Origin of the sequence: Nocardioides sp. CPCC 206347, assembly GCF_048654605.1 — a bacterium.
Lineage (GTDB): Bacteria > Actinomycetota > Actinomycetes > Propionibacteriales > Nocardioidaceae > Nocardioides.
On the sequence record NZ_JBMCYZ010000008.1, the window covers coordinates 1 to 54837 of the forward strand.

60 protein-coding genes and 1 tRNA gene (1 of these 61 only partly in view) are annotated in these 54837 nt (G+C 70.9%); 27 read left to right on the forward strand and 34 right to left on the reverse strand.

Going from position 1 to position 54837, the window contains the following annotated elements:
* Window positions 1-151 precede the first annotated feature (151 nt).
* On the forward strand, window positions 152-766 hold the full coding sequence (locus ACOACQ_RS21900; protein WP_420289277.1) for a hypothetical protein: 615 nt from the start codon (window positions 152-154) through the stop codon (window positions 764-766).
* Window positions 767-783: 17 nt separating this feature from the next.
* Here ACOACQ_RS21900 and ACOACQ_RS21905 read toward each other — a convergent pair whose 3' ends face one another.
* Entirely contained in the window at window positions 784-1449 is a 666-nt protein-coding gene (locus ACOACQ_RS21905) for an FMN-dependent NADH-azoreductase (RefSeq protein WP_420289278.1), read from the reverse strand.
* Window positions 1450-1610: 161 nt separating this feature from the next.
* Here ACOACQ_RS21905 and ACOACQ_RS21910 point away from each other — a divergent pair, with 161 nt between their 5' ends.
* On the forward strand, window positions 1611-1985 hold the full coding sequence (locus ACOACQ_RS21910) for a hypothetical protein (RefSeq protein WP_378602095.1): 375 nt from the start codon (window positions 1611-1613) through the stop codon (window positions 1983-1985).
* A gap of 22 nt (window positions 1986-2007) precedes the next feature.
* On the opposite strand, the gene ACOACQ_RS21915 is transcribed toward ACOACQ_RS21910, so the two are convergent.
* The gene (locus ACOACQ_RS21915; protein WP_378602098.1) at window positions 2008-2688 is read right to left on the reverse strand and encodes a GntR family transcriptional regulator; all 681 of its coding nucleotides are present in this window, start codon (window positions 2686-2688) and stop codon (window positions 2008-2010) included.
* Between the two features lie 167 nt (window positions 2689-2855).
* Between ACOACQ_RS21915 and ACOACQ_RS21920 the strand changes: the two genes are divergently transcribed.
* Window positions 2856-3479, forward strand: a complete 624-nt coding sequence (locus ACOACQ_RS21920; RefSeq protein ID WP_378602101.1) for an alpha-ketoglutarate-dependent dioxygenase AlkB — start codon at window positions 2856-2858, stop codon at window positions 3477-3479.
* A 30-nt stretch (window positions 3480-3509) separates the two neighbouring features.
* On the opposite strand, the gene ACOACQ_RS21925 is transcribed toward ACOACQ_RS21920, so the two are convergent.
* From ACOACQ_RS21925 to ACOACQ_RS21950, 6 genes are all read right to left on the reverse strand, one after another.
* Window positions 3510-3914, reverse strand: coding sequence for a VOC family protein (locus tag ACOACQ_RS21925; RefSeq protein WP_378602104.1), 405 nt, complete (start codon window positions 3912-3914; stop codon window positions 3510-3512).
* Window positions 3915-3969: 55 nt separating this feature from the next.
* The gene (locus tag ACOACQ_RS21930; protein ID WP_420289279.1) at window positions 3970-4773 is read right to left on the reverse strand and encodes a hypothetical protein; all 804 of its coding nucleotides are present in this window, start codon (window positions 4771-4773) and stop codon (window positions 3970-3972) included.
* Window positions 4774-4787: 14 nt separating this feature from the next.
* Window positions 4788-5579, reverse strand: coding sequence for a 3'(2'),5'-bisphosphate nucleotidase CysQ (locus ACOACQ_RS21935; protein WP_420289280.1), 792 nt, complete (start codon window positions 5577-5579; stop codon window positions 4788-4790).
* A gap of 132 nt (window positions 5580-5711) precedes the next feature.
* Window positions 5712-6314 carry an aminoacyl-tRNA hydrolase gene (pth, locus tag ACOACQ_RS21940; RefSeq protein ID WP_420289281.1) on the reverse strand — a complete coding sequence of 201 codons (603 nt, stop codon included), beginning with the start codon at window positions 6312-6314 and terminating at the stop codon, window positions 5712-5714.
* A 110-nt stretch (window positions 6315-6424) separates the two neighbouring features.
* Window positions 6425-7051 carry a 50S ribosomal protein L25/general stress protein Ctc gene (locus ACOACQ_RS21945; protein WP_378602112.1) on the reverse strand — a complete coding sequence of 209 codons (627 nt, stop codon included), beginning with the start codon at window positions 7049-7051 and terminating at the stop codon, window positions 6425-6427.
* Window positions 7052-7259: 208 nt separating this feature from the next.
* The gene (locus tag ACOACQ_RS21950) at window positions 7260-7691 is read right to left on the reverse strand and encodes a MarR family winged helix-turn-helix transcriptional regulator (protein WP_378602115.1); all 432 of its coding nucleotides are present in this window, start codon (window positions 7689-7691) and stop codon (window positions 7260-7262) included.
* Between the two features lie 91 nt (window positions 7692-7782).
* Between ACOACQ_RS21950 and ACOACQ_RS21955 the strand changes: the two genes are divergently transcribed.
* Together ACOACQ_RS21955 and ACOACQ_RS21960 are read left to right on the forward strand one after the other, a co-directional pair.
* On the forward strand, window positions 7783-8418 hold the full coding sequence (locus ACOACQ_RS21955; protein WP_378602118.1) for a maleylpyruvate isomerase family mycothiol-dependent enzyme: 636 nt from the start codon (window positions 7783-7785) through the stop codon (window positions 8416-8418).
* A gap of 120 nt (window positions 8419-8538) precedes the next feature.
* Entirely contained in the window at window positions 8539-9711 is a 1173-nt protein-coding gene (locus ACOACQ_RS21960; protein ID WP_378602121.1) for an AAA family ATPase, read from the forward strand.
* Window positions 9712-9736: 25 nt separating this feature from the next.
* Here the strand turns inward: ACOACQ_RS21960 and ACOACQ_RS21965 are convergent, their stop codons facing one another.
* From ACOACQ_RS21965 to ACOACQ_RS21990, 6 genes are all read right to left on the reverse strand, one after another.
* Entirely contained in the window at window positions 9737-10717 is a 981-nt protein-coding gene (locus ACOACQ_RS21965) for a ribose-phosphate diphosphokinase (RefSeq protein WP_378602124.1), read from the reverse strand.
* Between the two features lie 95 nt (window positions 10718-10812).
* Complete coding sequence (glmU, locus tag ACOACQ_RS21970; RefSeq protein WP_420289282.1) at window positions 10813-12258, reverse strand: bifunctional UDP-N-acetylglucosamine diphosphorylase/glucosamine-1-phosphate N-acetyltransferase GlmU; 1446 nt, start codon at window positions 12256-12258, stop codon at window positions 10813-10815.
* 46 nt (window positions 12259-12304) lie between these two features.
* Window positions 12305-12946, reverse strand: coding sequence for a response regulator (locus ACOACQ_RS21975; protein WP_378602151.1), 642 nt, complete (start codon window positions 12944-12946; stop codon window positions 12305-12307).
* A gap of 14 nt (window positions 12947-12960) precedes the next feature.
* On the reverse strand, window positions 12961-14190 hold the full coding sequence (locus ACOACQ_RS21980) for a histidine kinase (RefSeq protein ID WP_420289283.1): 1230 nt from the start codon (window positions 14188-14190) through the stop codon (window positions 12961-12963).
* Between the two features lie 14 nt (window positions 14191-14204).
* Window positions 14205-15554: an FtsX-like permease family protein gene (locus ACOACQ_RS21985; protein ID WP_420289284.1), complete on the reverse strand. Its 1350-nt coding sequence runs from the start codon at window positions 15552-15554 to the stop codon at window positions 14205-14207.
* On the reverse strand, window positions 15551-16312 hold the full coding sequence (locus ACOACQ_RS21990; RefSeq protein ID WP_378602136.1) for an ABC transporter ATP-binding protein: 762 nt from the start codon (window positions 16310-16312) through the stop codon (window positions 15551-15553). The genes ACOACQ_RS21985 and ACOACQ_RS21990 overlap by 4 nt, the downstream gene beginning before the upstream one ends.
* 162 nt (window positions 16313-16474) lie before the next feature.
* Here ACOACQ_RS21990 and ACOACQ_RS21995 point away from each other — a divergent pair, with 162 nt between their 5' ends.
* Together ACOACQ_RS21995 and ACOACQ_RS22000 are read left to right on the forward strand one after the other, a co-directional pair.
* Window positions 16475-17494 (forward strand): hypothetical protein, encoded by a 1020-nt coding sequence (locus ACOACQ_RS21995; RefSeq protein ID WP_420289285.1) that lies wholly within the window; start codon window positions 16475-16477, stop codon window positions 17492-17494.
* Between the two features lie 36 nt (window positions 17495-17530).
* Entirely contained in the window at window positions 17531-18442 is a 912-nt protein-coding gene (locus ACOACQ_RS22000; RefSeq protein ID WP_378602142.1) for an NAD(P)H-binding protein, read from the forward strand.
* Here the strand turns inward: ACOACQ_RS22000 and ACOACQ_RS22005 are convergent, their stop codons facing one another.
* Window positions 18443-19135 (reverse strand): CPBP family intramembrane glutamic endopeptidase, encoded by a 693-nt coding sequence (locus ACOACQ_RS22005; protein ID WP_378602145.1) that lies wholly within the window; start codon window positions 19133-19135, stop codon window positions 18443-18445.
* 10 nt (window positions 19136-19145) lie between these two features.
* Entirely contained in the window at window positions 19146-19457 is a 312-nt protein-coding gene (locus ACOACQ_RS22010; protein WP_378602148.1) for a hypothetical protein, read from the reverse strand.
* Between the two features lie 55 nt (window positions 19458-19512).
* Between ACOACQ_RS22010 and ACOACQ_RS22015 the strand changes: the two genes are divergently transcribed.
* Together ACOACQ_RS22015 and ACOACQ_RS22020 are read left to right on the forward strand one after the other, a co-directional pair.
* Window positions 19513-20067 carry a nucleotidyltransferase family protein gene (locus ACOACQ_RS22015; protein WP_420289286.1) on the forward strand — a complete coding sequence of 185 codons (555 nt, stop codon included), beginning with the start codon at window positions 19513-19515 and terminating at the stop codon, window positions 20065-20067.
* Window positions 20060-21196 (forward strand): XdhC family protein, encoded by a 1137-nt coding sequence (locus tag ACOACQ_RS22020; protein WP_420289287.1) that lies wholly within the window; start codon window positions 20060-20062, stop codon window positions 21194-21196. The genes ACOACQ_RS22015 and ACOACQ_RS22020 overlap by 8 nt, the downstream gene beginning before the upstream one ends.
* A gap of 31 nt (window positions 21197-21227) precedes the next feature.
* Here the strand turns inward: ACOACQ_RS22020 and ACOACQ_RS22025 are convergent.
* From ACOACQ_RS22025 to ACOACQ_RS22060, 8 genes are all read right to left on the reverse strand, one after another.
* A tRNA-Gln gene (locus ACOACQ_RS22025) sits at window positions 21228-21306 on the reverse strand.
* 99 nt (window positions 21307-21405) lie between these two features.
* Window positions 21406-21906 carry an LppU/SCO3897 family protein gene (locus ACOACQ_RS22030; protein WP_378603879.1) on the reverse strand — a complete coding sequence of 167 codons (501 nt, stop codon included), beginning with the start codon at window positions 21904-21906 and terminating at the stop codon, window positions 21406-21408.
* Between the two features lie 90 nt (window positions 21907-21996).
* A complete protein-coding gene (locus ACOACQ_RS22035; RefSeq protein ID WP_420289288.1) occupies window positions 21997-23145 on the reverse strand; it encodes an acyl-CoA dehydrogenase family protein in 1149 nt (382 codons plus the stop codon).
* A gap of 21 nt (window positions 23146-23166) precedes the next feature.
* Window positions 23167-24591, reverse strand: coding sequence for a metallophosphoesterase (locus tag ACOACQ_RS22040; RefSeq protein WP_420289289.1), 1425 nt, complete (start codon window positions 24589-24591; stop codon window positions 23167-23169).
* Between the two features lie 86 nt (window positions 24592-24677).
* Complete coding sequence (rlmB, locus tag ACOACQ_RS22045) at window positions 24678-25646, reverse strand: 23S rRNA (guanosine(2251)-2'-O)-methyltransferase RlmB (RefSeq protein WP_378603873.1); 969 nt, start codon at window positions 25644-25646, stop codon at window positions 24678-24680.
* 1 nt (window position 25647) lies between these two features.
* Window positions 25648-27075 carry a cysteine--tRNA ligase gene (cysS, locus tag ACOACQ_RS22050; protein ID WP_420289290.1) on the reverse strand — a complete coding sequence of 476 codons (1428 nt, stop codon included), beginning with the start codon at window positions 27073-27075 and terminating at the stop codon, window positions 25648-25650.
* Window positions 27076-27131: 56 nt separating this feature from the next.
* A complete protein-coding gene (locus ACOACQ_RS22055) occupies window positions 27132-27884 on the reverse strand; it encodes an SDR family NAD(P)-dependent oxidoreductase (protein ID WP_378603870.1) in 753 nt (250 codons plus the stop codon).
* Window positions 27881-29419 (reverse strand): molybdopterin-dependent oxidoreductase, encoded by a 1539-nt coding sequence (locus tag ACOACQ_RS22060; RefSeq protein ID WP_420289291.1) that lies wholly within the window; start codon window positions 29417-29419, stop codon window positions 27881-27883. The genes ACOACQ_RS22055 and ACOACQ_RS22060 overlap by 4 nt, the downstream gene beginning before the upstream one ends.
* Window positions 29420-29451: 32 nt before the next feature.
* On the opposite strand from ACOACQ_RS22060, the gene ispF reads away from it, so the two are divergent.
* The gene (gene ispF / locus ACOACQ_RS22065; protein ID WP_378603864.1) at window positions 29452-29979 is read left to right on the forward strand and encodes a 2-C-methyl-D-erythritol 2,4-cyclodiphosphate synthase; all 528 of its coding nucleotides are present in this window, start codon (window positions 29452-29454) and stop codon (window positions 29977-29979) included.
* 33 nt (window positions 29980-30012) lie between these two features.
* On the opposite strand, the gene nirD is transcribed toward ispF, so the two are convergent.
* Window positions 30013-30384 (reverse strand): nitrite reductase small subunit NirD, encoded by a 372-nt coding sequence (gene nirD / locus ACOACQ_RS22070; RefSeq protein WP_378603861.1) that lies wholly within the window; start codon window positions 30382-30384, stop codon window positions 30013-30015.
* 126 nt (window positions 30385-30510) lie between these two features.
* Here nirD and ACOACQ_RS22075 point away from each other — a divergent pair, with 126 nt between their 5' ends.
* Window positions 30511-31185: an IspD/TarI family cytidylyltransferase gene (locus ACOACQ_RS22075; protein WP_378603858.1), complete on the forward strand. Its 675-nt coding sequence runs from the start codon at window positions 30511-30513 to the stop codon at window positions 31183-31185.
* A 17-nt stretch (window positions 31186-31202) separates the two neighbouring features.
* Here the strand turns inward: ACOACQ_RS22075 and ACOACQ_RS22080 are convergent, their stop codons facing one another.
* Window positions 31203-31799, reverse strand: a complete 597-nt coding sequence (locus ACOACQ_RS22080; RefSeq protein ID WP_378603855.1) for a 2-C-methyl-D-erythritol 4-phosphate cytidylyltransferase — start codon at window positions 31797-31799, stop codon at window positions 31203-31205.
* Window positions 31800-31844: 45 nt separating this feature from the next.
* Window positions 31845-32330, reverse strand: coding sequence for a CarD family transcriptional regulator (locus ACOACQ_RS22085; protein WP_182377685.1), 486 nt, complete (start codon window positions 32328-32330; stop codon window positions 31845-31847).
* A gap of 261 nt (window positions 32331-32591) precedes the next feature.
* On the opposite strand from ACOACQ_RS22085, the gene ACOACQ_RS22090 reads away from it, so the two are divergent.
* From ACOACQ_RS22090 to ACOACQ_RS22105, 4 genes are all read left to right on the forward strand, one after another.
* On the forward strand, window positions 32592-33707 hold the full coding sequence (locus ACOACQ_RS22090) for a UbiA family prenyltransferase (RefSeq protein WP_420289292.1): 1116 nt from the start codon (window positions 32592-32594) through the stop codon (window positions 33705-33707).
* Between the two features lie 115 nt (window positions 33708-33822).
* The gene (locus ACOACQ_RS22095; protein ID WP_378603849.1) at window positions 33823-34500 is read left to right on the forward strand and encodes a hypothetical protein; all 678 of its coding nucleotides are present in this window, start codon (window positions 33823-33825) and stop codon (window positions 34498-34500) included.
* The gene (locus ACOACQ_RS22100; RefSeq protein WP_378603846.1) at window positions 34500-35246 is read left to right on the forward strand and encodes a phosphoglyceromutase; all 747 of its coding nucleotides are present in this window, start codon (window positions 34500-34502) and stop codon (window positions 35244-35246) included. The genes ACOACQ_RS22095 and ACOACQ_RS22100 overlap by 1 nt, the downstream gene beginning before the upstream one ends.
* A 79-nt stretch (window positions 35247-35325) precedes the next feature.
* On the forward strand, window positions 35326-36639 hold the full coding sequence (locus ACOACQ_RS22105; RefSeq protein ID WP_378603844.1) for an Ig-like domain repeat protein: 1314 nt from the start codon (window positions 35326-35328) through the stop codon (window positions 36637-36639).
* 37 nt (window positions 36640-36676) lie between these two features.
* Here the strand turns inward: ACOACQ_RS22105 and ACOACQ_RS22110 are convergent, their stop codons facing one another.
* Window positions 36677-37243, reverse strand: coding sequence for a TetR/AcrR family transcriptional regulator (locus ACOACQ_RS22110; protein ID WP_378603842.1), 567 nt, complete (start codon window positions 37241-37243; stop codon window positions 36677-36679).
* Between the two features lie 107 nt (window positions 37244-37350).
* On the opposite strand from ACOACQ_RS22110, the gene ACOACQ_RS22115 reads away from it, so the two are divergent.
* Complete coding sequence (locus ACOACQ_RS22115) at window positions 37351-38796, forward strand: MFS transporter (RefSeq protein ID WP_420289293.1); 1446 nt, start codon at window positions 37351-37353, stop codon at window positions 38794-38796.
* A gap of 63 nt (window positions 38797-38859) precedes the next feature.
* Here ACOACQ_RS22115 and phoU read toward each other — a convergent pair whose 3' ends face one another.
* Window positions 38860-39513 (reverse strand): phosphate signaling complex protein PhoU, encoded by a 654-nt coding sequence (gene phoU, locus ACOACQ_RS22120; protein ID WP_420289294.1) that lies wholly within the window; start codon window positions 39511-39513, stop codon window positions 38860-38862.
* Between the two features lie 122 nt (window positions 39514-39635).
* Between phoU and ACOACQ_RS22125 the strand changes: the two genes are divergently transcribed.
* The gene (locus tag ACOACQ_RS22125; protein ID WP_420289295.1) at window positions 39636-40847 is read left to right on the forward strand and encodes a sensor histidine kinase; all 1212 of its coding nucleotides are present in this window, start codon (window positions 39636-39638) and stop codon (window positions 40845-40847) included.
* Window positions 40844-41521, forward strand: a complete 678-nt coding sequence (locus ACOACQ_RS22130) for a response regulator (protein ID WP_378603829.1) — start codon at window positions 40844-40846, stop codon at window positions 41519-41521. Before ACOACQ_RS22125 ends, ACOACQ_RS22130 begins: the two co-directional genes overlap by 4 nt.
* Here ACOACQ_RS22130 and ACOACQ_RS22135 read toward each other — a convergent pair.
* Complete coding sequence (locus tag ACOACQ_RS22135; RefSeq protein ID WP_378603826.1) at window positions 41503-42480, reverse strand: DMT family transporter; 978 nt, start codon at window positions 42478-42480, stop codon at window positions 41503-41505. The genes ACOACQ_RS22130 and ACOACQ_RS22135 overlap by 19 nt on opposite strands.
* Before the next feature lie 132 nt (window positions 42481-42612).
* Here ACOACQ_RS22135 and ACOACQ_RS22140 point away from each other — a divergent pair, with 132 nt between their 5' ends.
* Window positions 42613-43032 (forward strand): YciI family protein, encoded by a 420-nt coding sequence (locus ACOACQ_RS22140; RefSeq protein WP_378603823.1) that lies wholly within the window; start codon window positions 42613-42615, stop codon window positions 43030-43032.
* Complete coding sequence (locus ACOACQ_RS22145) at window positions 43029-44192, forward strand: RNA polymerase sigma factor (protein WP_420289296.1); 1164 nt, start codon at window positions 43029-43031, stop codon at window positions 44190-44192. The genes ACOACQ_RS22140 and ACOACQ_RS22145 overlap by 4 nt, the downstream gene beginning before the upstream one ends.
* Here the strand turns inward: ACOACQ_RS22145 and ACOACQ_RS22150 are convergent.
* On the reverse strand, window positions 44181-44690 hold the full coding sequence (locus tag ACOACQ_RS22150) for a YbjN domain-containing protein (RefSeq protein WP_378603817.1): 510 nt from the start codon (window positions 44688-44690) through the stop codon (window positions 44181-44183). The genes ACOACQ_RS22145 and ACOACQ_RS22150 overlap by 12 nt on opposite strands.
* Window positions 44687-45979, reverse strand: coding sequence for a D-inositol-3-phosphate glycosyltransferase (mshA, locus tag ACOACQ_RS22155; protein WP_378603814.1), 1293 nt, complete (start codon window positions 45977-45979; stop codon window positions 44687-44689). The genes ACOACQ_RS22150 and mshA overlap by 4 nt, the downstream gene beginning before the upstream one ends.
* A gap of 97 nt (window positions 45980-46076) precedes the next feature.
* Between mshA and ACOACQ_RS22160 the strand changes: the two genes are divergently transcribed.
* The gene (locus tag ACOACQ_RS22160; protein ID WP_378603897.1) at window positions 46077-46826 is read left to right on the forward strand and encodes an SDR family NAD(P)-dependent oxidoreductase; all 750 of its coding nucleotides are present in this window, start codon (window positions 46077-46079) and stop codon (window positions 46824-46826) included.
* Here ACOACQ_RS22160 and ACOACQ_RS22165 read toward each other — a convergent pair.
* Entirely contained in the window at window positions 46780-47952 is a 1173-nt protein-coding gene (locus ACOACQ_RS22165; protein ID WP_378603811.1) for a nucleotidyltransferase family protein, read from the reverse strand. The two genes, ACOACQ_RS22160 and ACOACQ_RS22165, sit on opposite strands and share 47 nt — an antisense overlap.
* A 167-nt stretch (window positions 47953-48119) precedes the next feature.
* On the opposite strand from ACOACQ_RS22165, the gene ACOACQ_RS22170 reads away from it, so the two are divergent.
* From ACOACQ_RS22170 to ACOACQ_RS22185, 4 genes are read left to right on the forward strand one after another with little or no spacing between them, the layout of a single operon-like run.
* The gene (locus ACOACQ_RS22170; protein WP_378603809.1) at window positions 48120-48269 is read left to right on the forward strand and encodes a hypothetical protein; all 150 of its coding nucleotides are present in this window, start codon (window positions 48120-48122) and stop codon (window positions 48267-48269) included.
* A 17-nt stretch (window positions 48270-48286) separates the two neighbouring features.
* Complete coding sequence (locus ACOACQ_RS22175) at window positions 48287-48715, forward strand: lasso peptide biosynthesis B2 protein (RefSeq protein ID WP_420289351.1); 429 nt, start codon at window positions 48287-48289, stop codon at window positions 48713-48715.
* Between the two features lie 2 nt (window positions 48716-48717).
* Window positions 48718-49629, forward strand: a complete 912-nt coding sequence (locus ACOACQ_RS22180; protein ID WP_420289297.1) for a hypothetical protein — start codon at window positions 48718-48720, stop codon at window positions 49627-49629.
* Window positions 49616-49903: a PqqD family protein gene (locus ACOACQ_RS22185; RefSeq protein WP_420289298.1), complete on the forward strand. Its 288-nt coding sequence runs from the start codon at window positions 49616-49618 to the stop codon at window positions 49901-49903. Before ACOACQ_RS22180 ends, ACOACQ_RS22185 begins: the two co-directional genes overlap by 14 nt.
* A gap of 27 nt (window positions 49904-49930) precedes the next feature.
* On the opposite strand, the gene ACOACQ_RS22190 is transcribed toward ACOACQ_RS22185, so the two are convergent.
* Entirely contained in the window at window positions 49931-50620 is a 690-nt protein-coding gene (locus tag ACOACQ_RS22190; RefSeq protein WP_378603803.1) for an aspartate/glutamate racemase family protein, read from the reverse strand.
* A 152-nt stretch (window positions 50621-50772) separates the two neighbouring features.
* Between ACOACQ_RS22190 and typA the strand changes: the two genes are divergently transcribed.
* Window positions 50773-52695 carry a translational GTPase TypA gene (typA, locus tag ACOACQ_RS22195; protein WP_378603801.1) on the forward strand — a complete coding sequence of 641 codons (1923 nt, stop codon included), beginning with the start codon at window positions 50773-50775 and terminating at the stop codon, window positions 52693-52695.
* Between the two features lie 498 nt (window positions 52696-53193).
* A protein-coding gene (locus ACOACQ_RS22200) for a hypothetical protein (protein ID WP_420289299.1) crosses the window boundary here: on the forward strand, window positions 53194-54837 show its 5' portion. It continues 249 nt past the right edge of the window; the window shows 1644 of its 1893 coding nt (coding positions 1-1644); its start codon is at window positions 53194-53196; the stop codon falls past the right edge of the window.

Sequence of the window (54837 nt, forward strand, 5' to 3'; positions counted from 1 at the left end):
CCCGGATGGCTCCACTTCTACAATCATCACCGCGTCCACTCCGCCATCGGAGCCAAGCCACCGGTCACCCGACTGACCAACGTCCCCGGACATCACAACTAGGCAGCACCCGGCAGTGACAGGTGTCGGGGCGGTCGGTTTGAATGTCCTGATGGAGGACGACCATCCCGACCTGCCCTGGCCCCTGTCCGGAGCCGATGCGCTCCGTGACGAGATCCTCGCCGCGTACGCCGACCCGCATCGCGGGCACCACGGCACCCGGCACCTGCGTGAGGTGCTCGAGCACCTCGACACCCTGACCGGGCACGGGACGCCGTACGACCGCACGCCGGTCCTGCTGGCGGCGTGGTTCCACGATGCCGTGTACGACGGCGAGCGGGATGCCGAGGAGAGGTCAGCCAGCTGGGCGGAGGAGGCGCTGCCCGCCTTCACCGACGCCGCCACCGTGGCCGAGGTGGCCCGGCTGGTGCGGCTGACCGAGAACCACCGCCCCGAGGAGGGCGACGACAACGGCGCCGCGCTCTCGGACGCGGACCTGGCGATCCTCGCCGCGCCCACGGACCGCTACGACGCCTATGTCGCGGCGGTGCGCACGGAGTACGCCCACCTACCCGACGAGGTCTTCAACAAGGGCCGTGCCGACGTGCTGCGGGCGCTGTCGAGCAAGCCACGGCTCTTCCACACGGCGTACGGCGCCGCACACTGGGAGTCCGCGGCCCGCACGAACCTGGCGCGCGAGATCGACGCCCTCGACACCACGGCGTAGGCGCTCCGGCGCTGGCGCTACGGAGCGAGCGCCACCGCGGGCTGCGCATCCCAGGCGCCCGCCGCGACCCACGCCCGGACGTCGGCGATGGCCGCCTTGGCTGCGGCGTTGCGCAGCTCGACCGTCACGTCGCACGGCTGCACCGGGAAGAACTCGATGTCACCGATGCCAACGAAGCCGAAGATGCTGCTCAGGTAGCTCTGCACCTGGTCCAGGCTGGACATCGGTGGCTGCGAGTAGTCACCGCCCCGCGAGGTCACGCAGACCATCTTCTTGCCCTCGACCAGGCCGACCGGCTGGCCCTGCTCGTTGTAGGTGAACAGGTAGCCCGGCTGGACGATCGCGTCGATGTAGTACTTCAGCGCGTAGGGAATGCCGAAGTTCCACATCGGCACGGTCAGGACGTACAGGTCCGCGCTGAGGAACTGCTCGATGGTGCGCTCGATCTCCTGCCACGAGCCGGTGGCCGCCTCGTCGACCGGCTGTCCGGTCATCAGGGCGTACTTCGACTTGATGTTCACGCCGGCAACGGCGGGCAGGTCGGCACTGAAGAGGTCGAGCGTCGTGACCTCGAGGTCGTCGTACTTCTGGTGCAGCTCCTCGATCAGGACGCTGGAGACGCGTCCGGTGTTGGAGGCGAGACCACGCGGCGTGGCGATGATGTGCAGGAGACGGGTGCTCATGGGGACTCCAGGGGGCGCAGAATTCGGTGACCAGGACAGCGCCGGCAGGACGAGCACCGAGAACCGGACGCCAAGGACGACGCTAGTCCCGGAGCCCGTCGCGCGCCACCATCGCAACCTCCCACCCGTGCTCCGGGCAGCCCTTGGGAAACCAACGCACAATGGGCCTTGTGGACGACAGCGTGATCTACGTGGCCCGAGCGCAGGTGCTCGCCGACCTCGAGGCGCGCGCCCTCGGGACGCCGAACACGGTGACCCTCCTCGAGGAGGCCTGCTCCGAACGTCGCTGGTGGCTGGAGCAGTGGGTCGACGGGGCGCCGTACATCGGCGGCCTCATCGCCCAGGACCTCCAGGACGCCCTGGCTGACCGGTTCGGCCGCGGCACCCGCGAAGGCCTCTGGCCGGTCTGCGTGGGGTGCCAGGACGGGCCGATCCATGCGTTGCACATCGACCCCGACCTCGGTGGCCCGGATCCGCAGTGGGTCTGCGAGGAGACCGGCCAGACGGTCGCACCGCTGGGCGGCCTGAGCAGCTGACGGGTCCACGCGGGCGTCGGCGTCAGTCGCGCAGCAACAGGCCCACCGAGTACTGGTCGCTCCGGTAGATCGTCCGCGACACCTCGATCGGGATGTCGCGCCACATCGCGCGCCGTGAACGCCGCAGCACCACACCACCGACGGGGAGGTCGAGCAGGCGGGCCTCGACGTCCGTCGCCGTGCGGGCCGCGATGTCGTCCTCGGCCCACGTCGGCCGCACCCCGCGGGCGGCCAGGTCGTCGTACAGGCTGGCAGGCAGCTTCTCGAGAAGACCCGGGACCATGTGGTCCGGCAGGAAGGCGTCCGACAGGCACACGGGGCGGCCGTCCACGAGACGCAGCCGTTGCCAGTGGACGACCGTCTCGTCGGGCCGCAGGCGCAGTGCTCCGGCGACGGACGGGCTCGGGGCGAGGCGCTCGGCGACGACCGTGCGCGAGTCGGCCACCAGGCCCTTGCCCGCCATGTCCTCGGTGAAGCCGGAGACACCGGTGGGGACCCGACGCGGCGCGGCGACGAAGGTGCCGCGTCCGGGGAACCGTTCGAGGACGCCCTCGCCGACCAGGGCGTCGAGCGCCTGGCGCACGGTCATCCGGGCGACTCCGAACCGGTCCACCAGGTCGCGTTCGGACGGCGCCGCGGTGCCCGGAACGCTGCCACGGACGAGGTCGCGGACGTACTCACGGATCTCCACGTGCTTGAGCATGCGTCTTGTCGAACCCCCCTGGACCGGTGACACATTCCGGACAGTAGGAGGGGGTCGGGGACGCGTCCGGCGAACACCGATTTATTTGCCCGAACCATCGGATTCGTGGACACCGACACGCCCACGGCATACGAACACCTGTTCGATCGGGTCGTACGATGGATCGCATGGCGGTGGACTTCCAGAGCACCCTGTTCGAGACGGTCGCGCCCGACCACACCGGCCCGATCGAGCGACGCGGCCTGAGTGACGGGGCGTGGGTCGACGTCGCCCGCAACTGGCTCCCCCACGCGGACGACGTCTTCGCGGCGCTGGTCAACGACGTCCCCTGGCGCGCGGAGCGCCGGTCGATGTACGACCGCGTTGTCGACGTACCCCGCCTGGTCCACACGTACATGATCGGTGACGACCTCCCCCACCCCGCCCTGACGGCGGCACGCGAGGACCTGTCGGCCCGGTACGGCGACGAGCTCGGCGAGCCGTTCAGGACCGCCGGGTGCTGCTACTACCGCGATGGACGCGACAGCGTCGCCTGGCACGGCGACACCATCGGGCGCGGCTCCACGCACGACACGATGGTCGCCATCGTGTCCGTCGGTGACCCCCGCAAGCTGCACCTGCGACCGCGCGACCCGGAGCGCCGGAGCGAGGGCTTCGCGGTCGAGATGGGCCACGGCGACCTCGTCGTGATGGGCGGCTCGTGCCAGCGCACGTGGGAGCACGCCGTCCCCAAGGTGGCGTCGGCCGGACCGCGGATCTCGGTCCAGTTCCGGCCCTTCAACGTCTTCTGAGCTGGAATGGCCGAGCCGGCTCGCCAGGCCTCAGGCCTCTTGGGCCGCGACCTCGGCGTCCGAGCGCAGGATGCAGAACTCGTTGCCCTCGGGGTCGGCGAGGATGACCCAGCCGGAGCCGGGCCCGTGGATGCCCCGGTGGTCGGCGACCTGCGTGGCGCCGTACTCCAGGAGGCGCGCCAGCTCCTCGTCGCGGGTGACCTCGCGCGGTCGCAGGTCGAAGTGGACGCGGTTCTTCAGCGGGGTCTTGGCGTCCGGCACCTGCAGGAAGAGGATCTCGTGGCCGGATTCCGGGTCCCGGATCGCGCACTCCACGTGACCGGGCAGGTTCGGGTCGCCCTCGATGTCGACGTAGCCGAGGACGGGCTTCCACCACTCCGAGAGCTCGTAGGCGTTGAGGCTGTCGACCGTGGTGTGCGAGATGTACGACGTCATGCGGCCACTCTCTCCAGTGAGAGGCCGCGCCACAACCGGGTTTCGGCCCGCCCGGTCAGGGGGTGACCGAGGCCGTCGGATCCACCGGGTCGACGGACTCCGTGGCCGTCTCGGTCACCGTGACCGTCTCGGTCGGGGTGCCGGAGGGCGTCGGCTCCGTCGCGTCGGTCGTGGTGGGCGACGTCTCCTGGGTCGGCGTGGTCGAGTCGGACTCGGCCGGCTCCTGGGTGGAGTCGGTCGGGGTGACCTGCTCGGTCGGTTCGTCGTCCGGCGCGGTGCGGTCCCCGAAGATCCCGGTGATCGAGGTGCGGTCGTCATCGGTTCCGCCGGTGATCGTCGAGACGCTCTTGCCTGCCAGCACCTCGATGATGCTGATCACGGCGAGCGAGAGCACGAACACGGCGACCGCGAGCAGCGCGATCCGCCGCCAGGGCAGGGCCGCCCAGCGACCCGGCTCGGCCGCTGCGGGCGGTTCGGCCGCGGGCGGACCGGTGTCGGGCTCGAGGGCACTGCTGGCCTCGTCGAGTCGCTCACGGGCCCGGGCGACGTCCTGCTCGGCGCGAGGCCCCGACGGTCGCCGCTCCGCCCGGCGCAGGTCCTGGTCCGCCAGGTTCACCTTCTGCAGGGCGACGGCCTGGACCTCGGCCATCCGCCGGCGACTCGACTCGATGCCCTGCTTGTAGAGGGCGGTACTGACGGTCGCGACGACGCTGCCGAGCGCAGCGCCGATCAGGGTGCCGGCCGCGCCGAGCGTCGAGAGCAGGACGGCCACCGTGACCGCCGCGGCTGCGCCCGCGAAGGTGGCCGGCCAGTCGATCGGCGACCGGGCCTCCTCCTGCGCGACCTTCTGCTCAGCCATGGCGGGGCGTCGGATCAGTCCGTGCCGTGCGCAGCGATGAACGCGAGGATCTGCGCGGACAGCTCCGGGCGGCACACGATCACGTCGGGCAGGTAGACGTCGGCCTGGTTGTAGACCAGTTCGCTTCCGTCCACCCGTGAGGTGAACAGGCCGGCGGCGCGGGCAACGGCCACCGGAGCGGCCGAGTCCCATTCGTACTGGCCGCCGGCGTGGACGTAGGCGTCGGCGACGTCACGGACCACCGACATCATCTTCACCCCGGCCGAGCCCATCGGCACGAGCTCGGCGTCGATCTCGGCAGCGAGCGCCTGCACGAAGGCGGGCGGGCGGGTACGGGAGACCGCGATCCGGGGCCGCGTCGACGTACGCACGGGGACGACGGGCGGGGCACCGGTGTTGAACGTCTCGCCGAGGACCGGCTGCGCGACCGCGCCGGCGATCAGGGTGCCGCCCTGCCAGAGCGCGACGTGCACGGCCCAGTCGTCGCGCGGCGGTTCGGAGAACTCGCGGGTGCCGTCGAGCGGGTCGACGATCCACACCTTGTCGGCCTGCAGCCGGGCGTCCTTGTCGGCGGCGTTCTCGAGCGCCTCCTCGGACAGGACGGCGTCGTCGGGGCGGTACGTCGCGAGCAGGTCCATCAGCAGCACGTGGGCCGCCCGGTCGCCGGCGTCCTTGAGCTCCTTGCCCTCGAGGCCCTCGGAGCGGACTTCCAGCAAGCGCTGGCCCGCGGCCTCGGCCAGCCAGGCCGCGAACCGGTGGTCATCGGCAACAACGTCAGCGGGGGGTACGCCGGGATCGAAGGTCACCCGCGCAGCGTAGCGATCGCCGAGTTGGGGTTTGTCACCGCCGAGTTGGGGTTTGTGTCCGCGCCGTCGTACACAAGGCACAACTCGGCGGTGACAAACCCCGACTCGGGCGTGACAAACCCCAAGTCGCGGCTACGAGTTGAAGCGCTGCTGGGTCTTCTCGAGGCCGTCGGCGACCAGGGACTCGACGGCATCGGCAGCGGAGTCCACCTGGAAGGGCAGCTCCTTGCGCTCGACGCCGGAGTAGTTCGACAGCACGAAGTCGGCGACGTCCTGGCGACCGGGCGGGCGGCCGATGCCGGCGCGCACCCGGTAGAAGTCACCGGTACCGAGCGAGGACCGCATCGACTTGAGGCCGTTGTGGCCGTTGTCGCCGCCACCGAGCTTGCTGCGCAGGGTGCCGAAGTCGATGTCGAGCTCGTCGTGGATCGCGATGATCCGATCGGCGGGCACCTTGTAGAAGGTGGCCAGCGCCTTGACGGCACCGCCCGACTCGTTCATGTAGGTGCGTGCCTTGGCGAGGACCACGCGCGGCGAGGTCGTGCCCGGCGCACCGAAGCGGCCCTCGACGACGTCGGCGCGGCCGGTCTTGTGGGCGCGGAAGCCGCTGCCCATCCGGCGGGCGAGCTCGTCGACCACGAGGTAGCCGATGTTGTGCCGATGCCCCGAGTACGACGGCCCGGGGTTGCCGAGCCCGACGACGAGCCACACATCGGCGCTGGTGTCGTCTGCCACGGGGACCTCCTCGGTCTCGTCGGTCTCTTCAGGAACGGCAGAACTCCCCGGCACGATGGAACGTGCCGGGGAGATCAGACGGCCCAGGAACCACCTGAGCCGGCCGAAGGTCACTCGCTGTCGCCAGCCTCGGCGGTCTCGCCCTCAGCGGCCTCGCCCTCGGCGGGGGCGGCCTCTTCTTCGCCGGTGTCGCTGTCCTGCGCGCCGGTGACGTTGACGATCAGCGTCTCCGGGTCGGTCACCAGGGTGGTGCCCTTCGGCAGCTCGATCTGGCCCGCGAGGAACTGGGTGCCGGCGGCGGCGCCCTCGATGTTGACCTCGATGGACTCGGGGATGCTCGTGGCGTCGGCCTCGACCTGGATGGTGTTGTTCTCGGTGACGACCAGCGTGTCCCGCTCGGCCTCGCCGACGACGTGGATCTGGACGTCGACGGTGGCCTTGTCGCCGCGAACGACGGCAACGAAGTCGACGTGCTCGAGGACGCGGCGGACCGGGTCGACCTGGACCTGCTTGGTCAGGGCGAGCTGGACGGTGCCGTCGATGTCGAGCTCGAGGAGCGCGTTGGCGCCGCCGTGGCGGATCGCCATCATGGTCTCGTGGCCCGGGAGGGTGACGTGGATCGGCTCGTTGCCGTGTCCGTAGACGACTGCGGGGATCTTGTTCTCGCGACGGATGCGGCGGGCGGCGCCCTTGCCGAACTCGGCGCGGATCTCGGCCTTGATCTTCTCGGTGCTCATGGGGAATCTCCTGGATCGTCTGGGTCTCGGTGGGAGCCTGCGGAAACAGGAGCGCCGCGCTTCCCTCACCCGGTGACCGGCAGGGCGCGCGGCGTCGTGACGTACTACGAGCCGGCCCAGTCGATCACGGAGTCATAGAAGCGGGAGCTCCCTCGCCGAGGCAACCGGAGAAGATTACCCACGATCCGGGGGTACGGCGAAATTCCGGTCAGCGGTAGGGGTCGGTGATCTCGCGCAGCGACTCGAGGGCTCCACGGAGCGCCGCCATCGCCTCCGGGCCGAGCCGGCTGGTCCACTCCCGCTCGATCGCGCGCTCCTCGCGCCGGGCCACCTCCCGCGCCCGGTCCCCCCGTGGGGCACCGACCACGAGCCGGGCACGGGCATCGGACGGATCGGGCACCCGGTCGACGTACCCGGCCCGGAGGAGCTGGTCCACCAGGACGCTCGCGCTCTGCTTGGTGATCCGCGCCTGCTCGGCGAGGTCGGTGATCCTGCTCCCCTGCTCCGCGACGCGCGCGGCGACGCGCGCCATCGCCGGCGTGAGGTCGTCGAACCCGGCGGCCACGATCGCTTCGTGGATCCGCTGTTCGGCGTACCGCGCACTGATGAACATCAGCAGCGCCGGGTGGGGATCGGTCACCACTCCTCCTGGGGGCTTGACGAACAAGTCAGTTCACCTGACGATAGCAGTCAGGAAGCCTGACCATCTCGTGAGCCGCCAAGGAGGTCCCATGGACAAGAGCGAGCTCTGGCGCCACATCCATGCGGAGCGGGCGGCCCTCGCCGGCCTGCTCGCCGAGCTCCCCGACGAGGACTGGTCCCACGACACGCTGTGCCCCGGGTGGACCGTCCACGACGTCGCCGCCCACGTCATCTCGACACCCCAGATCGGCTGGCGCGACATGGGCGGGCTCATGGCCCGCAACCTCGGCCGTGGCTACAACTCGATGATCTTCCGCGAGGTGAAGCGGCTCGGCGCCCGCGAGACGCGCGACAGCATCCTGTCCGACTTCGAGCGCTACGCGACCAGCACCCACCACGTCCCGACGACCACGTCGGTCGAGCCGCTGATCGACGCACTCCTGCACCACCAGGACATCGTCCGCCCGCTCGGGCGGACCCGTGAGATGCCTCCGGCAGCGGCGGCTGTCGCCGCCGACCGGGTACGACGCCTCGCGCCGCTGATGGGTACGGGCAAGCTCGTCCGGAGTGTCCGGATGGTCGCCACCGACGTGAAGTGGGCCCGCGGCAAGGGGCCGGTCGTCAGTGGGCCGATGCAGGAGCTGCTGATGATCGCATCGGGCCGGCGACCCGATCCTGCGCTGGTCGAGGGCGAGGGCACCGCACTGGTACCGACACTCACCTGAGCCGGGGCCCGGTCAGGCCAGGGAGATCACCGACCCGTACCTCCGGGCACCTTCCCCGGGAGGAGATACCGCTTTATGCTTGGGCGAAGTATAAAGACGTATCACGCTCGGGAGATCGCCATGCCGAACAATCCCTACACCCCCGGCCAGGTGCCGCGGATCCTCGCCGGCCGCACCGCGGAGATGCGGCGGATCGAGGGACTGCTCGGCCGTGTCGCGACGTTCGGCGAGCTCGGCGGTCCGCTCCTCCTGTTCCACGCACCCCGTGGCATCGGCAAGACGTCGCTGCTGCGGGCCGGCCAGCGCCGGGCCGAGGAGTCCGGCTTCGTGACCGCCTGGGTCGCGTGCTCGCGCCAGCAACCCGTCCTGCCCGAGATCGCGCACAGCATCGGCCGCGCGCTCGAGCGCGCCGACGCCGTACCCGGTGGCGCAGCCGGCAACCGGTGGCGCGGACAGCTCGATCGGCTGACGGTGGAGGTCGGACTTCCCGGGGCCAAGGTGCAGGCCGAGGTGGCGCGCAAGGAGACGACGCCGCCGCCGATGGCGGCCGTCGGCATGCTGGAGTCCCTGCTGCACGGGGCGGCGTCCTCGGTACGGAGCCGGGGAGGTGCGGGCCTGCTGCTCCTCCTCGACGAGCTGCACACCGCCTCTGCCGAGGAGATGTCCGTCCTCCTGAACACCCTGCAGAACCTCGACGGCGAACGCGCGGAGAACCCGATGGCGGCGGTCGCCGCCGGCCTCCCCGTCACCCCCGAGGCGTTGACGCGGGCCGCCACGTTCGGGGAGCGCAGCACCTTCGTCTCGCTCGACGTCCTGTCGACGGACGACGCCCGGGCGGCCCTCGTTGCGCCGGCCGAGGCCGAAGGTGTCGGGTGGACCGAGGCCGCGCTCACCGCCATCGTCAACGAGTCGCGCGGCTACCCCTACCTGCTGCAGCTGCTCGGCAGCACGACCTGGGAGGCCGCGCCACCGGACAAGGGCGCCCGGCTCACCCTCACCGCGGTGAAGCGCGGGCTACCCGTCGCCCGCGACCAGATCACCGCGATGCATCGCGCGCGCTGGGGGGCGGCCTCGCAGTCGGAGCAGAGGTTCCTCGCGGCGATGGCCGCCGCCGGCGACGGCAACGTCACCCGGGCCGCCATCGCCGCTGGCCTCGGCGTCGACTCCCGCGCGATCAGCGTTCCGCGCGAACGCCTCATCGAGAAGGGCGTGATCGAGCCCGTCGGCCACGGCCTGGTGCGGTTCACCCTGCCGGGGTTCGGTGCGTTCGTGCGGGGCCTCGACGAGGCCTGACCGGGGGTAGTCCGCAGCGCAAGCGTCAGGCGTGGCCGTCGAACATGCTCGTGACCGAGCCGTCCTCGAAGACTTCCCGGATGGCGCGGGCCACGAGCGGCGCGATCGACAGCGTGGTGAGCTTGTCGAACTGCTTCTCGGCCGGCACGGGCAGGGTGTTGGTGATGACGACCTCGACAGCGGTGCTGTTCTTGAGGCGGTCGACCGCAGGCTCGGAGAGGATCGCGTGGGTGGCAGCGATGACGACGCCTGCCGCGCCCTCGGCCATCAGCGCCTCGGCGGCCTTCACGATCGTGCCACCGGTGTCGATCATGTCGTCGGTCAGGACGCAGATCCGGTCCTTGACCTCACCGACGACCCGGTTGGCGACGGTCTCGTTCGGACGATCGGTGCGACGGGTCTTGTGGATGAACGCCAGCGGCGCCCCACCGAGGCGTGCGGACCAGCGCTCGGCGACCTTGATCCGGCCGGCGTCCGGCGAGACCACGGCGAGCGGCTGGTCGCCGTACTTGGACTTGATGTAGTCCGCGAGCAGCGGCAGCGCCATGAGGTGGTCGACGGGGCCGTCGAAGAAGCCCTGGAGCTGGTCGGCGTGCAGGTCGACGGTGATGATCCGGTCGGCACCGGCGCTCTTGAACATGTCGGCGATCAGGCGCGCGGAGATCGGCTCACGACCGCGGTGCTTCTTGTCCTGGCGGCTGTAGCCCCAGAACGGCATGACCACGGTGATCCGCTTGGCGGACGCGCGCTTGAGCGCGTCGACCATGATCAGGTGCTCCATGATCCACTCGTTGATCGGAGTGGTGTGGCTCTGGATCACGAACGCGTCGCAGCCGCGAACCGACTCCTCGTAGCGCACGTAGATCTCGCCGTTGGCGAACTCGTAGGCCTGGGTCGGCACGAGAGGCTGTCCCAGGAGCTCGGCGACCTGATCGGCCAGCTCGGGGTGGGCACGTCCTGAGAAGAGCATCATGTTCTTCTCGGTCGTCTTCTTCAGACCGCTCACGCGAGTGACTCCCCTGGGTCGCCGGAAGTGATGCCTAGGATTCTGCCTGCTCGGTGCGGTCGGCCCCAAGTCCCCACCGGTTTTCGGACAAAGCCTCAGCCGTTCCCTGACTGTTCATCCTTGCCCGCCGCTGCCGCTGCCTCGGCCTGGGCCGTCCCGGGGCGCTTGCTCTGGGCCCAGCCGGGCAGGTTGCGCTGCGGGCCGCCACTGACGGCCAGCGCCCCCGGCGGCACGTTCCGTCGTACGACGGTGCCGCCCCCGGTTCCCGCCCCGTCACCGATCTCGACGGGTGCCACGAACGTGTTGTTGGAGCCGGTCTTGGCGAAACGGCCGACCTTCGTGCGGTGCTTCGCGGAGCCGTCGTAGTTCGCGAAGATGGTGCCGGCGCCGATGTTCGTGCCCTCGCCGATCTCCGCGTCTCCGACGTACGACAGGTGCGGCACCTTGGCACCCTCGCCGATCTGCGCGTTCTTGGTCTCGACGAACGTGCCGATCTTGCCGTTGGCGCCGAGGAGCGTGCCCGGACGCAGGTAGGCGAAGGGGCCGACGGTGGCGCCGGCGCCGATGACGGCGAGCTGGCCGTGGGTGCGCACGACCCGGGCACCCGCGCCGATCTCGCAGTCCTGGAGGGTGGTGTCGGGTCCGACGACCGCGTCCTCGGCGATGACGGTCTTGCCGAGCACCTGGGTGCCGGGCAGGATCGTGACGTCCGCAGCGAGGACGGCGTCGGCATCGATCCAGGTCGTGGCGGGATCCATGACGGTGACACCGGAGGCCATCCAGCGGGTGACGATCCGGCGGTTGAGCTCGCGGCCGAGCTCGGCGAGCTGGACCCGGTCGTTGGCACCCTCGGTCTGCAGCGCGTCGTCGACCGCGTGGGCCGCCACCGTCAGGCCGTCGCGGTGGGCGAGGCCGACCGCGTCGGTCAGGTAGTACTCGCCCTTGGAGTTGTCGTTGTCGATGCGGCCGATGCAGTCGAGCAGGAAGGCCGCGTCGAACGCGAGGATCCCGGAGTTGATCTCGGTGATCGCGCGCTGCGCGTCGGTGGCGTCCTTCTCCTCCACGATCGCCTCGACGCCGCCCTCCGCGTCGCGCACGATCCGGCCGTAGCCGTGGGGGTCGGCGACGATGCCGCTGAGGATGCTGACGGCCGCCTGCGCGCCGCGGTGCGACTCGGTGAACGCACGGAGCGTGGCGCCCTCGAGGAGGGGCGTGTCGCCGTACGCGATCAGGACGGTGCCGGCACGCGGCACGTCACCGAGGGCTTCGAGGGCGATCCGTACGGCGTGCCCGGTGCCGAGCTGCTCCTCCTGTACGGCGAGCACGGCCTCGGGAAGCAGCTCGGTGATGTGGGGCGCGACCAGCTCGCGCTGGTGGCCGACGACCGTGACCACGCGGTGGGGCTCGAGGCTGCCGACGGCGGCCAGCACGTGGCCGATCATGCTGCGGCCACCGATCCGGTGCAGCACCTTCGGGGTCTTGGACTTCATGCGGGTGCCCCCGCCGGCGGCGAGGACGATGACGGTCAGCTGGTCGGTCACGACAGCCACCCTAGGCGGTCGATCCCGACGAACGCGCCTCGACGGTTCAGCGCCCGTCGAGCCAGGCGAGCACCGCCAGCACACGACGGTTGTCGTCGGCTGCGGGCGGGAGGTCGAGCTTCGCGAAGATGTTGTTGGTGTGCTTGCCGATCGCCTTCTCGGTGACGACGAGGCGGGCGGCGATCGCTGCGTTGGTGCGTCCCTCGGCCATCAGGGTCAACACCTCGCGCTCGCGATCGGTGAGCCGGTCGAGCGGCCGGCTGCGGGCCGACACCAGCGCGGCGACGACCTCGGGGTCGAGCACGGTGCCGCCGCTGGCGACCTGCCGGACCGCAGCGAGGAACGCGTCCACGTCGGCGACCCGGTCCTTGAGGAGGTACCCGACGGCACCCTCTCCGCTGGCCAGCAGGTCACGGGCGTAGAGCGGCTCGACCCACTGGCTCAGCACCAGGACGGGCAGGCCGGGCCGGGCACCGCGCGCGGTGGTGGCCGCTTCGAGCCCCTCGGTGCTGAACGTCGGCGGCAGTCGTACGTCGACCACGGCGATGTCGATGTCCGCGCGGGTCAACGCCCGGGCGAGTGAGGGTGCGTTGTCGACCGCCTCGACGACCTCGATGCCGCCGGACTCGAGGATCCGGGTCAGCCCGACCCGCAGCAGCGCCTGGTCCTCGGCGAGGACCGCCCGCATCGGCACTGCGTCGCTCAGCTCGTCCGGCACGGGACCTCCAGCTCGACGAGGGTCGGACCGCCCGCAGGGCTCAGCACCCGAAGGTCACCGTCGAAGGCGTCGAGCCGCCGGGCGACGCCCGCGAGGCCGGAGCCGGCGGCATCGGCGCCACCCCGTCCGTCGTCCCCGACGGTGATCCGGAGCCGGTCGCCGTCGTACCGGCCGGTGACCCAGGCGCGCCCGGCGCGGGCGTGCTTGACCGTGTTGGCCAGGCACTCCGCGACGGCGAAGTAGGCCGCGGACTCGACGGGTGCGGGCAACCGGGGCACCTCGATGGCGACCGAGGTCGGGACCGGCAGCGCAAGGGTCAGTGCCTCGATCGCGCCGGCCAGGCCCTTGTCGGCGAGGACGGGCGGGTGGATGCCGCGCACCACGCCGCGCAGGTCCTCGAGCGCATCGATCGTGGTCTCGCGGGCCTCGCGCAACAACGCGGCGGCGGCGTTCGGGTCGGTGTGGACCAGCTTCTCGGCGAGACCGACGTTCATGCCGACCGACGCGATCCGGGCCTGCGCACCGTCGTGGAGGTCGCGCTCGATCCGGCGCACCTCGGCGGCCGAGTGGTCGAGGGTCTCGGCGCGGGACTCCTCGACGCGCTCCACGCGCTCCTCGAGGTCGGCGATGCGGGAGCTGCCGAGCATGCCGCGCTCGGCACGGGCCCGGGCCTGCACCAGTGGCGGCGTGACGAACCACCACGCCACGTAGGCCGGGCCGCTGCCCACGAGAAGGAACAACCAGATCCAGCCGGACGCGGTGATCGCGAGGACGAGCCAGGTCAGCGGCAGGGTCAGCAACGCCACGGGGAGCAGCGACATCGCGAACCCGCCCGAGGCGGAGAACCACAGGAAGCCGAAGTTCCGCCAGCGTGCCGGGTCCCGCATCCAGCGCAACGGCCGCACCAGCACGGGCGTGCCACGGTCCGAGGCGTAGTCGGCGACGATCTCCTCGCCGAGCAGCCGACCGCTGATCCGGCGGTGGGCGGCGGTCAGGCCGGCCGTCGCGGGGAACACCAGCTGGGCGAGCAGCACCCCGATCCCGAGCGCCGGGCCGAGCGCGAGGCACAGCAGCGTGAGGATCGCGAGCGCCAGGCTCGGCAGGAAGGACGCGGCGTACCCCGCCGAGACCAGGGTCAGGCGGAGCCGGTCGACGATGCCGTCGGTGGTCACGGCGTACGGCCGCCCGAGGCGGATGGGCGCGAGGAGGTCCATTGGTTCGAAGTGTGTCATCGCCCTGCCCCCGACACCATCGGGTTGCCCGCGCCCCGTGCTGCCGTCCGGGCCGCACCGAGCGTGACAGCGACGACTCCGGCGACGACGACGGGCAGCAGCCACAGTCCACCGTCCGGCACGACCCCTTCGTCCCGAGCGACGGCGAACGGCACCACGGTGGCCAGGGACGCGACGGTTCCCAGCAGGACTCCGACGGCCGCCACGATCGCGGCCTCCGCGACCACCGACCCGCGGACCTGCCGCGTCGTCGCGCCGAGCAGGTGCAGGCGGTGCAGCTCCGCGCGACGGTGGGCGACCGTCGCCACGAACGCGTTGACCACCATGATCGCCGCGAACAGCGCGATCATCCCGACCACCACGTTGTTGAGCAGGTTGATCGTGTCGCTGTCGGGAGTGCCCGCGGGCAACGAGCGCGTGTCGATGTCGACGAGCATCAGGGTGCCGACCGCGGCCGACGTCAGGACGATGACCGGCGCCAGGACACCGGCGAGCAGGTGCGCCCTCCGGGCGGTGTTGTACGACGCCAGGTGCCCGCTCGCACCCCACGGACCGAGGAGGCGGCCGATCGGGGTGGCGCACCAGCGGAGCAGGACGGGCGCCAGCACGGCGAGACCGACACCGACCAGGATCGAGCTCGACCCGCTCGTCGACATCGCCGCGTACGGGTCGGCGTCGTGCGCGGTGACCGTGACGGTGATGACGGCCATCGCGATCCCGTAGCCGAGCAGCAGCAGGGCGATCCCCACCCGCCACCACGCCATCCGGGACTGCTCGGCTGCGCTGCTCTGCACGAGCACGCCGGCAGGACCACGAGTGGCCTTGCGGGCTGCCACGGTGGACGCGATCCACGCGGCGACCAGGACGAGTCCGGCGCCGGTGGCGACCGAGGCCGGCCCTCCGTCGTACTCGGTGCGGGAGGCGAGGAGGCCACCGGACTGCAGCAGGTCGAAGAGCAACCGGCCGGAGACGAGGGCCACCGCAGCGCCGGCGACCGCAGCGGTCAGCGTGACGACGGCGGTCTCGCGGACGATCAGCTTGCGGGCCTGGCGGGGCGTCGCGCCAATCGTGCGGATCAGCCCGATCTCGGCGGCCCGCTGGGTCGCGGTGATGCCGACGGTGGAGGCCACCGAGAAGAGCACGATGATCGCGCCCCAGCCGCCGACGACGGCGCCCATGATGACGAGGGTGTCGGCGTCGGTGCCGGTCGCGCCGGACGCGGATTCCACCAGCGTCGCGAAGGAGCCGATGAGGGCGGCCCCGAGCAGGACCGCGACGAAGGTCGCCGTTGCGGCGAGGGGGCGGTGGCGCAGGCTGCGCCAGGCAAGACTGGTCGTGGCGCTCATCGGGACACCACCAGGTCGTCGAGGTGCGCCATCTGGCCGGCCACGGCATCGGCGGTGGGGCGCGTCATCCGCCCCGCGACCCGGCCGTCGACGAGGAAGACCACCTCGTCGGCGTACGACGCCGCGACGGGGTCGTGGGTCACCATCACCACGGTCTGGCCGAAGTCGGTGACGCTGCTGCGCAGCAGGCCGAGGATCTGCCGGGCGGTGGCCGAGTCGAGGGCACCGGTGGGCTCGTCGGCGAGGACGACGTCGGGCTGGCAGACCAGGGCCCGGGCGATCGCGACGCGTTGCTGCTGGCCGCCCGAGAGGCTGCCCGGCAGGTGGTGGGAGCGGTCCGCGAGTCCGACCCGCTCGATCAGGTCGCGGACCCGCGCCCGGTCGGGCCGCTTGCCGGCGAGCCGGGCGGGAAGGCCGACGTTCTGCGTCACCGACAGGTAGGGCATCAGGTGGAAGGCCTGGAACACGAAGCCGATCCGTTCCCGGCGCAGGCGGGTGCGCCGTTCCTCGTCCCAGTCCGTGACGTCCTCACCACCGATGGCGACGCGCCCCGACGTGGGCCGATCGAGGCCGGCAGCACAGGCCAGGAGGGTGGACTTGCCGGACCCCGAAGGGCCCATCACGGCGGTGAAGGTGCCCCGCCGGAAGGCGAGGTCGATGCCGGCGAGGGCAGCGATCGAGGCTTCGCCGGTGCCGTAGGTGCGGGTGAGGTCGTGCACGGCGAGGGCCGGTGCCGCGACGTTGCTGGGTGTGGACATGCGGGGCTCCTGGAGGACGTCGGAATCGGATGTCTCCGACGCTAGGAACATCCGGCGCCGCGATCGATGGGCCTGAACCGCCAGGCAGGGGTGGGGTTTTCCCTACCCCGGGCACGTGGGGGCGAATGCCGGCCCGCCCCCGCGGCACGTCACAATCGGTGCATGCCCACTGCGAGCACCGCCGACCGTTTGCTCGACGCCCAGGTCGCCTGGCTCCTCACCCGGATCACCGGTGCAGGCCTGGCCGATGTCCTCGCCGAGGACATCGACGACCTGCTCGATGCCGGATCGCGCCTGTCGGTGACCGACCTCGTCGACCCCGCGCCCGTCAAGGAGCTGATCCGGCTCGTGCTGCAGCGGGTCCCCGCGAGCGCCGCCGCCAGCACGGTGGTCGGCATCGCTGCCGACACCGCGTACGACGGCCCGGCGACGCCGTTCGCCGTCGCGGACGTGCTGGACCGCGACCACGTCGACCTCCTGCTCTCGGAGCTGCTCGCGCGCCCCGACCTCGCCGCGAAGTTCCTCGACAAGGTCGCCGAGAGCCCCCTCGCCGCGTCCGTGGCTGCCCGCTTCGTGACCCGGATCGTCGGCGACGTGCTCGCCACCAACCGCGCCGTCGCCGAGAAGATCCCCGGCGTGGGCTCGCTGGTCTCGCTCGGCAGCAGCGTCGCGCGCGGCGTGGCAGGCGCGGCCGACAAGCAGTTCGAGGCCATCCTCGGCGACACCGCCGGCAAGGGCGCGACCTTCGCGATGCGCCGCCTCAACAAGCTCCTCGTCGAGACCCTGTCCGACCCGGCTGCCCGCGAGGCCGCCCTGCAGGTGTTCGACCTGTACGCCGACCACCCGCTCCGCAACCTCCACGAGGTGGGCGAGCGCGAGGACATCCACCGCGTCGCCGGCCTCCTGCAGGACATCGTGATCGCGGGCGCGGCCTCGGAGCCGGTGCTCGCGCTGGCCGACGCCCTGGTCGACGACTTCTTCTCCGTGTACGGCGACCACCCGATGTCCACGCTCGTCGAGGACCTCGGCCTCACCCGCGACGAGCTGGTCGGCCAGGCCACGGCGCTGCTGCCCGGCCTGCTGGCGAAGGCGGTCGAGTCCGGCGAGGCCGAGCGGCTGATCCGCGCCCGGCTCGCGCCGTTCTTCGCCTCGCCCGAGGTCGCGGAGATCCTCGGCGCCTGACCACGCGTTCTCGGGTGCGGTCCGTAGGCTCGAGCAATGGCTGACGATCCGACCGTCCTGGTGACCGGCGCGACCGGCTTCATCGGGAGCCGGCTCGCCACCGCACTGGTCGAGCGCGGGGTCGACGTGCGCGCGATGACGCGGCGCCCGGAGGCCTACGACGGCGCCGGCCGCCCGGTCGGGGCGGACGTCGGCGACGACGAATCCCTCGGCCGTGCACTCGACGGCGTCGACGTCGCCGTCTACCTGGTGCACTCGCTCGACCACGCAGACTTCGAGCAGCGCGACGCAGCTGCCGCACGCTCCTTCGGTCGGGCTGCTGCCCGTGCCGGCGTCCGCCAGATCGTCTACATGGGCGGCCTCGGCGCCGACGACGACGACCTCTCCCCCCACCTGCGCTCGCGGCGCGAGGTCGAGGGGCTGCTCGGCGAGGGCGGCGTCCCGGTCACGGTGCTGCGGGCAGCCATCGTGGTCGGGCACGGCGGCATCTCGTGGGAGCTGACCCGCCAGCTGGTCAAGAACCTCCCGGCGATGGTCGTGCCCCGGTGGACCTCGACCCGCACCCAGCCGATCGCGGTCGACGACGTCGTCCGGTACCTCGCCGGTGTCATCGACAACGACGCCGCGCTCGGCGAGGTCTTCGAGATCGGCGGACCTGATGCGATGACCTACCTGGACATGCTCGCCATCGCCTCGGAGGTGGCCTCGGGCCACCGCGTCCCGATCGTGCGCGTGCCCGTCCTGACGCCCCGGCTGTCGTCGTACTGGCTGGCGCTGGTCACCGACGTCGACGTCACCACCGGGCGCAACCTCATCGACTCGATGAGCACCGAGGTCGTGGTGACCGACCACCGGATCCGCACGCTCGTTCCGGGCGAACCGATGGGTTATCGCGAGGCCGTCCAGCAGGCGTTGTCCGAGCGCCTCGCCGAGGGCGACGAGATCTGATCAGCCGAAGAGCAACGGCAGTGCGAACAGCATCGCCAGGGACCAGCTGCAGTGCGTCAGGATCGGAGCCAGGATGCCGCCCGTGGCCCGACGCTCCAGGCCCACCACGACACCGAGCAGGATCGCGGCGAACGCGAGCATGACGTTGCCCGTGGCCAGGGTGGCGACGACGTAGGCCAGCGAGGTCCACACCACCGGGCTCCTCGGTACGGCGGCGTAGGCCGCGCCCCGGAAGAACAGCTCCTCGGCCACTCCGTTGACGAGCGTCACCAGGACCAGCAGCGGGATCGACCCCTCGTCGGCGAACTCGAGCACCGACCGCACCTGACGGTCCAGGGCCGGGATCTCGCGCACGACCAGGCCACCCGCCACGAAGACTGCGGCCAGGCCGAACCCCAGGAGCAGCGGCGCGATGACCGGACGGACCAGCGCCTCCCGGTCCCGCCACGCGCCGATGCGTCCGAGGTGGAGCGGACCGGAGGCGAACGCACCGATCGTCCACACCCCCGCCATCGCGAACGTGGCCGGGTAGAACCACCCGCTGCCGGGTTCGATGCGCAGCGAGATCGCGAGCATCACCGCGCCGACGACCACGACGCCGACGCTGACCTCCTGACGACGGCGCAGCCGTTCGTCGGTGTCGCGGTGGTCGCGCGGGACCACGTCCCACAGCAGGCTGCGAAGCCAGCGCACGCCTGAACGCTCAGCGTCGGCCGGCGAAGCGACCGGGCGCCGCCACGACACCACGGCCGAGCCGCAGCGCGCCGGCCGGTGCACCGACAACTCCCCGCACACCGGTGCGGGCGATCGCACCCGGAGCCCGCACCGCCGCACCGACGGGGTCGGACAACGCACCAGCGACGACCGCGGCGTCGTCGAGGTGCGTGAGCACGAAGGGCAGGTGCCGCACTGCGCTCAGATCGCCCCGGGACACGACCGGGACCACGGCCGCGACAGTGACCCGCGCGACCAGGACAACGGTGCCGGGTGACGGGAGATTCGGGAGCTCAGCCATTCCTCGAGGATAGGGCCCCCTGTCACCTGGCACGCATCGCTGGCACGCTGGCCCGGTGACCGTCCACGGACTCCTGCTCGCCGCCGGTGCCGGAAGCCGGTACGGCGCCCCCAAGGCACTCGTCGACGACTGGCTGGTTCGGGCGCTCACGGTGCTCGCTGACGGCGGTTGCCCCGAACGCACCGTGGTCCTCGGCGCGCAGGCCGAGCAGGCACGAGTCCTGGTCCCTGAGGGGGTGGCCGTGGTGGTCACCGGCGACTGGGCACAGGGGCTCGGCGCATCGCTGCGTGACGGCCTCGCCGCCCTGTCGGACTCGGACGCCGCGCTGGTCCACCTCGTCGACCTGCCGGACGTCCCGGCGGCCGCGGTGGCGCGGGTGCTGGCGGCGGCGACCGGACCCGGCAGCCTCGCCCGCGCGACATACGACGGCAGGCCCGGCCACCCCGTCCTGCTCGGTCACGACCACTGGGCAGCCGTGGCAGCCGGCGCCGACGGCGACCGGGGTGCGCGCGACTACCTCGCCAAGCACCCGCTGGAGCTCGTGGAGTGCGGCGACCTCGCCACCGGCCACGACGTCGACCAGCGACCTGCGCGAGGCGACCATGCGTGAGGTCCTCCCCGCACTGCTCGACTGGTGGCGGGCCGGCGAGCCGGTCGCGATGGCCACGGTCGTGGCCACCTTCCAGTCGGCACCCCGCCCACCGGGCGCCTCCCTGCTCGTGGGCCCGGACGGCTCCGTGGTCGGCTCGGTCTCGGGCGGCTGCGTGGAGGGCGCCGTCTTCGAGCTCGGCCAGGAGGTGCTCGCCTCCGGGGTGCCGACCCTGCAGCGGTACGGCGTCTCCGACGACGACGCGTTCGCGGTCGGGCTCACCTGCGGCGGCATCCTCGACGTGTACGTCGAACGCGTGGACCAGCAGTCCTTCCCGGACCTGGACGCGCTTGCCGACGACATCGACACCGGCCGACCCGTCGCGCTGGTCGCCGTCATCGAACACCCGGACCCGTCGTACGTCGGACGCCGTGCGGTCCTGCGCGACGCCGGCCTGGTGGGCTCGCTCGGCAGTCCTCGGATCGACGATGCGGTCCGTGACGACGCCCTCGGCCTGCTCGCCGCCGGGACGAGCGGCACGCTCGCCTATGGTCCCGACGGAGAGCGCCGGGGCGAAGGGATGCGGGTGTTCGTGTGGGCGTTCGCCCCGAAGCCACGGATGCTGGTGTTCGGCGCCATCGACTTCGCTGCTGCGGTGGCCCGGATGGGCGGGTTCCTCGGCTACCACGTGACCGTGTGCGATGCCCGGCCCGTGTTCGCGACCAACAGCCGGTTCCCCGGCGCCGACGAGGTCGTGGTGGCCTGGCCCCACAAGTACCTGCGGGCCGAGCAGGAGGCCGCCCGGGTCGACGCCCAGACGATCATCTGCGTGCTGACCCACGACCCCAAGTTCGACGTACCGCTGCTGGAGGTGGCGCTGCGCCTGCCCGCCGTCGGCTACGTGGGGGCGATGGGATCCCGACGGACCCATGAGGACCGGCTGGTCCGGCTGCGGGAGGCCGGAGTGACCGAGGCAGAGCTCGAGCGGCTGCACTCACCGATCGGCCTCGACCTCGGCGCCCGCACCCCCGAGGAGACTGCGATCAGCATCGCGGCCGAGATCGTCGCCGGGCGCTGGGGCGGGTCGGGCGAGCCGCTGAGCGGCACGGAGAGCCGGATCCACCACGGCTCCTCCGGAGACACAGCCTGAGGAGCGACGGGAATCCGCGCGCCGCCACTTGCTCCCCGGGTAGGAGTCGAACCTACGACGCTAGTCCTGATTCAAAGTCAGGCGGGCCCTACCGGCAGACCAACCGGGGATTGCGCTCCAAAGCCTAGAGCGCGTGCGTCGTACCTGACGAAGCGGTTGCTCCCTGCGAGCAGGGAGGACCGTCTCGTCAGGTACGACGGCGGTCCGGCTCAGGCGTTCGGCGCCAGGCAGAGCAGGGTGTTGCGCTTCTTGTAGTCGAGCGGCTGGGCGCCGTTGGCGCAGGCCGTGCCGGACTTGCCGACGCTGGTGACCAGCGCGACGTCCGCGTCGCCCTTGTTCGCCGCGCACTCGACCTTCGTGCTCTCGGTGGCGGTGAGGCGGAAGCAGTCGCCCTTGGCGGCGTTCAGCCCGAGGCACAGCTCGGCGACGTTGCCCGAGTCCGCCTTGCCGACCGAGATCGACAGGGTGTCCTCGCTCGGGTCGCACTCGCCCTTGTTGCCGGTGACCTTGAAGGTCGCGTCGGCGTCGCCGCAGTCCTTGTCGTCGGTCTTCGCGTTGACGGTGCCCGTGACGGTGATGCACTCCCCGACCTTGGGGGCCTGCGCTTCGGCGACCTTCTCCGAGCCCTTGCTGAAGATGAATGACGCGACGACAGCGATCACGATCGCGACGCCGATGCCGCCGAGTTTGACGATCAGGCTCTTGCCCATGGGGGATCCCTCCGAGTGTGAAAAGGGTGGTCCCGAGCCCCCCTCAGTGAATTCTCAGCCTCACCCTAAGGGCAGCATGACCAAAGCACGTCAGCGCAGCAGGTCGCGCCCGATCACCATCCGTTGAATCTGGTTGGTGCCCTCGAAGATCTGGGTCACCTTCGCGTCCCGGAACATCCGCTCCACGGGGTACTCCCGTGTGAAGCCGTTGCCGCCCAGCACCTGCACGGCGTCGGTCGTCACGCGCATCGCGGCGTCGGATGCGGTGAGCTTGGCGATCGACGCCTGGCGCGAGTACGGCCGTCCGGCGTCCTTCAGTCGCGCAGCGTGGAGGTACGCCGCCCGCGACCGTTCCACGTCGGCGGCCATGTCGGCCAGCAGGAACTGCAGGCCCTGGAACTCGCCGATCTTCTGGCCGAACTGCTCCCGCTCGCGCGCGTACGCGACGGCGTGGGCCAGCGCCCCCTGGGCGATGCCGGTCGCGACGGCGGCGATGCCGAGGCGCCCGGCGTCGAGGGCCGACAGGGCGACCCGCATGCCGGCACCCTCCTCGCCGATCAGCTGGGCAGCCGGCACCCGGGCGTCATCGAAGAGCACCTGCGTGGTGACGTCGCAGTGCAGGCCCATCTTCTTCTCGGGGGCACCGAAGGTCATCCCGGGCGTCCCGTCGAGCACCACGAACGCCGTCAGCCCGCGCTTCGGATCCTCGGACGTGCGGGCGAACAGCACGTAGTAGTCGGCGCAGGACCCGTTGGAGATCCACTGCTTGGTGCCCTTGATGACGTAGTCGTCGCCGTCGCGGCGAGCGGACGTGCGGATGCCGCTGACGTCGGACCCGGCCTGGGGCTCGGACAGGCCGTAGGCGCCGAGCCACTCGCCCGACAGCATCCGGGGCAGCCAGGCCTCCCGCACCTCGGCCGAACCGTTGGCCTCGACCACGCTGGCGGTGAGGCTGTGGACGCTGGTGCCGACCCCGACGCTCGGCCACACCGTGGCGATCTCCTCGACGACCTGGAGGTACACCTCGTACGGCTGGTTCCCGCCGCCGTACTCCTCGGGGAACGGCAGGCTCAACAACCCGGAGCGTCCGAGCAACCGGTAGGCGGCCTCGGGGAACTCGGCCCGTTCCTCGGCCTCGGCGACCTGCGGTGCGAGCTCCTTCGTGGCGATCTCACGGGTGAGCGCCAGCAGCTCCTCTGCTTCCTCGCTCGGCAACAGTCGGTCGACGGTGGTTCCCATGGGTCTCACACTAGAACCGGGTCAGTAGGTCAGCTCGACCCAGTCCTCGACGTCGTACCGGCCATTGGTCTGCAGCGTCACCGACTGGATGCCGACGGGGCGTCCTTCACGGTAGGTGATCAGCGCGACGCCGGCAGCCCGGCGGAGCTTGCTGCCGATGGCGATCGCATAGGCGGCGCCGCCGGTGGTGCCAGCGGTGTAGGTGTAGCCGATCTCGCCGTTCTCGCCCGTGATCGCGGTGGGACCGTCCTGGACGTGGGTGTGGCCCCCGATGACCAGGTCCACGCAGCCCCGGGCGAGTGCGTCGTCACCGAAGTCGGCGTCGTGGACGAGGATCGTGTTGACCCGTTCGCCGCGTTCGTCGGCGTCGCACGCCTCGTCGGTGAGCCGCTCGGCCACCTCGGACGACGTCAGGCCCGTCTCGTCGCGCCAGTTGCCGAGCCCGCTGGAACGCGGGTCGTCGACGCCGAGCAGCCGCGCGTTGCCCGGTCCCTCGATCGGCGCGCCGTCGAAGTAGGTCCAGCCGAGGTCCTCCAGGTGGCCGCGCACGAAGGTTCCGTTGTCGTGGTTGCCGGCCACCGCCCAGCGGCCGTCGAAGTCGTCGAACGCAGCGCCGAGCGAGTCGAGCGAGAACGCCTCCCAACGCTCCCCCGTCGACGTGTCGTCGCCGGCATTGAAGACGTTCGTGGCTCCTCCGGCCTTCGCGATCGCGCGGGCCACCTCGTCCATGCCGACGTTGTCGTGACGGTCGGAGACCATCAGCACGACGGTCTCGTCGGCCTCCGGTTCGCGCAGGTCGAGGTCGGCGGCGTCGTCGGCGGCCTTCGAGTAGAACGCCAGCCCCTGCTGGTAGCTGCTGACCGCGCTGGCGATCAGTCGCCGGGTCTGGCCGGTGGACGCGTCGCCCAGGACCAGGACGTCACGTGCCTCCTCCGGAAGCGGTACGGCGGACCCGACGAAGTCCTGCAACGAGGTCCAGTGCTCGACGGGCGGATCCTGCCGACCCCAGCCCGTGGGTACGGCGACCGCGGCGACCACGCCCACCAGGACGGTCGCGCCGATGGCGCCCTTGCGTGTGGGCAGGCTGCTCACCAGCCCCCGCCGTCGCTCCGCCCCGATCGCCGCCCACACCAGCAGCGGGACGGCTCCGAGGGCCGCGCCCTGCACGAGGGCAGCGAGCGCCATCGAGCTGACGGCCCGCTCGACCACGGCAACCTGGCCCTCGGGCTGTGACGCGATCGCGGCGTAGCGCGCGGTGAGCTCCGGCAGGGATGCGGTGTCGCTCTTGCCGAGCTGGACCTCCACCCCGATGTTCGAGGGCGACGGTGCCCGCAGGTCCGGCAACAACGGGCCGGTCCGCAGCACGACCTCGCCCGAGAAGTCCGGACTGACCCGCGCCTCGTGGCTGGCCAGGTCGACCTCGCGCTCGCTGCTGACGAAGATCATCGCCGCGATGCACGTCGACAGGACGACCCAGATCCCGACGTACGCCAGGATCTTGAGCGCCCTCAGCGGGGAGATCGGAGGAATCGTTACCTCCGGGTCCGGGCCTCCGCGACGGCGTAGAGCGCGACCGACGCGGCCACCCCGGCGTTGAGCGACTCGAGGACACCCGCCATCGGGATCGAGAGCAGGCGGTCACAGTTCTCCGCCACCAGGCGGGCCAGGCCGTCGCCCTCGGAGCCGATGACGAGCACCAGCGGACCCTTGACGAGGTCGGCGTCGGCGACGAGCTCCGGCAGGCTCAGGTCACCGTCGGCAGCGAGGCCGATCACGAAGCACCCGGCGTCCTGGTAGGCCTTGATCTGGCGGTTCAGGTTCACCGTCTGCGCCACGGGGCAGCGGGCGGCGGCACCGGCCGAGGTCTTCCAGGCCGACGCGGTCATCGACGCGGCGCGGCGCTCGGGGATCACGACGCCGTGGGCGCCGAATCCGGCAGCGCTGCGGACGATCGCACCGAGGTTGCGCGGGTCGGTGATCGAGTCGAGCATCACGATCAGCGGCGCCTCGGCGGCTTCGGCGGCCGCCTCGAGCAGGTCGTTCGGGTCGGCGTACTCGTAGGGAGGGATGCGCGCGGCGATGCCCTGGTGGACAGCCTTGTCGGTGAGCTTGTCGAGCTCGGTGCGGCTGACCTCCATGAGGCCGACGCCCATCTCCGCAGCGAGGCGGAAGACCTCGCGCAGGCGGGTGTCGCGCTCGGTGTTGTCGGCGACGTAGACCGAGGTGATCGGGACCTTCTCGCGCAGCGCCTCGAGCACCGAGTTGCGTCCGGCGATCCACTCGGCGTCGCTGGTCTTGCGGCCGCCGCTGCCGGCTCCGGCGCGCTTGGCCTGGCGCTTCTTGTACTCCTCGGCCTTGTGCGTCTTGTGGTACGGGCGGTCGGCCGCCTTCGGCGTCGGGCCCTTGCCCTCGAGGCCGCGGCGCACCTGGCCACCGGAACCGGCCTGCGGCCTCTTGCTCGACTTGCGGATCGCGCCCTTGCGGCTCGAATTCCCAGCCATGTCAGTTCACCGTCCAGGTAGGTCCATCAGGGGTGTCGGTGACTTCGATGCCAGCCGACTTGATTCGGTCGCGGATCGCATCCGCGCGTGCCCAGTCCTTGTCGGCGCGGGCCTGCGTGCGCTCGTCGAGGAGTCCGGCGACGAGGACGTCGACCGCAGCGGTCAACCTCTCCTCGGTGTCCGTGCTCGCGCCGCTCGCCGACCACACCGGGTCGCCCGGGTCGAGGCCCAGGATGTCGAGCATGGCCCGCACCGATCCGGCGCTGCCGCGCAGCGCCGCGAGGTCGTTGCCGGCCAGGAGCTTGTTGCCCTCACGGGTCTCGTCGAACAGGGCGCCCACGGCGGCGGGAGTGCCCAGGTCGTCGTCCATCGCCGTCACGAACTCGGCGCACGGGGTGCCGAGCGGGACGTCCTCGCCCAGCGCCGCGGCGGCGCGCTCGAGGAACGACTCGATGCGTCGATAGCCGGCAGCCGCCTCCTCGAGGGCCTCGAAGGAGAACTCAACGTGGGAGCGGTAGTGCGCCGCCGCCATGTAGAAGCGCAGCTCGACACCGCGCACGCGCTGCAGGACCGACGGGATGCTGAGGGTGTTGCCGAGCGACTTGCTCATCTTCTCGCCAGCAGTGGTGATCCACGCGTTGTGCATCCAGTACGACGCGAAGGAGCCGCCGGCCGCACGCGACTGGGCCTGCTCGTTCTCGTGGTGCGGGAAGCGCAGGTCGACACCGCCACCGTGGATGTCGAACGCGGGACCGAGGTACTTGCCCGCCATCGCGGAGCACTCGATGTGCCAGCCCGGCCGGCCGCGGCCCCACGGGCTCGGCCACGACGCCGTCTCCGGCTCGGACTCCTTGCGGCCCTTCCAGAGCGCGAAGTCCCGCGGGTCACGCTTGCCACGCGGGTCCGCGTCGGCCGCGGGCTCCATGTCGTCGATGCCCTGGTGGGTCAGCTCGCCGTACGACGACCAGGACCGCACGTCGAAATAGACGTCGCCGGCTGCGGCTGAATCGCTGGGCGCCGGGTAGGCGTGGCCGCGCGCGATCAGTTCCTCGATCAGCACGATGATCTCGGGGACGTGTGCCGTGGCGGCCGGCTCGTACGTGGGCGGAGCGACGTTGAGCGCGGCGTACGCCTTGTCCAGCTCGATCTTCATCGCGTAGGCGAGGTTGTACCAGGGACGACCCTGCTCGGCGGACTTGGCGAGGATCTTGTCGTCGATGTCGGTGATGTTGCGGATGAACGTGACGTCGTACCCGCGAAAACGCAGCCAGCGCTGGAGCACGTCGAAGTTCACGCCCGACCGGACGTGCCCGACGTGGGGCTCGCTCTGGACCGTCAGACCACACACGTACAGACTCGCCTTGCCCGCCTCGAGGGGCACGAAGTCACGCACTTCGCGAGTCGCAGTGTCATAGAGCCGGATGGTCACCGGGCAAGTCTAGGGAAGTCGGGGGATCTGCGACGCATCGTCGGCGGACGCGCCGCTCAGGCGGAGTAGCCTCCGTCGACGTCCAGCTTCTGGCCGGTGATGAACCCGGCGCGGGACGAGGCGAGGAAGCACACGGCTTCGGCGATGTCGGCCGCCGACCCGAAGGTCCGCAGGGGGATGTTGCCGCGGGTGACCTCGAGCGCCCGCTCGTCGAGCTCGCCGGAGGAGATGAGCCGCTCGGCCATCCCGTCGTTCAGCATGCCGGGACCGACGGCGTTGACCCGGACGCCGTACCGCCCCTCCTCGACGGCGAGTCCGCGCACCATCGCCTCGACGGCCGCCTTGGGCGCGGACGAGAGGCCGTCGCGGACCGGGAAGCGCGAGGTCGCGGCCGTCGTGACGGCCGTCAGCGAACCGCGGGACTCCCGCAGGAACGGGAGTGCGGCGTGCGCCACCGCGAAGAAGCCCGCGGCGTCGACGAGCAGCTGGTCCCCCATGGCCGACGGCGCGACCCGGGAGAGGTGGACCATCGGCACGTGCGGCCCGGCGGCGTGGACGACGGTGTGGAGCCCGCTGAGCTCGGCGGCCGCATGGCCGACGACCCGCTTCACCTCCTCGGGGTCCCCCAGGTCCAGTCCGTACGACGCCACGCCCACCTCGACCGGACGGGTCCGGTGGGTGACGGCGACCCGGGCCCCGCGCTCGATCAACATCTCGGCGATCGCGCGGCCGAGACCGCCGGAACCGCCGATGACGAGGGCCCCGCCTTCGAGACCGTGGAAGTCAGCCGTGTTCACGCGGGGGCTCACGCGCTCGCGTTGACGTCGATGGTGTGCCAGCCGGTCGCGCCGTCGGGCAGGACGTCGGCCACCGCACCGGTCTGCGAGTGGCCGGCCTTGTCGACGGCCCGGACCCGGATCTGGTGCTCGCCCTGGTCGAGGTCCACCGTGGTCCGCCACTGCACCCAGGTGTCGATGTTGGGGGTGGCGGCGAGCTCGGTGGGCTTCCACGCGCCGCCGTCGACCTGCACCTCGACGGCGGAGATCCCGGTCTGCTGGAACCACGCGACACCAGCGACGACGACGTCGCCCGCGGGCACGTCGTCGCCGTCGTGGGGGACCTCGACCTTCGAGGCGATCTTGACCGGGCCCTGCTCGGACCAGCCCTTGCTCGTCCAGTAGGCGTCGATCTCGTCGAAGCGGGTGACCTCCATGTCCACGACCCACTTGGTCGCGGACACGTAGCCGTAGAGACCGGGCACGATCGTGCGCACCGGGAAACCGTGCTCGATCAGCAGCGGCTCGCCGTTCATCGCCACCGCCAGCATCGCGTTGCGTTCGTCCATCAGCGCACCCAGCGGCGTGCCGCAGGTCCAGCCGTCCTCGGACGTCTGGAGCACCGCGTCCGCACCTTCCTGCGGTCCGGCCTCGGCGAGGATCGCGGCGAGTCGGACACCGCTCCACCACGCGTTGCCGATCAGGTCGCCGCCGACCTCGTTGGACACGCAGTTGAGCGTGATCCAGTCCTGGGTGATCTCGCGGGACACCAGGTCCTGGTAGCTCAGCGTGATCTCCCGATCGACCATGCCGTGGATCCGCAGCTGCCAGTCGGCCGGCTCGATGGTCGGCTTGATGAACGCCGTGTCGATCAGGTAGAAGTCCTCGCTCGGCGTCTGCCAGAGCGAGACGTTCTCGATGTCGAAGCTGGCGCCGTTGGGGACGTCCGGTGCGGTGATGCCCTCGATCCGCAGCAGCCGACGGCTCTCCTCGGCCCGACGGCGCGCGCTGCCGGCCAGACGTCCGATCAGTCCGCCGAAGGCGGCGAACCCGGCGGTGGCACCGGCGGCGATGAAGAAGTGCCGGCGCGTGTGCATCGGCTCGACGGCCGGTTCGTCGCCGTCGGCGACCATCTCCCAGCGCCGCAGCCACTCCGCCAGGATCGCCAGCGCGACGATCCAGCTGAGCAGGCCCACGACGATCGGTGCGAAGTCGATCGGGCTCGGGGTGGGCTTGGCGAGCACCGCGACCACGGCGACGCCGGCCAGCGCGCAGAAGCCGATCATCGCGGCCCACCAGCGGGTCCGGGCGAGCCGGCCGAGCACCGCGAACGTGACGGCCAGGAACAGCATGATGCCGAGGACGAGGATCTTCTTGTCGTCCTTGTCGAAGGTGTCGATCGCCCACTTCACGACCGACCCGGGCGTCAGGTCGGCGAACCCCTCGGCGACCACGACGACCGGGGATTCCCGTACGTGGAGCAGCGCCGCGGCGGCGTAGCTCAGGGCCAGGCCGACCGCACCGGACAGGATTCCGGCGAAGGCCCACCAACCGCGGGATGTCTTCACAGGGCCGATTGTCCCTCAGGCATGATCAGGGCGTGAACCCAACCGCCAACGGGAGTGTCGCCGCTGCGCTCGCCGGCCTGCGCACCGGCATCGGCACCGACGTCCACCGCCTCGTCCCGCGCACGGCCGACGACGCCCCGATGGCACTGGGCGGACTGCTCTGGCCCGACGAGGACCAGCGCCTCGAGGGGCACTCGGACGCCGATGTCGCCGCCCACGCCGTCTGCGACGCACTGCTCTCGGCCTCGGGCCTCGGCGACCTCGGGAGCAACTTCGGTACGGCGGAGCCGGAGTGGTCCGGCGCGAGCGGAGCCGCCCTGCTCGGCGAGACCCGGCGCCGGGTCGAGGCGGCCGGATTCGCCGTCATCAACGTCGCCGTCCAGGTGATCGGCAACCGGCCGAAGATCGGGCCACGCCGGGCGGAGGCCGAAGCCGCGCTGTCCGGGGTGCTGGGTGCGCCGGTCTCGCTGTCCGCCACCACGACCGACGGGCTGGGCCTGACCGGTCGCGGCGAAGGAGTCGCGGCGATCGCGACCGCCCTGATCACGACGACGGACTGACCCGGACGCCTGCCGCCGGTCCGCCATTCGGCGTCAGGCGGAGGCTGCCGCAGCCTTGCGGTGCCCGACCAGCACGACGCCCTCGACCACCTTGACGTCGTACGCCGGAACGGCGGCGTGGACGTCGTCGAGGCACCGACCGCTGCGCAGGTCGAAGGCGTGCCGATGCGCCGGTGACGCAACGAACGGGGTCTCCCCGCGGCGGCCGACGATGCCCTTCGAGATGCCGCCGATCGCATGCCGCGCGAACGGGTCGTGGTTACCCAGCGCGTAGACCGCGTCGTCCCCCGTCCGGAAGATGGCGATCGCCTGCCCATGCACGAGCGCGGTCACACCGCGATCGACCTCGAGCTCGGCCATCCGGCAGACCGGCTGCCATTCCTCCACGGCCCCGCGACCTGTCATGCCTGTGAACGTAGGTCGGAGTTGTTCTCGCCAGCGTTTCGCTGTGTAACGGGGAGGAAAACGCTTTCTCCCAGTTGCTCGGCTCCCGGCCGCTGCCCGGCATCCCGATCGGGCTACTCTCGGCCGGTGCCAACAGCTGCAGTGGTCGTGCTCGGCGCCGGGAGCGGCACCCGCGTCGGCGCGGACGTGAACAAGGTGTTGTTGACCCTGCGGGACCGACCGCTGCTGGCCTGGTCCGTCCAGACCGCCCTGTCCGTCCCCGGCGTCGACCCCGTTGTCGTGGTCTGCCGACCGGGCGAGCGCACCACGATCGCCGAGGCACTGGCACCTCACCTCGGGGACCGGGAAGTGCTCCTCATCGACGGCGGCGCCACTCGCCAGGCCTCCGAGCAGGCGGCCCTGGACCTGCTCGCTCCCCGCGTCGCCGCCGGCGAGATCGACGTCATCGCCATCCACGACGGCGCCCGGCCACTCGCCCGCGCCGACCTGTTCGCGCAGGTCATCACCATTGCCCGGGAGTACGGCGGCGCCGTACCCACGCTCGAACTGGCAGGCCTGTTCCCCCGCTCGGACCGGGCCCTCGTCGGTGTCCAGACACCGCAGGCGTTCCGGGCCGCACCACTGATCGCGGCCTACGCCGCGGCGACAGCGGCCGGCTTCGACGGGACCGACACCGCAGCCGCGTTCGACCGGTTCGCACCCGGCGCAGGCACCATCCGGGCGGTCCCCGCCGGGGCGAGGAACCTCAAGGTCACCTTCGCCGAGGACCTGCCGGTGGCCGAGGCACTGCTCGAGCAGTAACCGGCCAGGCAGGGCCGTCAGGGCCGGTCGGTCAGGGCGGCCAGGACCGCGATGTCCTCGTCCGAGGACACCCGTCGGGCCTCGGGAGGCGCCTCGACGAACGCGACCCGCTCGTCGCCGTACCGCTCGCGCAGGAGCGCGACCAGCTCGACGAAGTCGGTCGAGGGCAGGTCTCCGCCCTCGCCGAACAGGTCCTCCACGACAGAGGCGGGCAGCACCACCGGCGAGCAGATCGCGACCAGCTGGTCGCGATCGACCGTCTCGCCCAGGGCGCCGTCGTCCACGACCTTGACGGTGTCGGTGACCGGACGGACCCCGACGATGATCCGGTCCTCGACCCCGGCCTTGTCGGCGCAGCGGGCGAGGAAGGCCGGCGGGGTCATCGGGCACAGCGGGTCGTGCAGCAGCACGGCCTCGCCACGCTCGGCGACGAACTCCCACGGCACGCTCTGGTCGATCAGGTCGACCCGCGCCTCGCCGGCGGCCCAGGCGGCGGCAGCGACGAGCGATTCACCATGGATCAGGTGGTACGGCAGGGCGCCCCGGCCCTCGTCGACCACCATCCCCGAGACAGGGGCGTAAATGTCGACGACGTCATACGGATGCGGGTTCATCAGAACCCCACCGTATGACGTCGTCGATTCAGATCGGGGCGGACCCTACGAGGCGAGGACCTCGTCGAGGATCGTCTCGGCCTTGTCCTCGTTGGTGTGCTCAGCGAGCGCGAGCTCGGAGACGAGGATCTGACGAGCCTTGGCGAGCATCCGCTTCTCGCCGGCCGACAGGCCACGGTCACGCTCACGGCGCCACAGGTCGCGGACGACCTCGGCCACCTTCATGACATCGCCACTGTGCAACTTCTCGAGGTTCGCCTTGTAGCGACGCGACCAGTTGGTCGGCTCCTCGACGTGCTCGGCCCGAAGAACGCCGAACACACGGTCCAGGCCTTCCTTGTCCACCACGTCGCGGACCCCGACAAGATCGAGGTTGCAGGCAGGAACCCGGACAACCAGGTCCTGCTGGGCGACGATCCGGAGAACGAGGTACTCCCGAGGTTCCCCCTTGATCGTCCGCATCTCGATGTTTTCGATGACCGCAGCCCCGTGATTGGGGTAGACGACCGTTTCGCCGACGGTGAAAGTCATATGTGAAAAGCCCCTTCCTAGGGTGACCTATGCTACCACGCCCCGGGCCAGTCCCAGAAAGCGTTTGCGCAGGTCAGGGCCGCAATAGCTGGCTTGACAACGGGGGTGAGGTGTGTTCGGCCAGCACGGTTGCCCCGTGAGACAGATCACCTGACCGGGGTACGACGACCCCCCACCGGCCATCGGACCGACATCGATGTGGGACGGACGTTTCGGCGGGCCCGCGCACACGGGGCCGGACCGTGGTCAATACTGCTCGGCATGGCAAAGACGCAGCGTTGGCGACGCGGCCGCCCTGCCGGGGAGGACACCAGCTCTGTGGAGGAGCAGGTCGACCCCGCGGAGGCGTCCGCGCCCGAGGGGACGGCCGCCGAGGTTCCCCTCGAGGCGGACCTCGACGCGGACCCGGATGCGGGCCTCGAACCCGACCTCGAAGCAGACCTCGACCCTGACCTCGAGGCCGAGTCGGAGGCAGAGTCGGAGGCAGAGCCGGACCTGGACGACGCCGCACTCGAGGCCGACCTCGATCCCGACGCGGAGACCGGGCTCGACGAGGTTGATGACGCCGAAGCCGACGCCGAGGACGAGGACGACGACTTCTACGGCGGCGTCGTCGAGCCGACCTACGAGCCGGCCACCGGCCTGGTCGGCGTGCTGTTCGGCGGCCGCAATCCCGCCGAGGTCGTCCCGTTGCAGCTCCTGCAGGCGGCGCACGCCAAGCAGGCCATCGGCACCGCCGTCGCGATGGGCCTCGTGGCCGCGATCGCCGGCCGCCCGGCCCGCGAGGCGGGCGTCGTACTCCTCGCCGTCCTGGTCGGCCAGACCATCCTCGGCTGGCACAACGACATCGTCGACCGCCAGCGCGACAAGTCCCACGGCCTCAAGGGCAAGCCGCTCGCGATGGGACGTCTCCAGCCCGAGACGGTCTGGTACGCGATCGTGGTGGCGACCTTGCTGCTCGTGCCGTTGTCCATCACCACCGGCATCCGCGCCGGTTGCCTGTACCTCGCAGCGGTCGCCGTCGGGATGCTCGGCAACATCGTGCTCCGCACCGGTTTCTTCTCGTGGTGGTCGTGGGCGGCGTCGTTCGCGCTGCTGCCCGCGTACCTGTCCTACGGCGGCTGGGGCGGCCAGGCCGTCGGCAGTGCCCCCGAGACGTCGATCGTGGTCCTGTCGGCCCTGCTCGGCATCGGCATCCATTTCCTGCGCGCCGTGTGGGGCCTGGTCGCCGACCACGAGGACGGCTGGACCTATCTGCCGCTCAAGCTGGGCCTCAAGCTCGGGGCGACGCGATTGCTGGCCCTCGCCACCCTCTACACAGCGGTGATCACCATCCTGCTCGTCGTGATGGGCGCCAAGGTCGGCCTCAGCCGCTGACCATCAGTCCGAGCCGGACGCCTCGCCGATGCCGGAGACCGCTAGAGTGTGGCCGCTCCCGCGGCGTACGCCACCGGGAGCACCGACCCGGAACCAGGGGCCGTTGCAACGGCCGATGAAGAGAGAGCTGCGGAGGCCTGCCGAGATGCACCACCTGCGCCCGACTGCGATCGCCGGACTGCTGCTGGCCCTCGTGCCCGCCGCCATGACCCTGTCGTCCTGCGGCTTCGACTACCCCACCGACCGCGTCAACACGATCGCTGCCGGTGAGAACAACCGGGAGGCCACGGTCGACGCCCTCGGCATCCGGCTGCTCGCCTCCGCCACCGGCAAGGGCCGCCTGATCGGGTCGCTCGCGAACAACCTCGACAAGGACGCCGCGCTGGACTCGGTGACGTCGCCCGAGGGCAAGGCCACCGCGAAGTTCGAGGCCGTCGAGATCCCCGGCCGCAAGGCGGTCAACCTCGCCGAGGACGCCGTCATCCCCGTGACCGGCGACTTCACCGCCGGCGACGTCGTCACCCTCGAGCTGGGCTTCAGCACCGGCGAGACGGTCAGCCTGAACGTCCCGGTCGTCAAGAACTGCTTCCAGTACACCCAGATCCCGACCGAGGCAGCCGAGGGCGAGGCCGAGGAGTCGGACCACGCCGAGGACGGCGAGGCCGCCGACGCTGCTGCCGAGGAAGAGCACGCCGAGGAGTCGGAGCACGCCGGGGACGAGCACGCGGAGGAGGGCGGCGACGCCCGCTTCAACTGTGCCGACGAAGCCCCCGCTCCGGAGGGCGCTCACTGATGGCGTTCACGCTCATCCTGCTCCGCCACGGCGAGAGCGAATGGAACGCGAAGAACCTCTTCACCGGCTGGGTCGACGTTGCCCTGACCGACAAGGGCCGCGCCGAGGCCGTCCGTGGCGGCGAGCTGCTGAAGGAAGCCGGCCTGCTGCCGGACGTCCTCCACACCTCGCTGCAGCGCCGGGCGATCAACACCGCTGCGCTCGCCCTCGACGCCGCCGACCGGCACTGGATCCCCGTCCGCCGCTCCTGGCGCCTCAACGAGCGCCACTACGGCGACCTGCAGGGCAAGGACAAGGCGCAGGTCCGCGAGCAGTACGGCGAGGACCAGTTCATGCTCTGGCGCCGCTCGTTCGACATCCCGCCGCCGCCGCTGGACGACAGCAGCGAGTTCTCACAGTCCGCCGACCCCCGGTACGCCGACCTCGGCGACGAGCTGCCGCGCACCGAGTGCCTCAAGGACGTCATCACCCGCCTGCTCCCCTACTGGGATGCCGGGATCGTGCCGGACCTCCGGGCCGGCAACACCGTCCTGGTCGCTGCCCACGGCAACAGCCTGCGCGCGATCGTGAAGCACCTGGACCAGATCAGCGACACCGACATCGCCGGGCTCAACATCCCCACGGGCATGCCGCTGGTCTACGAGCTCGACGAGACCACCCTCGCGCCGACCGTTCCTGGCGGGCGCTACCTCGACCCCGAAGCGGCTGCAGCTGCTGCGGCGGCCGTGGCCAACCAGGGCCGCTGACCAGAGACACCACAGTCCGATTTCGACGGACCCTTGCCGTTCGGGTCCACACACGCCGTCAGACTGATTCAATCTGACGGTGCTCCGACGCCTGCTCTCCGCCATCGTCCTGTCCCTGCCCCTCGTGGCGGCCGGACTGGTGCCGCTCGCACCGGCGCGCGCCGAAGGCACGCCTGCGGAGACTGGCATCTACCTGGATGGCAGGTCGACGCTCATCCACTACGGCGAGTCCGACTCGTTGAACGTCAGGGTCATCAGCGAAACCGGAGTGCCGCCCGACGGCACGGTGTCCGTCGAGATCGACGGCCAACGCATCGGCGGAGGCACGCTGAGTCCCACGCCGGACGACATCCCCGCCAGCGAGGCCGTCGTCCCCTTGCCACTGCTGGAGCCGGGCGACTACGAGTTCGTCCTCTCCTACGCCGGCAACGAACGGTTCGCCCCGTCGACCTACACCTACGACATCTGGGTGGACAAGACCCCTTCGGCACTGGCCCTGGCCACGACACCCGAGTGGATCTGGGCAGGCGAGCGCGTCACGCTCACCGCCACGGTCGACACCCCGTTTGCAACGGCGGCGGATGCGGCCACGCCCAGCGGAACGGTGACCTTCCGCTACAACCACACGAACCTCGCGGTCCGCCCCGTCGGGCCTGACGGCACGGCAACCCTGACCACGACCGACCTCCCGGCCGGGCTGGTTGACTTGGTGATGATCTACTCGGGCGACAGCCGCTACGACGGGGACTACCTGGCCCGCGACCTCGAGGTCCACCAGGTCGCGACCACCACGGAGCTGTCGGTCACCCCGGCCCCGGCGACGTACGGCGACAACGTACGGATCGAGGCCGTCGTGCGCGCCGACGTGACTGCCCTGGGAGCGCCGACGTCGGGTTCGGTCACGTTCCGGATCGATGGCCACAGCGTGGAGGTGCCGGTGACACCGGTCGGCAATCCGGGCGACGGCGTCTCCTCCGCCGTGCTGGAGAGGGCAGACCTGGCCGTCGGGACCCACACGGTCGGCGCCCGCTTCACCGGGACCGCCGCCTTCGTACCCAGCACCGCCGCCAACCCTGGCCCTCTCGTCGTCACGCGTCGTACGACGACGCTCACCGCGGCGCCGGTCTTCCTCGGCCTGAACCCGTGGCTGCTGCCCAAGGCAGTCCTGCGCGCAACACTGACCGGCAACGGCCGGCCGGTGGCGGGCTACCCCGTCACCTTCACCACCGGCAAGACCCTGCTCTGCACCGCCACGACGGACGCCCAGGGCGTCGCGACGTGCGATGCCAATGCCCAGCGGCTCGGGCTGACCCTCAACGGCGGCTACGTCGCCGCTTACTCCGGAGACGCGAACAACACAGCCTCGTCGGCACGTGGCAACCTCATCGGCTGAGGTCGCACACCGGGCTTCACCGGCTGGCCGGCGAACCTCACCTGTCGGCCAACACCCCGTCGGCCACGACAGCCAGCATCGCGTTCGCTGCCACCGGGTCGAGATCGCTGTTGTCGACGACCGCGGCGACGCCACCCACGAGTCGGCACAGCTGCATGGCGTCGACGTCGCGGCGCATCGAGCCCTCGGCGGCCAGCGCATCGATGACCCGCTGGTTCGCGTCGAGGTAGGTCCGGCACTTCGCCGCGAAGGGTGAGCCCTCGTCACCCAGCGCGCTGGTGATCCGCCACGCAGCGCCCTTGTGACGGGTGAGGAACTCGACGTACGCATCGAACCACGCGAGCAGCCGGTCGCGCGGACTGCCCTCGCCGGCCAGTGACTTCGCCGCCGCGGCATTCACCGTCTCGACCCAGGCCTGGATGGCGGCGTCGTACAGGGCCTCCTTGGTCGGGAAGTGTCGGTAGAGCGTCCCGACTCCGACCCCGGCGGTCTTGGCGACCTCATCCATCGACACGGCGTCGTAGCCCTTCTCGCGGAAGAGCTGACGGGCGATGTCCGCGATGTGCTCACGGTTGCGGACGGCATCGGCGCGCAACGAGTTCACCTTTTTCCTTGCTAAACGGAGACACCCTCCGTATCGTGGAAGAGCAACCGGAGTCACCCTCCGCTAAAGAGTACCCCGGTCACCCCGACCAGAACAGGACATCACCCTTGTCTTCCACCACGCTCTCCCCAGCGGCGCCGCGGTCCACCGACCGCACGACGTCCGCCGGCATCTCCATCGTTCTGCTCGCCCAGCTGATGCTGGTCCTCGACTCCGCCGTCATGAACGTCGGACTCCCCCACATCGCCACCGACCTCAACTTCGGCCCCGCGTCCCTGTCGTGGGTCCTCAACGGCTACGCGCTGGCCTTCGGTGGGCTGCTGCTCCTCGGCGGGCGGCTCGGCGACGTCTTCGGCCGACTCACGGTCTTCTGGGCCGGTCTCGCCGTCTTCACCCTCTTCTCGTTGCTCGGCGGCCTCGCCACCGAACCGTGGATGCTCGTGACGGCCCGCGCCCTCCAGGGCGTCGGCGCCGCCGTCGCCGCACCGTCCGTCCTCGCCCTGATCACCACCACCGCCCGCGACGAGACCGCCCGCAACCGCGGGCTGGCCCTGTTCACCGCCGTCTCCTCGGGTGGCGCCGCGCTCGGCATGCTGCTGGGCGGCGTCCTCACTGACCTGCTGTCGTGGCGCTGGACCCTCTTCATCAACGTGCCGATCGGGATCGCGGTCCTGCTCACCGTGCGTCGGTACGTCGCCGACACTCCCCGTCGCCCGGGCCGCTTCGACGTCGTGGGTGCCGTGAGCGCCACCGGCGCTGCGGTCGCCCTCGTGTGGACCCTGATCAAGGCGCCCGAGCAAGGCTGGGGATCCGCTGCGACCATCGCCGGGCTCGCCCTCGCCGCCCTCCTCGCGATCGTCCTGGTCCTCACCGAGACCCGTCACAGCCACCCGCTCCTGCGCCTGGACCTGCTGCGCAGCCGCTCCCGCGTGGCCACCCTCGTCACCATGGCCGGCCTGTACGGCGGCATGCTGGCCACGTTCTTCCTGATGGTGCAGTACTTCGAGGAGGACCTCGGTTACGGACCGCTCCAGACCGGCTTCGCGTTCCTGCCGATCCCGCTGAGCGTGTTCACCATGTCGCGGATCACCCCACGACTGGTCGCCCGCTTCCGGCAGCCGCCGATCATCGTCGCGGGCGCCACCGGCACGCTCACCAGCTTCATCTTCCTCCTCCAGATCGACTCCACGACGAACTACTGGACCGGCATCTTCCCGGCCCTGCTCCTGATGGGCCTGAGCATGGGCGGCAGCTTCATGCCGATCACCTCGCTCGCGCTGCTCGGCGTCGAGCCCGAGCACGCCGGTGCGGCCTCCGGCCTGCTGCAGACCATGCAGCAGCTGGGCGGCGCGGTGGGCCTGGCCGTGGTCGCGTCGGTCTACGCCTCACACAACGTTCCCGGGGACTTCCTGGCCGGGGCCCACGCCGGGTTCGCCGCGGCCGCGATCATCGCCGCGATCGGCCTCGCGAGTGCGGCCACGCTGCTCGCCCGACCCCGGGCGGCCGCCGTACCGGCTCCAGAGGCCATCCGGGCCGAGGTCGAGGTGTCCTGACCCCGGAGATGCAGATCGGCCCGCCCCGTTGGCACGGGGCGGGCCGGTTCGTCTGTGCGGGCCTCAGGCAGCCGGGACCGGATTGTGCCCGGTCACCACGAAGATGACGCGGTTCGCGATCGAGACCGCGTGGTCGGCGATGCGCTCGTAGTAGCGGCCGAGCAGGGCGATGTCGACGGCCGCCTCGACGCCGTGCGACCAGTCGTCGGAGAGCAGTTCGGAGAAGCTGGTACGACGAAGCTGGTCCATCTCCTCGTCGTCGCGACCCAGGGCGATCGCCGCCTCGACGTCACGACCGGCGATGACGTCACAGACGCGCGAGACCATGTCCTCGGCCACCTCGGCCATCCGCGTCATCGTCGGGCGGGCCTCCTCGGGCACGGCGACGTCCGGCACCCGCAGGCGTGCGACCTTGGCGACGTGCACGGACAGGTCACCCATCCGCTCGAGCTCGGCGACCATCCGCAGCGCCGCGACGACGGTGCGCAGGTCGCGGGCAACCGGCTGCTGCAGGGAGAGCAGGCTGAAGGCGTTCTCCTCGACCTGCTCGCGGGCGCGGTCGATCGCGGCGTCGTCGCTGATGACCTTCTCCGCGATCGTGGAGTCACCGGTCATCAGGGCCGTGGTGGCCTGGCCGACGGCGACCTGGACCCGGCGGGCAATGCCCGCGAGGTCCTCGAAGATCGCATCGAGCTGGTCAATGTAGGCGTCACGCATGTGGCAGAGACTAGGGAACAGAGGTGACCAACCGGCGCATGCCGGTGAACGGGGGGTGAACATCGCGAAGGTCGGGCTCGCCGATTCCCGGCGCAAACCGCGCCGAGCCGTACGATCGAAACGTGGAACCGACGACGCAGGCCTTCCTGGCCGCGATCCTCGGCGCCCTCGTGTCCGGCGGCGCGATGTTCGCCTGGTACCTCAGTGATCGTCAGCAACGACAGTACGTCGCTCCCGAGGAACCACAGGTGCCGGACGGGGTCGCCGCCGTGCTCTCCGTGCTGCGCAGCAGCGCGGTCGTCGTCGACGAGTCCGACGTCGTCCTCAAGGCCTCCGCGCCGGCGTACGCCATGGGCTTCGTCCGCGGCACCAGCCTGCTGTCGGAGGAGCTCGGCAACCTGATCCGCAAGGTCCGCCGCGACGGCCAGATCCGCGAGACGGAGCTGATCGTGCCGCGGGCGGCCGGTGTCCCCCGCCACGTCACGGCCCGGGTCGCGCCGCTCGGCTCGCGGCTGGTCCTGGCCCTGGTCGAGGACCGGACGCGCGAGCGACAGGTCGACGCCGTACGGCGCGACTTCGTCGCCAACGTCAGCCACGAGCTGAAGACGCCGATCGGCGCGATCCGGCTCCTCGCGGAAGCGGTACAGGACGCCTCGGACGATCCCGAAGCGGTCTACCGCTTCGCGTCGCGCATGCTCACCGAGAGCGACCGGTTGTCGCGGCTGATCCTGCAGATCATCGAGCTCTCGCGGCTCCAGGGCGACGAGCCGATCGACTCCCCCACGCCCGTCTCGATCGACGAGATCGTCGCCGCTGCGGTCGACGGCAGCAGCATGAACGCCACCGCGAAGGACATCTCGATCATCGCCGAGGGCGACGAAGGCCTGAAGGTCCTCGGCAGCGAGAAGCAGGTGAGCGCTGCCGTGGCCAACCTGGTCGCGAACGCCGTCGCGTACTCCGAACCGAACTCGCGCGTCGTCGTCACCCGCAAGCGGGTCGGCGCCGCGATCGAGATCTCGGTGATCGACCAGGGCATCGGCATCCCCGAGGCCGAGGTCGACCGGATCTTCGAGCGGTTCTACCGGGTGGACCCCGCCCGCCACCGCTCCACCGGCGGGACCGGCCTCGGCCTGTCCATCGTCAAGCACGTCGCCGCCACCCACGGCGGGGAGGTGCGGGTCTGGTCCGTCGAGGGCCAGGGCTCCACCTTCACGCTCTCCCTTCCCCAACACCCCGACCACCACGAGGCGAGGCCGCTCATCCGGCTCGCCCCCCTTGCGTCCGGACCGGATTCCCCGGACGTACGCACCGAAGATCAGGAGAAGTCCCCATGACCCGAGTGCTTGTCGTCGAAGACGAGGAGAGCTACAGCGATGCCCTCGCCTACCTGCTCCGCAAGGAAGGCTTCGAGGTCGCGATCGCCGCAGACGGCAACGAGGCGCTGAAGGAGTTCGACCGCAACGGCGCCGACATCGTGCTGCTGGACCTGATGCTCCCGGGCATCCCCGGCACCGAGGTCTGCCGCACCATCCGGCAGACGTCGAACGTCCCGGTGATCATGGTCAGCGCGAAGGACGACGAGGTCGACAAGGTCGTCGGGCTCGAGCTCGGCGCCGACGACTACGTCACCAAGCCGTACTCCCCGCGCGAGCTGGTCGCCCGGATCCGCGCCGTGCTGCGCCGCGGCAACGAGGCCGAGCTGCTCCCCGACACCCTCGAGGCCGGACCGGTCCGGATGGACGTCGAACGCCACGTCGTCACCGTCGACGGCGTCGAGCAGCGGCTGCCGCTCAAGGAGTTCGAGCTCCTCGAGATGTTCCTGCGCAACCCCGGCCGGGTGCTGACCCGTGGTCAGCTCATCGACCGCGTCTGGGGCTCGGACTACGTCGGCGACACCAAGACGCTCGACGTCCACGTGAAGCGGCTCCGCGCCAAGCTCGAGCCGGAGCCGAGCGAGCCGAAGTACCTCGTCACCGTGCGCGGGCTGGGCTACAAGCTCGAGGTCTGACCTGGGTCTCGAGACGGTCGCTGAGCGACCTCCTCGACCTCCTCGACCTCCGCAGGCGGATCGCACTCGAGGGCGACGTCCGCCGCAGGCTCGACGGTCGCGACCGCCGCGCTGCGCCCGCCCGCGGCCACCAGGCACCCCACCAGGATCAGCGGGAAGCCGACGATCATGCCGTTGGTGATCTTCTCGTCGAGCACGATCACGCCGAGCACGATCGCCACGGCGGGGTTGACGTAGGTGATGATCGTCGACCGCGTGGGTCCGGCCTCCTTGATCAGGTCGAGGAAGACCACGAAGGCCAGCGCGGTGCACACCAGGGACAGCACGCCGATGCTGACCCAGGCCTCGGTGGGCAGGCCGGTGGGCGGGTTCGCCACCCCGAAGGGCGCGTAGACGACGGCCGTGAGCGTCAGCGCGCAGGCCATCACGCCGAGCCCGGAGACGTCGGAGAACCACCGCGCCAGGATCAGGGGTCCGGCGGCGTAGCAGATCGCGACGCCCAGCATCTCCGCCACGGCCAGCATGTCGAGGTGACCGAGGTCGAGCCCGACCAGGCACGCCACGCCGGCGAAGCCCAGGACCAGCCCTCCCAGCTGCTTGAGCGTGAACCGCTCGGCGTGGGCCGTGATCAGGAACGCCAGCGCCCCGAACAACGGCACCGCGGCGACCAGCAGTCCGGCGAGCGACGAGGAGATCCGTTGCTCCGCGTGCCCCAGGAGCACCCACGGAATCATGATCTCGATGACCGCGAACAGGACCAGCGGCTGCCAGCGGGCGAGCACCGCGGCAACCTCGCGGCGCATCAGCGCGATCGGCAGCAGGACCACGGCCGCGAGCGCCGTACGCAGGAAGACGAGCTCGGCCGGCGACACGTGCTCGACGGCGATCCTGATGAAGAGGTAGGGCAGGCCCCAGATCAGGCACATCGCCAGGAACAGGGTCCAGCCGCGGTTCGTCACTCCCTCACCCTAGGGACTGGCACCGACAACTCCCCATCGATTTCTTGCCAGTCCATGTCGAGAACCCGCCAAGGGCTCCGTCCCTGGGGTGAAGGTGGCAAGAATGGCCACCTCGGACCCAAGGAGACCACGATGGCCAAGTACCTCTTGCTCAAGCACTACAACCGCACCAGTGGCCCGGACTGGCTGCCCGGCACCAACGTGCCGATGGACCAGTGGGAGCCGGACGAGATCACCGCCCACGTCGAGTTCATGCGGACGTGGGCCGACGAGATGGCCGAGCGTGGCGAGTTCGTCGACGGGCAGGCGCTGGAGCCCGCGGGCACCTTCGTCCGGTACGACGGCGAGGGCAAGCCGCCCGTCACCGACGGCCCGTTCCCGGAGACCAAGGAGCTGATCGCCGGCTGGATGATCATCGACGTCGACTCGCAGGAGCGGGCCTACGAAGCGGCTGCCAGCCTGTCGGCCGCGCCCGGGAAGGGCGGCCGGCCGATCCACGAATGGATCGAGGTGCGCCCGTTCTACGGCGAACCGCCCGTGGTCACCGAGTGAACGAGGACCTGCTGCGGGAGCTGACCCCGCAGGTCCTGGGCGTCCTCGTCCGTCGCGGCATCGAGTTCGCGGCGGCCGAGGATGCCGTCCAGGAAGCCCTTCTCGAAGCCGTACGGCGATGGCCGGACGCCATGCCCGACGACCCGCGTGCGTGGCTGATCACCGTGGCCGGCCGGAAGATGATCGATGAGCACCGCTCCGTGTCGGCCCGCAACCGGCGCGAGCTCCAGCACCACCTCGAACCCGAACCCGGGCCGACCGAGCAGGCCGACGACACCCTGCTCCTGCTGAGCCGTTGCTGCCACCCGAACCTCACGCCGGCGTCCGCGGTGGCGCTGACCCTGCGGGCGGTCGGCGGCCTGACCACGGCGCAGGTCGCGCGGGCGTTCCTGGTGCCGGAGGCGACGATGGCGCAGCGGATCTCCCGCGCCAAGCGGACGATCGACGGGCAGCCGTTCGCGCGCCCCGGCGAGGTCACCGCCGTGCTCCGTGTGCTCTACCTGATCTTCAACGAGGGCTTCACGGGCGAGGTCGACCTCGCCGAGGAGGCGATCCGGCTGACCCGGCAGCTGGCTGCCACGACCGACCCTTCGACAGGCTCAGGGCAAGGGGCAAAAGCGGAAATGGACGGCCTCCTGGCGCTGATGTTGCTGCACCACGCGCGCCGGGCCGCCCGCCGTACCGCCACCGGCACGCTCGTGGCGCTCGCCGACCAGGACCGGTCCCTGTGGGACACGGTCATGATCGGCGAAGCGGTCGCGATCCTGCAGGGCGCGCTGGCCCGCGACGCGCTGGGCGAGTACCAGGTCCAGGCCGCGATCGCCGCCCTCCACGACGACGCCGCCCGCGCCGAGGAGACCGACTGGGTCCAGATCCTCGAGTGGTACGACGAGCTGGTCCGCCTGTCCCCCAGCCCGATGGTGCTGCTCAACCGGGCGGTCGCCGTCGGGGCGGCCGACGGTCCGATGGCGGGCCTGAAGGCGCTCGAACCGCTCGATCCCGACCTGCCGCGTCACGATGCGGTCGCCGCGTGGCTGCAGGAGCAGGCCGGCAACGTCACTGAGGCGGCGCGGCTCTACGTGATCGCGGCAGGCAAGGCGCCGAACCTGCCCGAGAGGAACCACCTGCTGAAGCAGGCGGCCCGGCTGTCACGAGCCTGAGTCGGTCTCCGCGGCGTCCGTCTCCAGCCAGCCGCGGAACGCTTCCAGGTTGGCTGTCGACTCGCCCCGGTCGAGACGCCACTGCCACTCCTTGCGGATGGAGGACTCGAAGCCGAGCTCGAGGATCGTGTTGAACGACTCGTCGGCGTAGGTCAGCACCGAGCCGAGCAGCTTGTCGAGGTCGGCCGGCGTGGCGGACGACAGCGGCAGCCGCGCGTCCAGGTAGATGTCGCCGTGGTGATCGAGGGCGAACCCGACGCCGTACATCTTCAGGTTGCGCTCGAGGAGCCAGCGGTAGACGCGTTCGAACTCCTCGTCGGGACGTCGGCACACGAACGCGTGCACCCCGAGTGCGTGCGAACCGACGTCGAGACGGACCGGCGTCTGGAGCTTCTTCTCACCGGGCAAAGAGAAGGTGAAGGTGCCCGGGGTCGACTCCTCGAACTCGATGTCGTTGTCCGCAAGATACGTGCGTACGACGTCCGCGGGTTCACTCACACGGACGAGCCTACTTCCTGCCGCATGAGCGAATGGGCCCGCTCGTAGACGGCCAGCGTCTGGGCGGCCGTCGCGTCCCACGAGAACCTCTCGGACTGCACCAGGGCGCCCGCGGCGAGCCGCTCACGGAGGTCGGCGTCGGCAACGACCCGCTCGAGGGCGAGCGCCCAGTCGTGCGACTCGTGGCTGTCGACCAGCAGGCCGCTGTGGCCGTCGCGGACGACGGTCGTGAGCCCACCGACGGCGGCGGCGACGACCGGCGCCCCGGCAGCCTGCGCCTCGGCGGCGACCAGTCCGAAGGACTCGTTGTAGGACGGGACCGCGACGAGGGTGGAGGCGGAGTACCAGCCTGCGAGCTCGTGCTGCGGGACCGGCGGCACGAAGCGGACCACGTCGTCGATGCGGAGCTCGGCCGCCAGGTTGGCCAGTGCCGTGGGCCGCTCGAGCCCGCTGCCGGACGGGCCACCGACGATGGGCACGACCAGCCGCGAACGGAGGTCGGGGCGCCGGAACAGCAGCTCGGCGACGGCGCGCAGGAGCACGTCGGGGGCCTTGAGCGGCTGGATGCGACCGGCGAAGAGCAGCACGAGTGCGTCATCGGACAGGTCGCGGGCCCGCCGCGCGGCCGACCGCTCCGCGGGCGACAACGGCCGGAAGACGTCGGTGTCGACGCCCGGGTGCACGACCTCGACACGGGCCGGCTCGGCGTCGTACAGGTTGATCAGCTGCTTGGCCTCGAGGTCCGTGTTCGCGATCAGCACGTCAGCCGACTCGACCACCTGCTCCTCGCCGATCTCGCGCTCCAGCGGCTCGGGGGTGTCGCCCTCAGCCAGCGCTTCGTTCTTGACCTTGGCCATCGTGTGCATGGAGTGCACGAGCGGCACGCCCCACCGGTCGCGCGCGAGGGCGCCGACCTGGCCGGAGAGCCAGTAGTGGGAGTGCACGACGTCGAAGTGGCCGGCGGGATGGGCGGCCTCGGCCCGCAGCACGTCGCGGGCGAAGACGCAGAGCTGGCCGGGCAGCTGCTCCTTGGTCAGGCCCTCGAAGGGCCCGGCGTGCACGTGGTGCACGGTGACGCCGGGCGACATCGCGACGACGGGCGCCAGGCTGGAGCTGGTCGCGCGGGTGAAGATGTCGACCTCGATGCCGCGCTGGGCGAGGCGACGGGCGACCTCGACGACGTAGACGTTCATGCCGCCCGCGTCACCGGTCCCGGGCTGGTCCAGGGGCGAGGTGTGCAGGCTGATCATCGCGACGCGTCCGATGTCGGACGGTCCGGACTCCCCCATGCCACCTCCTCGTGCCACTCGTGTCGCCGAATCCCGGGCGATTGGTCAACCCTCCCAGTGTGCCCGGCATTCCCGTCCGGCAAGAATGACGTTCATGATCAAGCCCCTCGCCGTCGTGACCGGAGCCTCCAGCGGCATCGGTGCCGCCACCGCGCGCCACCTCGCGGACGCCGGCTTCGAGGTCATCTGCGCAGCGCGCCGGGCCGACCGGATCGAGGCACTCGCGGCCGAGATCGGCGGCCGCGCCGTCGTCTGTGACGTCACGGACGCCGAGTCCGTCGCGGCACTGGCCGCCGCGGCGGGCCCGCGGGTCGACGTACTCGTGAACAACGCGGGCGGCGCCTTCGGGTCGTCTCCCGTTGCCGAGGGCGACGCCGACCAGTGGCGCCGGATGTACGACGTCAACGTGGTCGGACTGATGCAGGTCACCCGGGCGTTGCTGCCCGCGCTGATCGCGAGTGGAGACGCCGGCGGCGCCGGCACGATCATCAACGTCGGCTCGATCGCCGGACGGGTGGCCTACGAGGGCGGCGCCGGCTACACCGCGGCGAAGCACGGCACGAAGGTCGTCACCGAGACGCTGCGCCTCGAGCTGGTCGCCCAGCCGGTCCGGGTGTGCGAGGTCGCACCGGGAATGGTGCGGACCGACGAGTTCGCGCTGGTGCGCTTCGACGGGGACCGGGCGAAGGCCGACGCGGTCTACGCCGGGGTGGCCGAGCCGCTGGTAGCCGACGACATCGCCGATGCGATCACCTGGGTCGCCACCCGCCCACCGCACGTCAACATCGACGAGATGGTCATCAAGCCGCGAGCTCAGGCTGCTCCGCACAAGGTGCATCGCGTCTGAACCGTGCCAGCACGCCCCGCACCAGGTTGCGGGCGCGCAGCAGCAACGCGACCGGCACGCCCGTCCAGGCGGTTCGGGACCTGACCACGAGTGCGGCGTGCGCCGGGAGGACCAGGATCATCGCTGCCTGACCGAGGTCGGCGGGCGACCGGCTCGCCATCAGGTGGTTGCGGAGCGCGACCGCGCTCCCCGCGCCCCCGCCGTACGTCGCCCGGACGCCGAGGCCGTGGTGGCGGCGGGCCCGCTCGAGGTGGGCGTCGGGGACCCGGTCGAGCCGGGCATGGATCTCGCTCGGTACGGCGGCGGGCAGTCCGACGACCTCCCGGGCCACCGCGAGGGACACCGCCGCGTGCGGCGCCAGGTCGCCGTCGAACACGGCCGGGTCGCGGGAGAGCCGGCGCAGGTCGACCAGGGTGCGCGCCCAGATCCAGCCCTCGCGGTGCCCGGCGAGGTGGTGGAAGGCGTCGCGGGTGCTCAGCGTCGCGAGCTCGGTGCCGCCGAGCGCCACGAGCTCGCGGCGTGGCCACAGCTCGGCGAACTCGGGGTGGGCGCCGCGCATCGCGTCGAAGCGCCAGTGCAGGTCGACGTCCCCGCCCGCCCCGAGGTAGGTCAGCGCGCTGCCCCACCGGTTCACGTGTCCCCACGCCCACATCCCGGGTTCGATCCGTCCGCACTCGTGCAGGGCCCAGCCGGCGGCCGTCAGCGCGCGGTGGGCCTCGGCGACCGTCCCGGGTGCGATGAGCAGGTCGATGTCACCGGGTCCGCGGGCGTCGTACTGCCCTGTCGTCTGGACAGCGAGGGCCTGGCCCTTGAAGGCCAGGACGCCGATCCCGCGCTGGTTGAGGAGGTGGACGGCACGCACCGTCTCGAACGTCTGGAGCATCAGGCGCTGCTGGTTGCGCTGGCGCCAGGCGTCCATGACCGAGGTGATCTCGCGCGGCAGCCCGAGGGCGTCCGCGTGCGCGCGCAGCACGTCGGAGACCCGGTGCCGGCCGATCACCGCGAGCAGCTCCCGCGGCGGCAGGTCGCCGAGCGGGACCGGCGCGGCGGGCACTCCTTCCTCCGCTCCCAGGGCGCTCTTCAGGAGCGTCCGGAGGACGTCCAGAGCGGCGGGAGTGGCAGTCACGCCGCCGAGCGTGGCACCGAGCGACGGCGCGGACCATCGGAATCGATGTTCCGGTCAGGTTAAAAATCTCCCAAACCGGCCACCAAGGCGTGTCCTCAGGGGCCACAGTTCCGTTCAACGCCTGACGGGGATTCTCCCTCCCTCCGTCACGACCGAAGGAGCTGCACATGAAGCTTGCTTACGAAACGCCGGTGCTCGAGGCACTCAGCCTCACCGCCACCCACGACATCGAGGGCGACATTGACCTCGATGTCGACGTCGACCCCGTCGCCGAGGTCGACGTGGACATCGACCTCGGGCTCGGGCTCGGCAGCTGAAACCCCGCTCCGGACTCCTGCTCGCAGCGGCGTGGACCCTTCTGGGGCTCACCCGCCTGCTCACCGTGGTGCTGCCCTTCCGGGCGATCAGGCACCTGTTGGGCGAGCACCGGTCACCGAACGGAGCGAACCCGGCCTCGGGGCCGGTCCCCCCACCTGCTGATGCGCGCGACGAGAATCGCGCCCGGCAGATCGGCTGGGCCGTGCGGACGGCCGCCCACCGGACCCCCTGGCGATCCGATTGTTATCCCCAGGCCCTCACTGCGCGGGTCCTCCTGCGCCTGGCCCGCGTGCCCCACGCCGTGACCTTCGGCGTACGCCGTGACGACGCCGGCACCCTGAAGGCGCACGCCTGGGTGAGCGCCGGTCGCGTCGCCGTGGCCGGCGGCACGGGCCACTCCTGGGTCGGCGTCGGCAACTTCACGTGGTCCCCACGCGGCCGCTGACCATGCCCACCTACGCCGCCTACGCCCTGCGACTCGCCAGTGAGGTCGCGCTCCCCGAGCTCGGGGAGGAGCTTCCGGTGGCCGGTCCTGCCGACATCGTGATCGTGCTCGGTGCTGCGGCGAGACCGTCGGCGACCGCCACCCTGCTCCCCCTCGGCCTCTGGGTCGACGGCGACCGGATCGGCGTCGAGGTCCCCGGCGTCGGCCGCTACGTCTGCGAGGGCGGTGCCCGCATCGTCGTGGAGCCGGCCGCCGACGTGGAGCCCGGCGTGCTCAAGCTCTTCCTGCTCGGTACGGCGCTCGGCGCCCTGATGGTGCAGCGCGGCCACCTCGTGCTGCACGGCAACGCCTTCCGCGTCGGCGACGCGTGCGCGGTGGTGGTGGGCCACTCCGGTGCCGGGAAGTCCACGCTGGCGGCCGAGATGCACCGGCGGGGCCACGACATCCTCAGCGACGACGTCGTCCCGATCGACGCGGACGGGCGCGCCCTACCCGGCTGGCCGCGCCTGAAGCTGTGGCAGGACGCCCTCGACCGGCTCGGGATCGACTCGAGCAGCTACGACCGGATCCGCGGTGCGCACGCGAAGTTCCACGTGCCACTGGACCGGCCACCGCTCGATCCGCTGCCCGTGCGCTGGATCTACGTGCTCGACCGCCACAACGGCCCGATGGCGATCACTCCCCTCACCGGGGCGGCGATCTTCACCAGCCTGCACGAGCACAGCTACCGCAAGGAGATCCTGGTCGGCGCCCATCGGCAGGCCCACCTGGCCCGCAGCGCCGCACTCGCCGCAACCGTGCGGCCGGCCCGCCTCGATCGCCCCCGTGGCGAGGACTCCGTCGTGGCATCGGCCGACGCGATCCTCGCCGACATCAGCCAGTCCCTGCCGAAGGAGCACCATGCGACGCACTGAGACCACGGAGACGCGCTGGGTCCGCGACCCTGCCCTGCACGCCGTCGAGATGGATGCCGAATTCGTGATGATGGGCGTCCAGCAGGGCGAGTACTACGCCGTCAAGGGCGTCGCCGCCGCCCTGTGGCGACACCTGGCCGAGCCCCATGACGTCGCCGAGCTCGCCGCGCTCGTCGCCGAGGAGTACGACGTCAGTGCCGACGGCTGCCGCGGTGACGTCGCGGCGTTCATCGACCAGCTCCGCGCCAAGGGCATGGTGCAGGCCGCGGGCTGACCAGGCTGACCTGGCGGATCGGGCGGGTCAGGCGAGGGCGCGGTCCAGCGCCGCCGCGACGTGCAGCGAGGTGCACCCGAAGACGGGCAGCTCGGAGTCGGCCTGGCGCACCAGCAGCTCCAGCTCGGAGCAGCCCAGGATCACGCCACCGGCGCCGGCGTCCCACAGCTCGCTGATCAGGTTGACGACCGAACGACGCGAGTCGTCGATGACCTTCCCGTGGACCAGCTCGTCGTAGATGATCCGGTTGAGCTCGTCGTGGTGGGCCGGCTCGGGCACGAGGACCCCGAGGCCGTGGCTGGCGATCCGGTCGGTGAAGAACGTGCGCGACATCGCGAACTTCGTGCCGAGCAGGGCCACCGTCTCGACGCCCTGCTCCTTGCACGCCTCCGCAACGACGTCGCCGAGGTGCAGCAGCGGGATCGAGACCGCTTCTTGGACCTGTTCGGCGACGCGGTGGAAGGTCGTCGTACACAACATCAGGAAGTCGGCGCCGGCACGCTCGACCGAGAGGGCGGCCTCGCGCAGGATGAGCGCGACGCCGTCCCAGTCCTCGGCCTCCTGGAGCGCGGTGACCTCGTCGAAGTCGACCGACGTCATCGCCGTACGAGCCGAATGGAAGCCGCCCAGCCGCTCCTCGACGCCGCGATTGAGTGCCTCGTAGTAGGCCGCGCTGCTTTCCCAGGACATGCCGCCGACGAGCCCGATGGTCTGCATGGGTGAAGTCTAGGGGTGTCAGATCACACGCGGACCGCACGTCGACGATGTGAGCGGAAGGCTTTCGCGCCGTTAGGCTGGCAGGCGGCCACCGCGCGCGAGCGCGTGACCCGGCCACCCAGAACCTTCGACGAGAGCGACGCCGTACTCCCATGCCCCTGACACAGTCCGAGGATGGACGATCCCTCCGCCACGACCTGCGCAACGTAGCCATCGTGGCGCACGTCGACCACGGCAAGACCACGCTCGTTGACGCGATGCTGCGCCAGGCCGGTGCCTTCACGGAGCACCAGGCCGAGTCCGTGGCCGAGCGCGTCATGGACTCCGGTGACCTCGAGCGCGAGAAGGGCATCACGATCCTCGCGAAGAACACCGCCGTCCACTACCGCGGCCCCTCCGCCCAGGAGATGGCCAACGGCGACATGGTCATCAACATCATCGACACCCCGGGTCACGCCGACTTCGGTGGCGAGGTCGAGCGCGGCCTGTCCATGGTCGACGGCATCGTCCTCCTGGTCGACGCGTCCGAGGGCCCGCTCCCGCAGACCCGCTTCGTGCTGCGCAAGGCCCTCAACGCCAACATGCCGGTGATCCTGGTCGTCAACAAGACCGACCGCGGCGACGCGCGCATCGACGAGGTCGTCGACGAGACGTACGAGCTCTTCATGGACCTGCTCGACGACACGCACAGCCACGACGCCCTCGACTTCCCCGTCGTGTTCGCCTCCGGCCGGGCCGGGATCGCGTCGCTGACCAAGCCCGAGAACGGCACCCTCCCCGAGGGCACCGACCTCGAGCCGCTGTTCCGCACCATCCTCGAGAACATCCCCGCCCCCGTGTACGACGAGGGCGCACCCCTGCAGGCGCACGTCACCAACCTCGACGCCTCCCCGTTCCTGGGTCGCCTCGCGCTGCTGCGCATCCAGCAGGGCTACCTGAAGAAGGGCCAGACGGTCGCCTGGATCAAGCGCGACGGCGTGGTCAAGAACGTCAAGATCACCGAGCTCCTCATCACCGAGGGCCTCGAGCGCAAGCCCGGCGAGCAGGCCGGCCCCGGTGACATCGTCGCCGTCGCCGGTATCCCGGACATCACCATCGGCGAGACCCTCGCCGATGCGGAGAACCCGATCGCCCTGCCGCTGATCCACGTCGACGAGCCTGCGATCTCGATGACCATCGGCACCAACACCAGCCCGCTCGTCGGCAAGGTGAAGGGCCACAAGGTCACCGCCCGCCTGGTCAAGGACCGCCTCGACCAGGAGCTCATCGGCAACGTGTCGCTCCGCGTGCTCCCGACCGAGCGTCCCGACGCGTGGGAGGTGCAGGGCCGCGGCGAGCTGGCGCTGGCCATCCTCGTCGAGCAGATGCGTCGTGAGGGCTACGAGCTCACCGTCGGCAAGCCGCAGGTCGTCACCCGCGAGGTCGACGGCAAGGTCCACGAGCCGTTCGAGCGCCTCACCATCGACGCGCCCGAGGAGTTCCTCGGCACGATCACCGAGCTCCTTGCCGCTCGCAAGGGCCGCATGGAGGGCATGACCAACCACGGCACCGGCTGGGTGCGCATGGAGTTCGTCGTCCCGGCCCGAGGTCTGATCGGTTTCCGGACCGACTTCCTCACCGAGACCCGCGGCACCGGTATCGCGCACCACATCTCCGAGGGCTACTTCCCGTGGGCTGGCGAGATCCGCTCGCGCGCCTCCGGCTCGCTGGTGGCCGACCGCTCCGGTGCGACCACGGCGTACGCCATGACCTCGCTGCAGGAGCGCGGCGTGATGTTCCTCGAGCCCGCCACCGAGGTCTACGAAGGCATGATCGTCGGCGAGAACTCCCGCGCCGACGACATGGACGTCAACATCACCAAGGAGAAGCAGCAGACCAACATCCGGTCCGCCACCTCCGACAACTTCGAGAAGCTGATCCCGGCGAAGAAGCTCTCGCTCGAGCAGAGCCTGGAGTTCTGCCGCGAGGACGAGTGCGTGGAGATCACTCCGGAGACGGTGCGGATCCGCAAGATCATCCTCGACGCCAACGAGCGCGCGAAGATCACGAGCCGCGCCAAGAAGGCCTCCAGGTAGGGCTCAGCCTCTCCGGTAGTTCTCGGGGAACCGTGCGTGCGGCTTCCCCACCCGAATCGTCGTCCCAGGCTTCCTGGGGCGACGATTCCTGTTGGTGGGTAGGCGTCCTGCGCGCGCACCGGCGCGGCGGAAACGACCCGCCCGAGGCTTGCTTCGAGCCGATCAAACCTACGCCTGTCCCCCTGCCGTCGTAGGCCAATTGACGAAACTCCGACCATCGGAACCTGTCATTGCTCCCCGTTGCGAGACGGCGTCAGATGAGACTTGGGCAACCGGGGGGTTGCGGCCCAGCTGGGTCGCACAGGGGCCGGGGGCCTGACCGCGTGCTGGTCGCTTCGGGGCTCTTGGGGATCCACAGACGTGGTGCCGCCGTTCACGTGCACTTTCCCGCACCTGACAACCAGGGGTACCGATCACATGATTCAACTTCTTCGCTCCCGGAAGAACCGGGGCAAGGCCGGGCTTTCCCCGGCGTCTCGTCGCCGCAGGCTGTCGATCGTGGCCAGCATCGCCGTGGTCGCCGCCACCACGATCGTCAGCTCCGGCGCCAACGCCGTGGCCTTCGGGCCGTACAACATCGACGGCACCGTGCCAGGCACCGATGCTGCCCAGACGCTGATCGACGACTTCGGCAGTACCAAGGAGATCGGCCCGAAGAACGGCAGTCCCACCAAGATCACGGTGATCCACACTGCGGCCACGCCGATGCTCGAGGTCACGAACCCCAACGCACAGGTCGACCTGAGGAAGGCCTGGCTCAACCTCAAGCGCCAGGGCAACGCGGACTTCCTGTACTTCGGCTGGGAGCGCGACTCCAACACGGGCAGTGGCTTCATCGCCTTCGAGTTCATGAAGAACGGCCTGCCTTCCGGTTGTGCCGTGTCGTACGCCCCGGCCACCTGCAACCCGTGGAAGAGCGGCACCGAGGCCGGCAACGTCAAGGTCGGCCGGAGCGCCGGCGACTTCCTGATCCTTTGGGACCAGAGCGGCAGCAGTGCCGTGCTCTCCAAGAGGACCTGGACGCAGGCGAACGCGAACGCGCCACTGGTTCTCGGCGCACCGGTCGGCCTGCCCCCTGCGCAGGCAGCCGGTCTCTACAGCGCCGACAAGTTCCGCGGTGAGGCAGCCATCAATCTCACGGCAGCGGGCCTGACCGACGGCCAGTCCTGCACCACCTTCGCCAACGTCATCCCGAGCACGGTGACCGGCAACTCCGACACGGCCGACTACAAGGACACGATCCTCCAGAAGATCGATCCGCTCAGCAGCTGTACACCGACGCTGACCACCGCCCCGGCGGACGGCGCAGGCGTCGCACTGGAGGAAGGCACCCTCTCCATCGGGGATGGCGTCGCCCAGGTCAAGGACATCGCCACCGTCGGCCTGACCGGCGGCAATGCCACTCCGACCGGCTCGGTCTCGTTCTGGCTCTGCAATGCGGACACCCACGGAGCGACGTGCGGGGCCGGCGAGGGCGAGTCGATCGGCTCGACCAACCTGAGCGGCAACTCCTTCCCTGTCGATGTCACCTCTCCGACGGCGTACATCACGGCTGCCGGCACCTACTGCTGGCGCGCCACCTGGAGCGGCGATGCAGCGAACGGCATCCCCGCGGTGTCCGAGAACGACGAACCGGGCGAGTGCTTCGAGGTCTCCGCCGCCACACCGGAGTTGACCACCGAGGCGGGACCCGACGTCAACGCGGGCGGAACCGTCAGTGACACCGCGACACTGTCGGGTACGGCGACGCAGCCGGTCGGCGACGGGATCAGCACCACGCTGCCCGTGGGCGCCGAGGACGCGGGCGGCACGATCACCTTCGACCTCTACGGACCCAGCGACTCCGGGTGTGGCCAGGGCGAACCGGTCTACACGACGTCGGTCGATGTGGACGGCGACGGTGACTACTCCACCCCGGATCCGCAGTTCGCGCCGGAATCGGTGGGCACCTACCACTGGGTCGCCACCTACAGCGGCGACGACCCCAACACCAACGGTGCCGACCACAACACGGACTGCTCCGTTGACGACGAGATGGTGGAGGTCACCGACGTCCCGTCGACGATCGAGACCGCCCAGACCTGGGTGCCGAACGACTCGGCGACCGTGTCGGCGACAGCCGGTGGGGACCTGGACGGAACG

Excerpts from the sequence above, each read along its gene's own strand:
- ACOACQ_RS21925 (WP_378602104.1), bottom strand. The coding sequence starts at position 3,914 with ATGACGTCGTACATCTCGCACACCACGGTCGACAGCCTCAACGCCTAC.
- ACOACQ_RS22095 (WP_378603849.1), top strand. The coding sequence starts at position 33,823 with ATGAAGAGAGAGCTGCGGAGGCCTGCCGAGATGCACCACCTGCGCCCG.
- ACOACQ_RS21985 (WP_420289284.1), bottom strand. The coding sequence starts at position 15,554 with ATGAGCGCCACGACCAGTCTTGCCTGGCGCAGCCTGCGCCACCGCCCC.
- ACOACQ_RS21990 (WP_378602136.1), bottom strand. The coding sequence starts at position 16,312 with ATGTCCACACCCAGCAACGTCGCGGCACCGGCCCTCGCCGTGCACGAC.
- ACOACQ_RS21910 (WP_378602095.1), top strand. The coding sequence starts at position 1,611 with ATGGGCCTTGTGGACGACAGCGTGATCTACGTGGCCCGAGCGCAGGTG.
- phoU (WP_420289294.1), bottom strand. The coding sequence starts at position 39,513 with ATGCGTGACGCCTACATTGACCAGCTCGATGCGATCTTCGAGGACCTC.
- ACOACQ_RS22130 (WP_378603829.1), top strand. The coding sequence starts at position 40,844 with ATGACCCGAGTGCTTGTCGTCGAAGACGAGGAGAGCTACAGCGATGCC.
- ACOACQ_RS22020 (WP_420289287.1), top strand. The coding sequence starts at position 20,060 with ATGCGTGAGGTCCTCCCCGCACTGCTCGACTGGTGGCGGGCCGGCGAG.
- ACOACQ_RS21960 (WP_378602121.1), top strand. The coding sequence starts at position 8,539 with ATGCCGAACAATCCCTACACCCCCGGCCAGGTGCCGCGGATCCTCGCC.
- ACOACQ_RS22035 (WP_420289288.1), bottom strand. The coding sequence starts at position 23,145 with ATGGGAACCACCGTCGACCGACTGTTGCCGAGCGAGGAAGCAGAGGAG.
- ACOACQ_RS21905 (WP_420289278.1), bottom strand. The coding sequence starts at position 1,449 with ATGAGCACCCGTCTCCTGCACATCATCGCCACGCCGCGTGGTCTCGCC.
- ACOACQ_RS22100 (WP_378603846.1), top strand. The coding sequence starts at position 34,500 with ATGGCGTTCACGCTCATCCTGCTCCGCCACGGCGAGAGCGAATGGAAC.
- ACOACQ_RS21945 (WP_378602112.1), bottom strand. The coding sequence starts at position 7,051 with ATGAGCACCGAGAAGATCAAGGCCGAGATCCGCGCCGAGTTCGGCAAG.
- rlmB (WP_378603873.1), bottom strand. The coding sequence starts at position 25,646 with ATGGCTGGGAATTCGAGCCGCAAGGGCGCGATCCGCAAGTCGAGCAAG.
- ACOACQ_RS22190 (WP_378603803.1), bottom strand. The coding sequence starts at position 50,620 with ATGCAGACCATCGGGCTCGTCGGCGGCATGTCCTGGGAAAGCAGCGCG.
- nirD (WP_378603861.1), bottom strand. The coding sequence starts at position 30,384 with ATGACAGGTCGCGGGGCCGTGGAGGAATGGCAGCCGGTCTGCCGGATG.
- ACOACQ_RS21930 (WP_420289279.1), bottom strand. The coding sequence starts at position 4,773 with ATGGCTGAGCAGAAGGTCGCGCAGGAGGAGGCCCGGTCGCCGATCGAC.
- ACOACQ_RS22170 (WP_378603809.1), top strand. The coding sequence starts at position 48,120 with ATGAAGCTTGCTTACGAAACGCCGGTGCTCGAGGCACTCAGCCTCACC.
- ACOACQ_RS21980 (WP_420289283.1), bottom strand. The coding sequence starts at position 14,190 with ATGGACCTCCTCGCGCCCATCCGCCTCGGGCGGCCGTACGCCGTGACC.
- ACOACQ_RS22180 (WP_420289297.1), top strand. The coding sequence starts at position 48,718 with ATGCCCACCTACGCCGCCTACGCCCTGCGACTCGCCAGTGAGGTCGCG.
- typA (WP_378603801.1), top strand. The coding sequence starts at position 50,773 with ATGCCCCTGACACAGTCCGAGGATGGACGATCCCTCCGCCACGACCTG.
- ACOACQ_RS22010 (WP_378602148.1), bottom strand. The coding sequence starts at position 19,457 with ATGGCTGAGCTCCCGAATCTCCCGTCACCCGGCACCGTTGTCCTGGTC.
- ACOACQ_RS22085 (WP_182377685.1), bottom strand. The coding sequence starts at position 32,330 with ATGACTTTCACCGTCGGCGAAACGGTCGTCTACCCCAATCACGGGGCT.
- ACOACQ_RS22040 (WP_420289289.1), bottom strand. The coding sequence starts at position 24,591 with ATGATCTTCGTCAGCAGCGAGCGCGAGGTCGACCTGGCCAGCCACGAG.
- ACOACQ_RS21900 (WP_420289277.1), top strand. The coding sequence starts at position 152 with ATGGAGGACGACCATCCCGACCTGCCCTGGCCCCTGTCCGGAGCCGAT.
- ACOACQ_RS21995 (WP_420289285.1), top strand. The coding sequence starts at position 16,475 with ATGCCCACTGCGAGCACCGCCGACCGTTTGCTCGACGCCCAGGTCGCC.
- ACOACQ_RS22000 (WP_378602142.1), top strand. The coding sequence starts at position 17,531 with ATGGCTGACGATCCGACCGTCCTGGTGACCGGCGCGACCGGCTTCATC.
- ACOACQ_RS22030 (WP_378603879.1), bottom strand. The coding sequence starts at position 21,906 with ATGGGCAAGAGCCTGATCGTCAAACTCGGCGGCATCGGCGTCGCGATC.
- ACOACQ_RS22140 (WP_378603823.1), top strand. The coding sequence starts at position 42,613 with ATGGCCAAGTACCTCTTGCTCAAGCACTACAACCGCACCAGTGGCCCG.
- ACOACQ_RS21975 (WP_378602151.1), bottom strand. The coding sequence starts at position 12,946 with ATGCGGGCGGTCCTCGCCGAGGACCAGGCGCTGCTGCGGGTCGGGCTG.
- ACOACQ_RS22080 (WP_378603855.1), bottom strand. The coding sequence starts at position 31,799 with ATGAACCCGCATCCGTATGACGTCGTCGACATTTACGCCCCTGTCTCG.
- ACOACQ_RS22185 (WP_420289298.1), top strand. The coding sequence starts at position 49,616 with ATGCGACGCACTGAGACCACGGAGACGCGCTGGGTCCGCGACCCTGCC.
- ACOACQ_RS21955 (WP_378602118.1), top strand. The coding sequence starts at position 7,783 with ATGGACAAGAGCGAGCTCTGGCGCCACATCCATGCGGAGCGGGCGGCC.
- ACOACQ_RS21915 (WP_378602098.1), bottom strand. The coding sequence starts at position 2,688 with ATGCTCAAGCACGTGGAGATCCGTGAGTACGTCCGCGACCTCGTCCGT.
- ACOACQ_RS21920 (WP_378602101.1), top strand. The coding sequence starts at position 2,856 with ATGGCGGTGGACTTCCAGAGCACCCTGTTCGAGACGGTCGCGCCCGAC.
- ACOACQ_RS22090 (WP_420289292.1), top strand. The coding sequence starts at position 32,592 with ATGGCAAAGACGCAGCGTTGGCGACGCGGCCGCCCTGCCGGGGAGGAC.
- mshA (WP_378603814.1), bottom strand. The coding sequence starts at position 45,979 with ATGGGGGAGTCCGGACCGTCCGACATCGGACGCGTCGCGATGATCAGC.